General features: G+C 30.2%; 64 protein-coding genes (2 of these 64 running past the window's edge). 24 read left to right on the top strand and 40 right to left on the bottom strand.

Annotation, left to right across the window (positions count from 1 at the left end; genetic code table 11):
• The 4 genes in view from wecB to ABMY20_RS08120 are tightly spaced (each overlapping or abutting the next) and all read right to left on the bottom strand, a layout consistent with a single transcriptional unit that may run on beyond the window.
• Positions 1-344 carry the start of a UDP-N-acetylglucosamine 2-epimerase (non-hydrolyzing) gene (gene wecB / locus ABMY20_RS08135; protein ID WP_173361191.1) on the bottom strand. 742 nt of this gene lie to the left of the window's left edge, so 344 of the gene's 1,086 nt are visible here — the first part of the coding sequence; its start codon is at positions 342-344; its stop codon lies off the left edge, out of view.
• Positions 341-1,621, bottom strand: coding sequence for a glycosyltransferase (locus tag ABMY20_RS08130; RefSeq protein ID WP_349265050.1), 1,281 nt, complete (start codon positions 1,619-1,621; stop codon positions 341-343). The genes wecB and ABMY20_RS08130 overlap by 4 nt, the downstream gene beginning before the upstream one ends.
• The gene (locus ABMY20_RS08125; RefSeq protein WP_349265049.1) at positions 1,618-2,793 is read right to left on the bottom strand and encodes a glycosyltransferase family 4 protein; all 1,176 of its coding nucleotides are present in this window, start codon (positions 2,791-2,793) and stop codon (positions 1,618-1,620) included. The genes ABMY20_RS08130 and ABMY20_RS08125 overlap by 4 nt, the downstream gene beginning before the upstream one ends.
• Positions 2,790-3,317 carry a methyltransferase gene (locus tag ABMY20_RS08120; protein WP_047789658.1) on the bottom strand — a complete coding sequence of 176 codons (528 nt, stop codon included), beginning with the start codon at positions 3,315-3,317 and terminating at the stop codon, positions 2,790-2,792. Before ABMY20_RS08120 ends, ABMY20_RS08125 begins: the two co-directional genes overlap by 4 nt.
• A 315-nt stretch (positions 3,318-3,632) precedes the next feature.
• Here ABMY20_RS08120 and ABMY20_RS08115 point away from each other — a divergent pair, with 315 nt between their 5' ends.
• Positions 3,633-5,321 carry a helix-turn-helix domain-containing protein gene (locus tag ABMY20_RS08115; RefSeq protein WP_349265048.1) on the top strand — a complete coding sequence of 563 codons (1,689 nt, stop codon included), beginning with the start codon at positions 3,633-3,635 and terminating at the stop codon, positions 5,319-5,321.
• Here the strand turns inward: ABMY20_RS08115 and ABMY20_RS08110 are convergent.
• Together ABMY20_RS08110 and ABMY20_RS08105 are read right to left on the bottom strand one after the other, a co-directional pair.
• The gene (locus ABMY20_RS08110) at positions 5,318-7,711 is read right to left on the bottom strand and encodes a YfhO family protein (RefSeq protein WP_349265047.1); all 2,394 of its coding nucleotides are present in this window, start codon (positions 7,709-7,711) and stop codon (positions 5,318-5,320) included. The genes ABMY20_RS08115 and ABMY20_RS08110 overlap by 4 nt on opposite strands.
• Positions 7,712-7,713: 2 nt before the next feature.
• Positions 7,714-7,995, bottom strand: a complete 282-nt coding sequence (locus tag ABMY20_RS08105; RefSeq protein WP_047789655.1) for a DUF4834 family protein — start codon at positions 7,993-7,995, stop codon at positions 7,714-7,716.
• Positions 7,996-8,134: 139 nt separating this feature from the next.
• Between ABMY20_RS08105 and ABMY20_RS08100 the strand changes: the two genes are divergently transcribed.
• From ABMY20_RS08100 to ABMY20_RS08070, 7 genes are all read left to right on the top strand, one after another.
• The gene (locus ABMY20_RS08100) at positions 8,135-9,478 is read left to right on the top strand and encodes a transporter (protein ID WP_349265046.1); all 1,344 of its coding nucleotides are present in this window, start codon (positions 8,135-8,137) and stop codon (positions 9,476-9,478) included.
• Positions 9,479-9,496: 18 nt separating this feature from the next.
• A complete protein-coding gene (locus tag ABMY20_RS08095) occupies positions 9,497-10,615 on the top strand; it encodes a GTP cyclohydrolase (protein WP_239178832.1) in 1,119 nt (372 codons plus the stop codon).
• On the top strand, positions 10,615-11,325 hold the full coding sequence (locus tag ABMY20_RS08090) for a 16S rRNA (uracil(1498)-N(3))-methyltransferase (RefSeq protein ID WP_047789653.1): 711 nt from the start codon (positions 10,615-10,617) through the stop codon (positions 11,323-11,325). Before ABMY20_RS08095 ends, ABMY20_RS08090 begins: the two co-directional genes overlap by 1 nt.
• 145 nt (positions 11,326-11,470) lie before the next feature.
• Positions 11,471-12,541: a helix-turn-helix domain-containing protein gene (locus ABMY20_RS08085; RefSeq protein ID WP_349265045.1), complete on the top strand. Its 1,071-nt coding sequence runs from the start codon at positions 11,471-11,473 to the stop codon at positions 12,539-12,541.
• 394 nt (positions 12,542-12,935) lie between these two features.
• Positions 12,936-13,577, top strand: a complete 642-nt coding sequence (locus tag ABMY20_RS08080) for a DUF4159 domain-containing protein (protein WP_159615504.1) — start codon at positions 12,936-12,938, stop codon at positions 13,575-13,577.
• Positions 13,561-14,472, top strand: a complete 912-nt coding sequence (locus ABMY20_RS08075) for a bile acid:sodium symporter family protein (RefSeq protein ID WP_349265044.1) — start codon at positions 13,561-13,563, stop codon at positions 14,470-14,472. The genes ABMY20_RS08080 and ABMY20_RS08075 overlap by 17 nt, the downstream gene beginning before the upstream one ends.
• 3 nt (positions 14,473-14,475) lie before the next feature.
• A complete protein-coding gene (locus tag ABMY20_RS08070) occupies positions 14,476-15,522 on the top strand; it encodes a 1-acyl-sn-glycerol-3-phosphate acyltransferase (protein ID WP_349265043.1) in 1,047 nt (348 codons plus the stop codon).
• Here ABMY20_RS08070 and ABMY20_RS08065 read toward each other — a convergent pair.
• The 4 genes from ABMY20_RS08065 to ABMY20_RS08050 all read right to left on the bottom strand — a co-directional run bounded on the left by ABMY20_RS08065 (position 15,503) and on the right by ABMY20_RS08050 (position 20,812).
• Positions 15,503-18,433, bottom strand: coding sequence for a glycoside hydrolase family 3 N-terminal domain-containing protein (locus ABMY20_RS08065; RefSeq protein ID WP_349265042.1), 2,931 nt, complete (start codon positions 18,431-18,433; stop codon positions 15,503-15,505). The two genes, ABMY20_RS08070 and ABMY20_RS08065, sit on opposite strands and share 20 nt — an antisense overlap.
• 67 nt (positions 18,434-18,500) lie before the next feature.
• Positions 18,501-18,986: an ABC transporter ATPase gene (locus tag ABMY20_RS08060; RefSeq protein ID WP_159490688.1), complete on the bottom strand. Its 486-nt coding sequence runs from the start codon at positions 18,984-18,986 to the stop codon at positions 18,501-18,503.
• A gap of 73 nt (positions 18,987-19,059) precedes the next feature.
• Positions 19,060-19,887: an exonuclease domain-containing protein gene (locus ABMY20_RS08055; protein ID WP_349265041.1), complete on the bottom strand. Its 828-nt coding sequence runs from the start codon at positions 19,885-19,887 to the stop codon at positions 19,060-19,062.
• A 70-nt stretch (positions 19,888-19,957) separates the two neighbouring features.
• Positions 19,958-20,812 (bottom strand): phosphate--nucleotide phosphotransferase, encoded by an 855-nt coding sequence (locus tag ABMY20_RS08050; protein ID WP_047789645.1) that lies wholly within the window; start codon positions 20,810-20,812, stop codon positions 19,958-19,960.
• Positions 20,813-20,952: 140 nt separating this feature from the next.
• On the opposite strand from ABMY20_RS08050, the gene ABMY20_RS08045 reads away from it, so the two are divergent.
• Complete coding sequence (locus tag ABMY20_RS08045; protein ID WP_349265040.1) at positions 20,953-21,468, top strand: NAD(P)H-dependent oxidoreductase; 516 nt, start codon at positions 20,953-20,955, stop codon at positions 21,466-21,468.
• Here ABMY20_RS08045 and ABMY20_RS08040 read toward each other — a convergent pair.
• The 7 genes from ABMY20_RS08040 to ABMY20_RS08010 are packed head-to-tail and all read right to left on the bottom strand — an operon-like array spanning position 21,458 to position 25,263.
• A complete protein-coding gene (locus tag ABMY20_RS08040) occupies positions 21,458-22,213 on the bottom strand; it encodes a LytTR family DNA-binding domain-containing protein (protein WP_349265039.1) in 756 nt (251 codons plus the stop codon). The two genes, ABMY20_RS08045 and ABMY20_RS08040, sit on opposite strands and share 11 nt — an antisense overlap.
• A 26-nt stretch (positions 22,214-22,239) precedes the next feature.
• Positions 22,240-22,548 carry a 2TM domain-containing protein gene (locus tag ABMY20_RS08035; RefSeq protein ID WP_047789640.1) on the bottom strand — a complete coding sequence of 103 codons (309 nt, stop codon included), beginning with the start codon at positions 22,546-22,548 and terminating at the stop codon, positions 22,240-22,242.
• A complete protein-coding gene (locus ABMY20_RS08030; protein ID WP_159490676.1) occupies positions 22,532-22,873 on the bottom strand; it encodes a 2TM domain-containing protein in 342 nt (113 codons plus the stop codon). Before ABMY20_RS08030 ends, ABMY20_RS08035 begins: the two co-directional genes overlap by 17 nt.
• Position 22,874: 1 nt before the next feature.
• A complete protein-coding gene (locus ABMY20_RS08025) occupies positions 22,875-23,162 on the bottom strand; it encodes a 2TM domain-containing protein (protein ID WP_047789638.1) in 288 nt (95 codons plus the stop codon).
• The gene (locus tag ABMY20_RS08020) at positions 23,152-23,448 is read right to left on the bottom strand and encodes a 2TM domain-containing protein (RefSeq protein ID WP_047789637.1); all 297 of its coding nucleotides are present in this window, start codon (positions 23,446-23,448) and stop codon (positions 23,152-23,154) included. The genes ABMY20_RS08025 and ABMY20_RS08020 overlap by 11 nt, the downstream gene beginning before the upstream one ends.
• Positions 23,449-23,453: 5 nt before the next feature.
• On the bottom strand, positions 23,454-24,806 hold the full coding sequence (locus ABMY20_RS08015) for a 2TM domain-containing protein (protein ID WP_349265038.1): 1,353 nt from the start codon (positions 24,804-24,806) through the stop codon (positions 23,454-23,456).
• Between the two features lie 40 nt (positions 24,807-24,846).
• Positions 24,847-25,263: a DUF2141 domain-containing protein gene (locus ABMY20_RS08010; protein WP_349265037.1), complete on the bottom strand. Its 417-nt coding sequence runs from the start codon at positions 25,261-25,263 to the stop codon at positions 24,847-24,849.
• A gap of 152 nt (positions 25,264-25,415) precedes the next feature.
• On the opposite strand from ABMY20_RS08010, the gene ABMY20_RS08005 reads away from it, so the two are divergent.
• The 3 genes from ABMY20_RS08005 to ABMY20_RS07995 all read left to right on the top strand — a co-directional run bounded on the left by ABMY20_RS08005 (position 25,416) and on the right by ABMY20_RS07995 (position 27,089).
• Entirely contained in the window at positions 25,416-25,910 is a 495-nt protein-coding gene (locus ABMY20_RS08005) for an RNA polymerase sigma factor (protein ID WP_073183239.1), read from the top strand.
• 5 nt (positions 25,911-25,915) lie between these two features.
• The gene (locus ABMY20_RS08000; protein ID WP_349265036.1) at positions 25,916-26,524 is read left to right on the top strand and encodes a hypothetical protein; all 609 of its coding nucleotides are present in this window, start codon (positions 25,916-25,918) and stop codon (positions 26,522-26,524) included.
• Between the two features lie 79 nt (positions 26,525-26,603).
• Positions 26,604-27,089, top strand: coding sequence for a hypothetical protein (locus tag ABMY20_RS07995; RefSeq protein ID WP_047789632.1), 486 nt, complete (start codon positions 26,604-26,606; stop codon positions 27,087-27,089).
• Here ABMY20_RS07995 and ABMY20_RS07990 read toward each other — a convergent pair.
• Entirely contained in the window at positions 27,086-28,108 is a 1,023-nt protein-coding gene (locus ABMY20_RS07990; protein WP_349265035.1) for a GntG family PLP-dependent aldolase, read from the bottom strand. The two genes, ABMY20_RS07995 and ABMY20_RS07990, sit on opposite strands and share 4 nt — an antisense overlap.
• Before the next feature lie 36 nt (positions 28,109-28,144).
• On the opposite strand from ABMY20_RS07990, the gene prfB reads away from it, so the two are divergent.
• Complete coding sequence (gene prfB, locus ABMY20_RS07985) at positions 28,145-29,239, top strand: peptide chain release factor 2 (protein WP_349265034.1); 1,095 nt, start codon at positions 28,145-28,147, stop codon at positions 29,237-29,239.
• A gap of 19 nt (positions 29,240-29,258) precedes the next feature.
• On the top strand, positions 29,259-29,600 hold the full coding sequence (gene arsC / locus ABMY20_RS07980) for an arsenate reductase (glutaredoxin) (RefSeq protein ID WP_349265033.1): 342 nt from the start codon (positions 29,259-29,261) through the stop codon (positions 29,598-29,600).
• Positions 29,601-29,633: 33 nt separating this feature from the next.
• On the opposite strand, the gene ABMY20_RS07975 is transcribed toward arsC, so the two are convergent.
• The 9 genes from ABMY20_RS07975 to ABMY20_RS07935 all read right to left on the bottom strand — a co-directional run bounded on the left by ABMY20_RS07975 (position 29,634) and on the right by ABMY20_RS07935 (position 37,984).
• Complete coding sequence (locus tag ABMY20_RS07975; RefSeq protein WP_349265053.1) at positions 29,634-30,581, bottom strand: glycosyltransferase; 948 nt, start codon at positions 30,579-30,581, stop codon at positions 29,634-29,636.
• Between the two features lie 5 nt (positions 30,582-30,586).
• Entirely contained in the window at positions 30,587-31,366 is a 780-nt protein-coding gene (locus ABMY20_RS07970) for a DUF3050 domain-containing protein (protein WP_349265032.1), read from the bottom strand.
• 95 nt (positions 31,367-31,461) lie between these two features.
• Complete coding sequence (locus ABMY20_RS07965; protein ID WP_099216418.1) at positions 31,462-32,274, bottom strand: SDR family oxidoreductase; 813 nt, start codon at positions 32,272-32,274, stop codon at positions 31,462-31,464.
• Positions 32,275-32,324: 50 nt separating this feature from the next.
• A complete protein-coding gene (recN, locus tag ABMY20_RS07960; protein ID WP_349265031.1) occupies positions 32,325-33,977 on the bottom strand; it encodes a DNA repair protein RecN in 1,653 nt (550 codons plus the stop codon).
• A gap of 127 nt (positions 33,978-34,104) precedes the next feature.
• Entirely contained in the window at positions 34,105-34,995 is an 891-nt protein-coding gene (locus ABMY20_RS07955) for a DUF4835 family protein (protein ID WP_173360845.1), read from the bottom strand.
• Positions 34,988-36,199: a bifunctional phosphopantothenoylcysteine decarboxylase/phosphopantothenate--cysteine ligase CoaBC gene (gene coaBC, locus ABMY20_RS07950; protein WP_349265030.1), complete on the bottom strand. Its 1,212-nt coding sequence runs from the start codon at positions 36,197-36,199 to the stop codon at positions 34,988-34,990. Before coaBC ends, ABMY20_RS07955 begins: the two co-directional genes overlap by 8 nt.
• A gap of 1 nt (position 36,200) precedes the next feature.
• The gene (locus tag ABMY20_RS07945; RefSeq protein WP_047789179.1) at positions 36,201-36,521 is read right to left on the bottom strand and encodes a DNA-directed RNA polymerase subunit omega; all 321 of its coding nucleotides are present in this window, start codon (positions 36,519-36,521) and stop codon (positions 36,201-36,203) included.
• A 3-nt stretch (positions 36,522-36,524) separates the two neighbouring features.
• The gene (gene bamD, locus ABMY20_RS07940) at positions 36,525-37,337 is read right to left on the bottom strand and encodes an outer membrane protein assembly factor BamD (protein WP_349265029.1); all 813 of its coding nucleotides are present in this window, start codon (positions 37,335-37,337) and stop codon (positions 36,525-36,527) included.
• Between the two features lie 131 nt (positions 37,338-37,468).
• Positions 37,469-37,984, bottom strand: a complete 516-nt coding sequence (locus tag ABMY20_RS07935; RefSeq protein WP_047789181.1) for a ferritin — start codon at positions 37,982-37,984, stop codon at positions 37,469-37,471.
• 422 nt (positions 37,985-38,406) lie between these two features.
• On the opposite strand from ABMY20_RS07935, the gene ABMY20_RS07930 reads away from it, so the two are divergent.
• Entirely contained in the window at positions 38,407-38,580 is a 174-nt protein-coding gene (locus ABMY20_RS07930; RefSeq protein ID WP_253055842.1) for a hypothetical protein, read from the top strand.
• Between the two features lie 178 nt (positions 38,581-38,758).
• Here the strand turns inward: ABMY20_RS07930 and dapA are convergent, their stop codons facing one another.
• From dapA to ABMY20_RS07915, 3 genes are read right to left on the bottom strand one after another with little or no spacing between them, the layout of a single operon-like run.
• On the bottom strand, positions 38,759-39,634 hold the full coding sequence (dapA, locus tag ABMY20_RS07925; RefSeq protein WP_349265028.1) for a 4-hydroxy-tetrahydrodipicolinate synthase: 876 nt from the start codon (positions 39,632-39,634) through the stop codon (positions 38,759-38,761).
• Complete coding sequence (locus tag ABMY20_RS07920; protein WP_047789183.1) at positions 39,634-40,146, bottom strand: hypothetical protein; 513 nt, start codon at positions 40,144-40,146, stop codon at positions 39,634-39,636. Before ABMY20_RS07920 ends, dapA begins: the two co-directional genes overlap by 1 nt.
• 29 nt (positions 40,147-40,175) lie before the next feature.
• Positions 40,176-41,249 carry an esterase-like activity of phytase family protein gene (locus ABMY20_RS07915; protein ID WP_053056678.1) on the bottom strand — a complete coding sequence of 358 codons (1,074 nt, stop codon included), beginning with the start codon at positions 41,247-41,249 and terminating at the stop codon, positions 40,176-40,178.
• A gap of 76 nt (positions 41,250-41,325) precedes the next feature.
• On the opposite strand from ABMY20_RS07915, the gene ABMY20_RS07910 reads away from it, so the two are divergent.
• Complete coding sequence (locus ABMY20_RS07910) at positions 41,326-41,715, top strand: DoxX family membrane protein (protein ID WP_349265027.1); 390 nt, start codon at positions 41,326-41,328, stop codon at positions 41,713-41,715.
• 40 nt (positions 41,716-41,755) lie between these two features.
• Here ABMY20_RS07910 and ABMY20_RS07905 read toward each other — a convergent pair whose 3' ends face one another.
• From ABMY20_RS07905 to ABMY20_RS07875, 7 genes are all read right to left on the bottom strand, one after another.
• Positions 41,756-42,214: an effector binding domain-containing protein gene (locus ABMY20_RS07905; RefSeq protein WP_047789185.1), complete on the bottom strand. Its 459-nt coding sequence runs from the start codon at positions 42,212-42,214 to the stop codon at positions 41,756-41,758.
• 62 nt (positions 42,215-42,276) lie between these two features.
• Entirely contained in the window at positions 42,277-42,933 is a 657-nt protein-coding gene (locus ABMY20_RS07900) for a lysoplasmalogenase (protein ID WP_073181144.1), read from the bottom strand.
• Between the two features lie 70 nt (positions 42,934-43,003).
• Positions 43,004-45,001 (bottom strand): NAD-dependent DNA ligase LigA, encoded by a 1,998-nt coding sequence (gene ligA, locus ABMY20_RS07895; RefSeq protein ID WP_349265026.1) that lies wholly within the window; start codon positions 44,999-45,001, stop codon positions 43,004-43,006.
• Between the two features lie 4 nt (positions 45,002-45,005).
• The gene (locus ABMY20_RS07890; protein WP_253679921.1) at positions 45,006-45,566 is read right to left on the bottom strand and encodes a hypothetical protein; all 561 of its coding nucleotides are present in this window, start codon (positions 45,564-45,566) and stop codon (positions 45,006-45,008) included.
• A 130-nt stretch (positions 45,567-45,696) separates the two neighbouring features.
• A complete protein-coding gene (locus ABMY20_RS07885) occupies positions 45,697-46,059 on the bottom strand; it encodes a hypothetical protein (protein ID WP_047789188.1) in 363 nt (120 codons plus the stop codon).
• Positions 46,060-46,153: 94 nt separating this feature from the next.
• On the bottom strand, positions 46,154-47,596 hold the full coding sequence (locus tag ABMY20_RS07880) for a glyceraldehyde-3-phosphate dehydrogenase (RefSeq protein ID WP_349265025.1): 1,443 nt from the start codon (positions 47,594-47,596) through the stop codon (positions 46,154-46,156).
• Between the two features lie 165 nt (positions 47,597-47,761).
• Complete coding sequence (locus ABMY20_RS07875) at positions 47,762-49,144, bottom strand: trypsin-like peptidase domain-containing protein (protein ID WP_349265024.1); 1,383 nt, start codon at positions 49,142-49,144, stop codon at positions 47,762-47,764.
• Between the two features lie 136 nt (positions 49,145-49,280).
• Here ABMY20_RS07875 and dapF point away from each other — a divergent pair, with 136 nt between their 5' ends.
• The 4 genes from dapF to ABMY20_RS07855 all read left to right on the top strand — a co-directional run bounded on the left by dapF (position 49,281) and on the right by ABMY20_RS07855 (position 52,391).
• Positions 49,281-50,057, top strand: coding sequence for a diaminopimelate epimerase (gene dapF, locus ABMY20_RS07870; RefSeq protein WP_167713552.1), 777 nt, complete (start codon positions 49,281-49,283; stop codon positions 50,055-50,057).
• Positions 50,057-50,581 (top strand): GNAT family N-acetyltransferase, encoded by a 525-nt coding sequence (locus ABMY20_RS07865; protein ID WP_047789192.1) that lies wholly within the window; start codon positions 50,057-50,059, stop codon positions 50,579-50,581. The genes dapF and ABMY20_RS07865 overlap by 1 nt, the downstream gene beginning before the upstream one ends.
• Positions 50,574-51,602, top strand: coding sequence for an endolytic transglycosylase MltG (gene mltG, locus ABMY20_RS07860; RefSeq protein WP_349265023.1), 1,029 nt, complete (start codon positions 50,574-50,576; stop codon positions 51,600-51,602). Before ABMY20_RS07865 ends, mltG begins: the two co-directional genes overlap by 8 nt.
• A gap of 168 nt (positions 51,603-51,770) precedes the next feature.
• Positions 51,771-52,391, top strand: a complete 621-nt coding sequence (locus ABMY20_RS07855) for a peptidoglycan-binding protein LysM (protein ID WP_073182625.1) — start codon at positions 51,771-51,773, stop codon at positions 52,389-52,391.
• 48 nt (positions 52,392-52,439) lie between these two features.
• Here the strand turns inward: ABMY20_RS07855 and ABMY20_RS07850 are convergent, their stop codons facing one another.
• Genes ABMY20_RS07850 through dnaA form a run of 3 tightly spaced genes read right to left on the bottom strand, consistent with a single transcriptional unit; the run spans position 52,440 to position 55,063 of the window.
• Positions 52,440-53,144, bottom strand: coding sequence for an SAM-dependent methyltransferase (locus tag ABMY20_RS07850; protein ID WP_349265022.1), 705 nt, complete (start codon positions 53,142-53,144; stop codon positions 52,440-52,442).
• Entirely contained in the window at positions 53,144-53,602 is a 459-nt protein-coding gene (locus ABMY20_RS07845) for a low molecular weight protein-tyrosine-phosphatase (RefSeq protein ID WP_073182627.1), read from the bottom strand. The genes ABMY20_RS07850 and ABMY20_RS07845 overlap by 1 nt, the downstream gene beginning before the upstream one ends.
• Positions 53,603-53,638: 36 nt before the next feature.
• Positions 53,639-55,063 carry a chromosomal replication initiator protein DnaA gene (gene dnaA / locus ABMY20_RS07840; RefSeq protein ID WP_047789195.1) on the bottom strand — a complete coding sequence of 475 codons (1,425 nt, stop codon included), beginning with the start codon at positions 55,061-55,063 and terminating at the stop codon, positions 53,639-53,641.
• A gap of 176 nt (positions 55,064-55,239) precedes the next feature.
• Between dnaA and ABMY20_RS07835 the strand changes: the two genes are divergently transcribed.
• The 4 genes from ABMY20_RS07835 to secA form a co-directional block, all read left to right on the top strand.
• Complete coding sequence (locus tag ABMY20_RS07835) at positions 55,240-55,644, top strand: thioesterase family protein (protein WP_047789196.1); 405 nt, start codon at positions 55,240-55,242, stop codon at positions 55,642-55,644.
• A 23-nt stretch (positions 55,645-55,667) separates the two neighbouring features.
• Positions 55,668-56,240: a cob(I)yrinic acid a,c-diamide adenosyltransferase gene (locus ABMY20_RS07830; RefSeq protein WP_159492361.1), complete on the top strand. Its 573-nt coding sequence runs from the start codon at positions 55,668-55,670 to the stop codon at positions 56,238-56,240.
• 100 nt (positions 56,241-56,340) lie between these two features.
• Positions 56,341-56,562 (top strand): DUF2795 domain-containing protein, encoded by a 222-nt coding sequence (locus ABMY20_RS07825; protein ID WP_047789198.1) that lies wholly within the window; start codon positions 56,341-56,343, stop codon positions 56,560-56,562.
• Between the two features lie 126 nt (positions 56,563-56,688).
• A protein-coding gene (gene secA / locus ABMY20_RS07820; RefSeq protein ID WP_349265021.1) for a preprotein translocase subunit SecA crosses the window boundary here: on the top strand, positions 56,689-56,701 show its beginning. Its footprint extends 3,338 nt past the window's final position; only the first 13 of its 3,351 coding nucleotides appear in the window; the start codon lies at positions 56,689-56,691; the stop codon falls past the right edge of the window.

Below are 56,701 nucleotides of genomic sequence, written 5' to 3'. Positions count from 1 at the left end.
ACTTTTATATGTAGTTTTTTAGCTGCTAAAGCTCCTGCTAACGTCGAATTTGTATCTCCATATACAACAACTGCATCTGGCTTTTCTAATACTAAAACTTCTTCTATTTTTTCTAACATTTGCCCCGTCATAGCACCATGACTTAAACCATTGATATTTAAATTATATTTGGGGTTAGGTATTTGCATTTCTTCAAAAAAAACAGCACTCATGTTAGCATCAAAATGTTGCCCTGTATGAACTATTATTTCTTCTACTTCATTATGCTTTTGAATCACTCTGCTTAATACAGCTCCTTTTACAAACTGTGGACGTGCTCCTAATATGGTTATTATTTTTTTCAAGAATTAACGACTTGTTTTAATACTATGGATAATTTCTCTGTTAACTTTTTCCGATGATATTGCTCTATGTTTTTAGAATTAACCTCTAAAATCCCTTTCTTATATTGATTATAAAGAAGTTTAATTTCTTTTTTCATTTTTACTACATCATCAAAACCAACAATAGTTCCTGAGTTAGTTTTAGCAAGTATTTCTGCTAAATCACCATCTTCTGGACCCACTGCTAAGATAGGGCGTTTTGCTTGTAAATATTCAAATATTTTACCTGTAATAATTCCTTTAGCACTTGGTACTTTATTTACTGCTAACAATAAAACTTGTGATGTTTGTTGTTGTTGTTGTGCTTTTTTATGAGGTAGATAAGTAATTTTTGTAATATTTTTAAATTGATGTGTTTCTAAAGATTTTTTAACTCCTTTCGCTATTTTCCCTATTAGTTTAATTTCTAAATCTTCTGTAAACTCTTTATCTTCTTTACATAACTCTGATAATGCTTTCCATAAAACTTCAGGATTCCTATCATCATTCATCAAACCTATATGCGTAATTGAAAACTTTTTATCTAGTATTACATTTGTTTCTCTACTTTCTTCTGCATCAAAACCATTAGTAATAACATGAATATTATTAGAAAATTTTTCATAATTCTTTTTCATAGTTTTACCTACAACTAATACCGCATTGGCATATCTTAACACTTCCTGCTCCAATTGATGATGTGTTGCTTTTGATTTTTGCGTGAGTGGTAATTGATGAAAATAATCAATATCTGTCCAAGGGTCACGGAAGTCTGCTACCCACTTCAATCCTAATTCTTTTTTAAGCTTTAATCCGATTAAATGCAAGCTATGTGGTGGTCCAGTAGTTATAATAGCATCAATAGTATTTTCTTTTAAATATTTTTTTAGCTTATTAACTGAAGGCTTTACCCAAAACCTTCTTGCATCAGGAATGAAATAATTAGCTCGAACATATTGCATTACCTGACCTATTAAACTTGGATTAGGATCTAAAAAACCAGCACTTGTTTTCGTTTCTTTTTTCTTGAAAACAGATAACAAGTCATTAGGTTCCCAAATTGAGTTTCTTAAAACCGTTAAATTTTCAGGAAGATCTTTTTTTAATGTTGTATCAACTATCGGATATTTAGCATCTTCAACTGTGTAAACTATTGGTTCAATATTAAAATTTCGTAAATATTTTACAAACTTCAACCATCTTTGTATACCTGAACCTCCTGCCGGCACCCAATAGTATGTAATTATTAATACTTTCAAATTAAACTATTGTATAGGTTTATTAATTCTTTTGAGGTTTTATCCCATGTAAATTCATTTTGAATAAAAACTTCTCCGTTTTTTCCTAATTCTTTTCTCAGCAGCTCATCTTTATATAACCTCAGTACTTTATCAGTAAAATCTTCTACATTTTTTGCTTCATGTATCAATCCGGCATTTACTTTTTCTACTATGTTTTTTTGAGCTGTTGCATCGCTTACCAACAAAGGTTTCCTTAAACTCATGTACTGGAATAATTTATTAGCATGTGTAGTATCGTGATGTAAATTTCTGTGTAAAGGAGACAAACAAACACTACTCTGTTTTATATACTTAGGAAATGTAGTTTCTTCTTGCCACCCTTCAAAACATACTTGTTCTTCAACTTTTAATTCTTCAGATAACTTTTTTAATTTAGTGTTTAGACTTCCTACAATTACTAATCGAATATTCTCTATTTCCTTTTTTAATGCTGGTAAACTTTTAATTGCTGTAGCTACTCCCCTTCTCTCTCCTGTATCTCCTATATATAGTAAGTTAAAAGTATCTCTTTTTGAGCTTTCTTCTAAATTATCTTGCTTTTCAAAAAATGATTTTCTTACTGTATTAGGAACAACAATAACTTTATCAGATTTTATTTTTGTTCTCTTATATACTTCCTCTTTTGCTTCTTGAGTAACAACTATTACTTTACTAGCTTTCTTAATAAGCTCTTCTTCTTTTTGCTTCCATTTGTTTGTTGATATTAAAATATTTTGCGGAAACTTTTTTAAATGAGGATAAAACCTCATTATCTCAGGCCTATTTTCATGTAAATCTAATACAACCGGGAGCTGCTTCTTTTTATTGGCTAACATTACAGCTTCAGCTACAACCATATCATGTATATGAATAGCCTCTATTTCATATTTATTAAGAAAATGGATTATCTTTTTCTTTAGTGAAAGAGAATATAGTGGGAGAGTATAAGCCAAAGCAGATAACTTATACTCTAACTTATTTGACTCATATCTTTTTACTTTTATTTTACCTACAAGTTCTGATGTTGGCTCATTACCATAAGTTAAACAAAATAAAAAAACCTCATGTCCAGATTTTATTAATTCTATTGCTTCATTATGTACTCTAGGGTCAGGAGGAAACGCCTTATCTAAAACCATTCCTATCTTCATCCCTTTCTCTCTTTCTCAGCATATACAGCATAATACCTAGGTGTATATTTTCTTAAAACAGGTCTTATACCCAACTTGTTTATTGGACTTGTCCATTTTTCAGTATCAACAATATTCCAACCTGATTTTTCTAATAACCAATCATACTGCCAGTCTTCAAACTCATGATAATGTCTATCCCACATATCTGTTTTGCTTCTGTACGCACTTGCAAACCATAACTTTAAAGGAACAGTGGTTATTATTTTTTGTGCTTCAATTTCTCTTAACACGTTAAATGGTGCTAATAAATGTTCAAAAATCTCAAAAGCCGTTACTGCATCTACATTATAATCTTTTACAATTTGGGGTAATAAATCTAAATCTTCCCCATTTGTATTATAAACTGTATATCCATTTTCTTCCATAATTTCAGAAAACGGGTTACGCACTCCTAAATCTAGTATTGTAGCAGGAGCTGTAAGATGTTTTTGTAAAAACTGAAGTGTATGGTTATATCTTTTCTTTGGTAGTTTAAAATACATGAAATTTATTTTAACACAAATGTATTACTATTTTATCATTTCGTGTAATAAACCTTTTAATTGAGTTTAATTAAATATTATACAAAAAACATAAAAGCGAAAGATTAATCTTTCGCTTTTATAAAATATTAATTTTCCATAGCAACTTGTACTTATCTAGTACGTTTTGTTTAATGCAAACATATTATTGTTTTATTTAAAAATAAAATATTATATCCCGTATTTTATAAAAAGCACAGTTAAATTAATGTATATTTGAGAGCTTTTTATGAGGTTATTTGAGAAAAAGAATTCTTAATTACTTAAACTATTCTAATGATTAGGTTTATACTTATAACATTAATTACTTTATTTTTTTCATTAAATACAGTATCACAAACAATATATTTAGATTCTATAAACCGAAGTAAGATTGACTTTTATAAAAACATTAATACTGATAGCTTGTTCTTTTATTGTGATAAGTTAGAAAATTCTAACAATATTTGTACAAAAATAGAAGCTGCTACTGATAAAATTTATGGACTTTATAGATTAAAAAGATACGATGAAGCTGCAACTTCTTCTAATAAGGTAATAACACAAATTGATTCTTTACTCCAAAATAATAACTTGACTTGTCTTATTGATAGAAAAATTGCTTCTTTAAATAGGCTTTTTTGGATAAAAAAAAATCAAGAAAAGTACGAAGAAGCTTACTCTATACTTATTAAGTATGAAAAAGAAATAATTAATCATCCTATAAAAGATCAAAAATGGATTAGAAATAAATTGGGACTTGTTCTTAGTAAAGCTGTAATAAAAAATAAACTTAACATGCAAGAAAAAGCTAAAAGTATACTACTAAAAGCTATTTCGGAATCAAAAAAAACTGTTCTTAAAGATTTTCAAAAAAACAATTTTTTTCTTCAATGGAAAGCTAACTCTTTTAATTGCCTTGGAAACACATATATTTTAATTAACAATAAAAACCCAAATACCATTCTCCTGGATTCTGCTGACTATTACTTTGACAAAGCTTATAAATTAACACAACAATTTACTCCTCAACATAAAGACTCTAAAATATATTATTACTTAAGAAAAACTAAAGTTTTAATGGCTAAAAAAGAATTTTCTAAAGCTATTGATTTAATTAATAATTATAAAAATATAAGTAATGGTTATTCTTATTTTAACAAAGAATATTACCTAAAAGCCATTTGTTTTCACAACTTAAAAAATTCTGATTCCGCTATTTACCATTCTAATAAATTATTAATGAATTATAAAAAATGTGAAAGGAGTAAACTTATTACTATTTACGACATTCTCTCAAAAGAATATAATAATTTAAATAAACTGGATAGCGCTTACAAGTATTCTAAACTTACTTTAGAACAACATCATTTAACAAAAGATACTAAAGACAAAACTTTCAATCTTTTTTACAACAATAATTTTGCTCAAGCTCAAAAGCTTAAAAAAACTATAGAACAAAGAGAAGCAGAAAAACAGCGTAATCTCATTATTTCTTTTATTATTTTATTATTAACTTTTTTCGTTATTACTTTTTATTTATTTAAAAAAGAAAAAGATAAGAAGAAGAAACTTATATCTGTAATAAGCAATAATAAAACGACAGAAATAGAAAAAAAAGAATACAATATTGATGAAATCTTAGAAGCTAAAATTCTTAATGAATTTAGGAATATTGCTAATAGTTTAGATTTTTTAAAACCTGATTTTTCAGTTAACTACATTGCTGAAAAACTAAATACCAATACTACTTATATTTCTTTTGTTTTTAATAAGTATTACGAAGAGTCTTTTAAACAATACTGTACTAAGCTTAAAATTAACTATGTAGTACAAAAATTAAAGACAGACAAAAACTTTAGAAAATATTCCATTCAAGCCATTGCTGAAGAAATAGGTTATACCAACGCATCTGCTTTTACAAGAGCCTTTAAAAAACATATTGGTGTAACCCCTTCTGTATTTTTAAAAGACCTTGAAAATTAGTTCTTCTTCTTTTTTATAACAAACCAACCAATAGGTATTATAAGGAGTAAAGCATAACAAATTAAAGACAATGAACTTCCTGTTTTAATTACTGAAGGCTCATATTTAAAAGTTATTTTATGTTTTCCTGCAGGAACTTCTATTCCTCTTAAAACATAGTTTACTCTATAATATGGCACACTTTCTCCATCAATATAAGCGTTCCATCCATCTTTGTAATAGATTTCAGAAAATACAGCAAATTGTTCTGAAGTTGTACTTGCTTCGTATATCAATTCAGTAAGATCTTTCTTCACAAGATTAATGGTAGCAATTGAATCTTTTTGAAATACATCAGCTTTTACATTAAACTCGCTTGAGTTAATAACTGCTTCTGATTTAGTATTCAAACTATCTAACGCTATAATTTCTTCATTTGCTGAAGATACTTTTTTTAATGAGTTTACAAACCATGCATTCCCATTAGCTTCTGGATTCTCTTGAAATTGTTCATCGCTAATAATAAAGTACTTAGTATTTAACATATTTAGCACTTCCATATTATTTTTAGCTATTTGATAATCAAACAACTCTTGATAACGTTTCATCTTGGCAGCATGGTACCCTCCTATCGAATTGTGGAAATAAGAAGTTCTACCATCTTGCATAGGACTTACGCTAAAATTAACAACTCTGTAATGCCCTTTATCTTTTAAAATTTCTGTATCAGCTTTTGTTGCTGTAAATGGTTTTTGCACTCTTCTAGCTGAAGTAAAATCTTCCTTATTAACATAGTTAGCATCTATTGAGACCAAATCAAAAATTATCAATCCTCCCAATACAATTAACATAGGTACTTGCTTCAATTTTCCTTTCAAATAAAACCACAACATTCCTGCAACAACTAAAACCAATAAAAGAGAACGTAAACTATCGTTAAATAACATTGATTTTCTATCTGCAATTAAAGCATCAATTAACTCTGGAAGTTGCTGATATTGTGCATCACGTAATCCTTCAAAAGCGAACAAACTAGATCCAAACAGTAAGAATAGCAAAGAAATTCCTCCAACAATGTAAAAAGCTTTCTTTACTGCATTTTCTTTTTCTTCGGAAGAATTCTCAGAAGAGAAAAATTCTTTTAATGCCAGAATTCCTAACAAAGGAACACATAATTCTGCTATTACTTGAATAGACGAAACTGCTCTAAATTTATTATATAAAGGTATATAGTCAATAAAGAAATCAGTTATTATAGAAAAGTTTTTACCCCAACTTAATACGATCGAAAAAATGGTAGCTGCAACCAACCAATATTTTAATCGTCCTTTTACTAGAAAAATTCCTAAAAAGAATAAGAAAAAAACTATCACACCAATATAAGCTGGTGCTTCAACAATAGGTTGCTTTCCCCAATAAGTTAACACTTGACTAGAATATTCTTTTGCTACACTTTTACCAGCATTTTGCTCTAAAACTTGATAAAAGTTTGAGTCTTCTCCCAACTCTTCAACTGTTCCTCCTCCCATAAAACGAGGAATCATCAAGTTAAATGTTTCGGCTATTCCATAGCTATATTCAGTTATATACTCCTTATCTAACCCAGTAGACTTTTCTTTTGATGTTCCATCAGGGTTAATTGTTAGTTCTGATTTTCCTCTCGTACTATAATCAGCATATTCTTTCATTGCTAACAGTCTGGTAGAATTAGCTCCAATACCAATTAACATTGCTGCAACCAAAATAGCTGATTGTTTAAAAAACACAGGTAATGTTCTCGATTTAAAAGCTTCAACACCTTCAACAATTACCAAAATCAACAAACAAAATCCTAAATAATAAGTCATCTGTGGATGATTTGAATAAACTTCTAAAGCCATTGCTAAAGCCGTTAAAATAAACCCAAGTAAATATCGTTTTCTAAAAATATAAATTACTCCTGCAATCACCATTGGCATATAACCTATAGCATGTGCTTTCGCATTGTGTCCTGCTCCAAAAATAATTATCAGATAGGTAGAAAACCCAAAGGACAAACTTCCTAAAACAGCTAGTTTCCAATCAACTTTTAAGGCAGTTAATAATAAGAAAAAACTTAAAAAATATAAGAAAAGATAATCCGCAGGTCTAGGTAAAAACCGAATAACTTTATCAATATAACGTACAAAGTCATTCGGATAATAAGCACTTACCTGATATGCTGGCATTCCACTAAAAGCATTATCTAACCAATAAGGCTCTTCTCCTTTTTCAGCTCTATATTCTTTTACATCTTTTGACATTCCTATAAACTGAGTAATGTCACTTTGTTTAATTTGTTTTCCGCTTAAAACCGGGTTAAAATACAATACAGATGCTATTGCAAAAACAATAATTGCTATTGCAAACGGTAAAAATTTCTTTAAGTTCATGGTTAGTCTATTTCTTCATAGTCAACGTACTCGCCAACAGAATTATTACTTTCTTTAGAATTACTTGGCTTTTTATCAATAACAGTTTTTCCTACTTCAACATCAGATGCTTGTTGTTGGTTTCTATACTGTTGTTCAGCTTTCTTTTGTACTTTGTCTACTGCTTTTTTTATTAAGTATGGTCCAAAAAGTTTCGCTAAAAACTTAATAACGTAATAAACTAACAGAATAATTAATATGGTTTTTAAAAAATTCACAGGTCCAGCTTCATTTAAATATGTCATCTTTTTCTTAAAATAAAAAAATCAATCAAAAATAACAATTTGAAGCAAAAGGAAGCGTTAAGAGTTTACAAAACTTATATTATATAGGTAATTGTATTTTTACGTATGTTTGTACAACCTGAAAATTTGGATTTATTATATGATTAAGAAACTTCTTATCCTTTTTGTTTTTTGCTCTATTCTAACTACTAACGCGCAATATACACCTGTTATAAATTCAAATAAGCCAGGTTTTTCTGAAAGCCCTTATAGTGTTGGCTCGGGTGTTTATCAGTTCGAAACAAGTATTTTTTATAGAAAAATGAATGCTACACCTACTTTTAGCAATCCTGAAGCCTTAGGATTAAACTTGTTTTTTAGAACCAGCTTTATTTCTGAAAAATTAGAAGTAAACTTTAATACTTCTTTACAAAGAGATAAAATAGCATTTAAAAACATTTTTGAGTCATCATATAATAAAACAGGGTTAAGTCAATTTAGTCTAGGTGCAAAATATCTGATTTATGCTCCTAAATATGATGATAAGAGCAAAGAAATAAGAAGTTGGAAAAAAAGACATTCTTTCGACTGGAAAAGGTGGATACCACACATTGGTGTTTCTGCTGGTATAAATATTGGAAGTTTTTTAACTGATTATCATGAAAGAGGTGGGTTTAGTCCTAAAGTTGGTATTTTATTACAAAATGAATTTTCTGACAAATTAAATGTAATTACTAACCTACATTATGATTATATTGGAACTGATTTTTCTCAACTTTCTTACATAGTAACGGGTACCTATAACTTTAATGATTATTGGTCTGGTTTTGCTGAAATACAAGGTATTTTTGAAGAATATGAGAAAAAAACTAATATAGGAGCAGGTGCCGCCTATCTTTTTAGTGAAAACTTACAGTTCAATGCTTCTTTAAGGACAAACTTACAACAAGATGAAATTGGTATATATAGTTCTTTAGGAGTATCATATAGACTTAATAGACATAAAGACGATTTTGTTGAAATAGATGAATTTGGAAACAAGATTGAAGAAGAAAAACCTGTTAAGTATGACGAGAATAGGAATTTCTTTGGTCGAATGTTTAGTAAAGTAGGAAAACTATTTTCTAAAAAAGAGAAGAGAAAAGTTGATTTAGAGAATGACTCAGGTAATGGAGAGTTTTTAAACGAAAAACCTAAGAGAGAGCGCCAAGGATCTTTGGTTGATATGATTGTTAAAGAAGATAAAAAACAAAAGAAAAAAACAGCTAAAGAAGAAAGAAAAGCTGCTAAAAAAGCTAAGAAGAAAGCCGAAAAAGAAGCGAGGCGTAAAGAAAAAGAACGCTTAAAACTTGAGAAACAAATTAAAAAAGAAGAAGAAAAAGAGGCTAAGCGTAAAGAAAAAGAACGTTTAAAGCTTGAAAAAGAAATAAAAAAGCTAGAAGAAGAAATTAAAAAAGAAGAACAACAAGAGAAAGAAAAGGAAAAAGAAAAGGAGGATAATTAAAAGCCTTAAATTTGTAAAATGATTCAAATTAAAGAAATAACTACCAAAAAGGGAATGAAACAATTTGTTAAGTTTCCTTTTTCTCTTTATAAAAACAATAAGTACTGGGTTCCTCCTATTATTAAGGATGAAATTGAAAGCTTTGACAAAAATAAAAATCCTGTTTTTGAACATGCCAAAGCTCGTTTTTTCTTAGCATTAAAAAACAATGAAATAGTTGGTAGAGTTGTAGCTATTATCAATTCTTATGAAGTAGAAAAGCAGCATATAAAAAAAATACGTTTTGGCTGGTTTGATGTTATTGATAATATTGAAGTATCTAAAGCTTTACTAAATAAAGTTGCTGAAATAGGTCGCGAAAATAACTTAGAATACATAGAAGGTCCTGTTGGTTTTAATAATTTAGATAAAACAGGAGTTCTTATTGAAGGGTTTGACCACATTGGAACTATGATTACATGGTACAATCATCCTTATTATGCGAAACACCTAGAGTATTTAGGGTTTACAAAAGAAAAAGAATACATCGAAAGTATATTCTCTTTCAGTAACGTTGATATTAAGAAATATAGAAAGGCTAGTAATATAATTCAAAGGAGATACAACTTAACTCCTTTAAACTTTACTTCTACAGATAAAATTATGCCTTATGTTGATGAAATGTTTAACTTGTTTAGTAAAACATATTCCAAACTATCAACTTATGTGCCTATTTCAGATGCTCAAATAGCTTATTTTAAAAAGAAATATATAAGCTTTATAAACCCTGAGTATATAAAATTTGTTGTTGACGAAAATCATAAACTAGTCGCATTTGCTATTGTTATGCCTTCTTTTTCTAAAGCTTTACAAAAAGCAAAAGGAAAACTTTTTCCTTTCGGAATTTTCCACTTGTTGAATGCAAGAAAAAACTCTAAAGATGTTACTTTTTATTTAATTGGAGTTGATCCCGAATATCAAAACAAAGGAGTTACAGCCATTATTTTTGAGCAATTTCATCCTATATTTTTGGCTAAAGGAATTCAAAACTGTATTAGAACCCCTGAACTTGAAGAAAATCATGCAATTCATCAAATTTGGAAAGATTTTAGTCCTAAAATTCACAAAAGAAGAAGAACATACAAACTCGATTTATAATGCAACTTTTTTATAATCCGGATTTATTAATCACTTCAAAAGAAATTACTTTCAACAAAGATGAAAGTCGTCATATAATTCGTGTTTTACGGAAAAAAGAAGGGGACATATTACATATCACCAATGGAAATGGTATCCTATTTTTTGCTGAAATAATTATTGGAAATGATAAAAAGTGTATTGCCAAAATTATTAAATACGAAGAAAAACCTAGTACAAGAGATTATTATTTACACGTAGCTATAGCACCTACGAAAAACAACGATCGCTTAGAATGGTTTTTAGAAAAAGCTACAGAAATTGGTATTGATGAAATAACCCCTATTATTTGTAAAAACTCAGAAAGAAAAGTTGTAAAAGTTGACCGTTTAGAAAGAATTATACAATCTGCAATGAAACAATCACTACAATTTACATTGCCTAAACTTAACCCTCCAATAAATTTTTCTGACTTCATAAAAAATGATTTTTCAGAAGAAATTTTTATTGCTCATTGTGAAAATGATACTGAAAAAAAGTTTTTAAAAAACGTTGCTTCTCTAACATCAAAATATACAGTGCTTATTGGACCCGAAGGTGATTTTTCTCCTGAAGAAATACAAGAGTCATTAAACAAGAAATTCATCCCTATTTCTTTAGGAAAGAATAGACTTAGAACAGAAACCGCAGGCTTAAATGTAGTTCAAAGTATATCCTATTTACATCAATAATTCATTTTTCGTATATTTAGCTCTTTTAAAGTGTTTTATTTTGACTACAGCAGATTTTTTTAATCTCTTTTTGTTAATTAGTGCCATTCATGGTTTTGCTTTTAGTATAATACTTTTTTGTTCTAAAAATGGACGAGAAAAAAGTATGATATACTTAAACCTTTTAATTTTGGCAATTTCTCTAAACAATATTCAATCTTGGGTTTTAGAAAAAGAATTATTTCAGCATAAGTTTGCTTTAGATTATGTACAAATACCTTGGCATTTTTTAGCAATGCCTTTTTTGTATATGTTTTTAATTCACTACCTAAACCTTGCTGAAAAGTCGTACAAAATATTAAAATTAATTATTCCTGTTTTTTTTATTCTTATAATTAGCCAAATTAGCTTTGTTCTATATTACAGTGATTCTGCTTCAAGAGAGTATTTAAATTATACTTATGAACGGTATACCTCCATCGAGGAAATATTTAGCTTAACTACTTCGTTAAGTATTTTTTTTTATTCATTTTATATTTTATATAAGAAAGAAAAGCTCTTTCCTAAAATTTTATCGTTTGATAATCTTAGATGGATTTATACTTTTTTTATTTTAACTTCAATTGGATATGCTCTTTGGATTTTAGCCTTAATTATTAAAGTAAAAATGAACTTTACCGGTTTCTTATTCTCTTATTACCCTTTAAGAGTTTACACTACTGTTTTAATTTACTGGTTAGGTTATCAAGGTTTAAGACAAATTCGTGTATTAAAAGAGCGTAAAAAAATTAGAGAATCTCTTTTAATTGATTTAAATGATGACTTTGGTATAGATTTAATTAATTTAAACACAAATAAATGTTTTTCTCAAAACCAAATAGACAAACAACAAGAACAGTTTAATGAAATAGACCAATTTATTAGATCAAAAAAGAAATATTTATTAAATAAATATACTTTACAAGACTTATCAAAAGATACTAAACTAAGTTCTAGTACTCTTTCTCTTATTATAAATAGTGTTGCTAAAAAGTCTTTTACTGATTACTTAAATGAAATGAGAGTAAATTTTGCTAAGACTCTTTTAGTTGATTCTGATTATGCTGACTATACAATAACTTCAATAGGCTTGGAATCTGGATTCAACTCTAAATCTACGTTTTATACCGTTTTTAAAAAGCATACAGGTTATACACCTGTTCAATTTAAAAACTTATCTGTAATTGTTTTAAATTAATTTTATAATCTTTTTATAAAAAGACAGTTCGAAAACATCCAAAATGGACGTTTTCGAACCCCCATATTTTATTCTTGAGCTATATTTGTGATGAGAAATTAAAAAATTAGTAATTGAAAATAGTTGAAGGGGTTTTCAATTTATAATGTGAAATTTCTAAAAAATTTATTGAGGTGTAATTTATTTCTCAATTACGAAGAAGAGGAAGCTATAGCTTAAAAACATCAATATTTATTATTGGTGTTTTTTTTTATTTAAGAACTACATAATACTTTATTAATTAGCTTTCATATTCAAAAGAATTATTTTTTTTAAAGAAAAGAAGGCGATAACAAATTTGTTAGTGTTTTTTTATTGTTGTTTTACTATATTGCTTTTAAATTCAAGTTAATTCATGAAAAACCTCACCCTGCTTTTTATTTTTCTATTAAGTCAAAATATTTTTTCTCAAGAAATAGCTGTTATACAATATAAAGGAGGTGGTGATTGGTATGCAAATCCTACAGCTTTACCTAACCTTGTAAAATTCACTAATCAAAACACGAAAACCCAGATTGACAAAAACATACAAAACATTACGCTAGACGACGAAACTATCTTTGACTACCCAATAGTTTTCATAACCGGACATGGTAATATTTTATTTACAAATAATGAAATTTCAATACTAAGAAGTTATCTTATTTCAGGAGGCTTTTTACATGTATCAGATAATTATGGTCTTGATAAATACATACGAAGAGAATTAAAAAAAGTTTTTCCTGAATTACAACTTCAAGAAATTCCCAGCAATCACCCTATTTATCATCAAACTTTTTCCTTTCCTAAAGGCTTGCCAAAAATTCACGAACATGATAAAAAACCTCCTCAAGGTTTTGGTTTGTTCTATGAAGGTAGACTTATAGTTTTTTATGATTACGAAAGTGATTTAAGTGATGGATGGGAAGATACTGCCGTACATAACAATCCAAAAGAAATTAGAACAAAAGCTCTACAAATGGGGGCTAACATAATAGAATATGCCTTTAAACATTAACACTTTACAAATTGATAGTATTAAGATTAATTTTGATACTGAAGCTTTATGGATGCTTAATGTTGCTCTAGCTATCATTATGTTTGGTATTGCTTTAGATATGAAGGTAGAGGATTTTAAAAGACTTATTAATGAACCTAAAATATTATTTGTTGGATTATTATCTCAGTTTATTTTACTTCCTTTTTTAACCTTTATCCTTATCAATATTATTAACCCATACCCTAGTTTTGCTTTAGGCATGATTATGATTGCTGCTTGCCCTGGAGGAAATGTTTCTAACTTTTTTAGTAAAATGGCAAAAGGTAACGCTGCATTATCTGTTAGTTTAACAGCATTTTCAACGATAATTTGTTTAGTAATGACCCCGTTAAACTTACAATTATGGGGTAGTTTATACGGGCCTACTAACGAAATTTTAAAAAGTGTTTCCTTAAACCCTTTTGAACTTTTTAAACTTGTCCTTCTTATTTTAGGAATTCCGATAGTTTTAGGAATGTTAGTTAATCACTATCATCATGAAATGGCTAAAAAAATCAATAAACTTTTACGTCCATTTTCTATTTTCTTTTTCCTTTCATTAATTGTAATAGCCCTTTATGATAACGCTGATGTTTTTAAAGACTATATACATCTAGTTTTATTTCTTGTAATATTTCATAATATTTATGCGTTTATTATAGGTTATGTAACTGCTAAATCTTTTAAATTAAATAAAAAGGACTCTAAAACTATTTCTATGGAAACAGGAATACAAAATGGTGGTTTAGGGTTACTACTTATTTTTAGTTTTTTTGATGGCCTAGGAGGAATGGCCCTTCTTGCTGCGTTTTGGGGTGTTTGGGATATTTTTTCAGGAATAATGTTAGCTACTTACTGGGGAAGAAATAAATAATACATGAAAACACTGTTGTACTACTTTTTTAAAGCTTTTGTAAAAACTGGCTTATTCTTTTACTCTAAAAAGACAACGATTATTGGAAGTGAGCATATTCCCAAAAAAGAAGCCGTAATCTTTACAGCTAATCACCCAAATGGCTTAATTGACCCTATACTTATAGCTACACATATAAAAAGGAGAACAAACTTTTTAGTGCGTGCAGCTGTATTTAACAACCCTATTATTGCTAAGTTTTTCAACTCGCTTGGAATGATGCCTATTTATCGTATTAGAGACGGTGTACAACAACTTAGTAAGAATGAAGAAATTTTTAATAAATGTCAGCTTCTTTTAAAAAATAATAAAACTTTACTAATCTTTCCTGAAGGAACACACAAAAAAGACAGAGCTATTAGACCACTTAGTAAAGGCTTTACAAGAATTATTTTTAAAACTTTAGATAATTTCCCTGACACTCGAATAAATATTATTCCAGTAGGAATTACATATCAAAACGTATCTAGCTACCCTTCAAAAACTGCTATCCATTTTGGTTCTCCAATTTTGGCTAACGATTATTACGACAAACAAAACATAAATAAATCTGTAAAACATATAAAAGAGCTTGTTTCAAATCAATTAGAAAACTTATCTGTTCATATAGAACAAAATGAAAGTTATGAAACTACCTTAGCTAATTTAAATAATGCTCAAGTAGATTTTACTAAAGTTGATGAAGTAAACAGTCTTATAAGAAATAAAAAGGTATTTGTACAAAAAAAGCGTAGTATTAACTACGCTCTCCCTTTATTCTTTTTAATTGTTTTAAATAGTTTAGTTCCATATTCAATTTGGAAATTTTTAAGTAGAAAAATCGATGAAATAGAGTTTATAGACACCTTTAGGTTTGGTGTAAACGCTATTTTATTTCCTTCCTTTTATTGTATACAAAGTTGGATAATATCTATATTTTGGGGTTGGAAAATAGCTTTAATCTACTTTTTAACTTCCTTTTTACTTATTCTTTTATATACCAAATTATCACCTACTCCACCATCAAAATAGCATCTTGAATATCTTGTTGAATTTTGGTACGTATATTACTTTTTACTAAACCATAATTTCTCATTGTTGGATAAATTCTGTTTGATAAAAACACATACACGACACCTGTTGCTGGGTCTGCCCAAGTATACGTTCCAGTAAAACCACTATGTCCAAAACTCACATCCGAAACACAGCCACAAGTTGCTTTTACTTTGGGGTTTAATTGTGGTTTATCAAAACCTAACCCTCTACGTACTCTTTTGTTTTCATAATAGCGTTTATTAAACTTATGCACTGTTTCTGGCTCTAAGTACTTCTTTCCTCCATAAGATCCATCCTGTAAAAACATTTGCATAATTTTAGCTACATCATTTGCATTTGCAAACAACCCTGCATGCCCTCCTACTCCACCTAACATAGCTGCTCCCATGTCGTGAACATAACCATGAACTAATTGATGTCTAAAATAATTGTCTCTTTCTGTGGGTACAATTTCATCTTTAGTAAACTTATTTAAAGGTAAGTATGTCATTCTATCTGCCCCAATAGGTTGATAAAACTGTTCTTCAACCAGTTTATTTAAAGGTCTTTTATATTTTCTTTCTATAATTTCTTTAAAAATATAGTAGCCTAAATCACTATACTTATATCCTACTCTTTTTCGTTGTTCAGAATCAACTATTTGTTTATAAATTGAATCTTTATATTCTTTAGCTAAGTATAAATTTCTTGCTACTTTTATACTAAACCTTGAAGTTCGGTTTTTTCTATAAAACTGTGTAGAATTTTTTCCTGTTACACTGTCTTTAGTATGCAAATAAAATGGAATCCAAGCACGTAAACGTCCATAATGGGATAATACTTCTTTTAATAACAAAGTGTCTTTATTCGATTTACTATACCTTGGTAATACATCTCCCAAGTTTGAAAATAAACTAATTTTTCTTTCTTCTTCTGCTTTCATTATCATGGGTAACGAAGCTAAAATTTTAGTTAAAGAAGCTAAATCGTAAATATCTGAATTCCTAACTGGTTTATTTTTTGCTAAGGTATGATAACCAAAACTTTTATTATAAATTACTTTTCCATCTTTGGCTACTAAAATTTGTCCACCTGGAGCCATCTTTTCTTGTAAAATTGTATCAATTCTTTTATCAATAATTGAAAGTTTTTCTGAAGAAACTCCAGCTTCTTCAGGAATTGTGTATTGTAACACATCCAACCCATCTACCAATAATCCATCCCCAGCTTTAAACTCATTTTTTATAGATACTGGCAACTTTCCTTTTAAATTAAAAGCTCCAAAAAGGGCTTGCGCTGATAGCTCTTGAGCTAACTTACTATTTTGATATGACATTACAACTCCTTCTATGTTAGTAAAAGAAGGAACTTGAAGTAGACTATATGGACTAGTAAAAACATCTAAAATAACTTTATGGTTCCTTGCTATTTCTTGTAACCATACAAGGTCTTTATTAGAAAACTTGTAACCTTTCCAAGGGTTTTTATTTGATTTATGAAAACCTATAACTATAAGATTGTACTTTTCTAACTTCTTGTTCAATACACTTAAATGCTTATCAGAAACCTTATCTACTTTCGTATAGTTTTTAAGCATTTCATAGAAATCTGATCCAGTATCACTTCCTAAAGAAATGTAAGCTACTTTTTTATCCTTAAGGTTGTTAATTGGTAAAATTCCTCCTTCATTTTTTAGAACTGTAATAGCGTTTTTTATCAATTTACGATGTAAAACCTCATCATAAGGGGTATTTATATCTTTTACAACATTTTCTGTAGTAATAGGCTTATACTTGTTTAACCCTACTAAGTATTTTGCCTTTAAAATCTTTTTAACTGAATGATTTAATCGCTCTTCTGTTAATTTTCCTTCCAATAGGGCTTTCTTAATCAACCTAATTGATTCAGGGACATCTTGAGGAATCAACAACATATCGTTTCCTGCCAAAATTGCTGCTAAGTCTATTTCTGCTGGTGTTGAATAATTTGCAGCTCCTTTCATATTCAATCCATCCGTGATAATCAACCCTTTAAAGCCTAACTGATCTTGTAACAGATTGGTTACAATACTTTTTGATAATGATGATGGTAATTTTGGATTCGTTTCTAAAGCTGGAATACTCAAGTGCGCTGTCATTACACTTCCTACACCTGCTTTAAATATTTTTTTGAATGGATATAACTCTATTGAATCTAGTCGTTGCTTACTAAAATTAATTGTTGGTAACGTATGGTGAGAATCTGCTTCTGTATCTCCGTGTCCTGGAAAGTGTTTTGCATTCGCTAACACTCCTACCTCTTGCATTCCTTTGGTAAATGCTATTGATTTTTCTGCTACATTTTCTTTATCTTCTCCAAAAGAACGGTTTCCTATAATTGGGTTATCAGGATTAGTGTTTATATCTACAACTGGAGCAAAATTTATATGAATTCCAACTCGTTTACAGTGTTCTCCAATTCTTTTACCTACTTCCTGAAGTAAAACCGTGTCCTGAATAGCCCCTAATGTCATGTTCCAAGGAAAACGATACGTGTTTTTCAAACGCATATCCAAGCCCCATTCGCCATCAAAACCAACCATTAAAGGTATTTTTGCTAATTCTTGATATTTATTGTTTAAAACTACTTGTTTATCAGGTGTTCCTTGCATAAAAATAATATTTCCTACATGGTATTTTGTAACCATATTAGAAATAAAATCTTCGTGTTTTTTATCTTTATTTGAATATGCTTGTATCATAAACAACTGTCCTATTTTTTCATCAACAGACATAGTTTTCATGATACTATCTACCCATACATTTTGTGTTATAGAATCTTTTGCCAATAAAGGGTTTACTCCTTGGACTTGGGCTTGAATTATTTGTATAAAAACAAACGTTAGTAATGTTAATACTTTTCTTTTCATATATTATCCCTTAACAAGCCTTACAAAAACATGTAAGGCTTTACATCTTTTTTTATAGAATGAATAGTTATACCAAAAATCGTGCATGCCAACTCTGGTTTGCTGGCACTTCCCATTTTGTTTCAAAATCTTCTTTAGTATTTACCATATTATTAAAAACAACCGTTTTAGCGGTTATTTTTTGTTCTTTGGCAAAATTTTGGAACTCTGGTAGTTTTACGATATTAATATTATCTCCATCTTTAAAAGAAATATTCATTTTATCCATTAAATCTAATTCTAACTCTTTTTCTAACTCTTGAATAAAACGTACAGAAGCATCTATTGAGCATCCTGAAACATTATTAAAGTTCTCATCTACACCCAACACCAAAAATTGATTGTACTTAATAGTAAATGACCCTTTTAAATCGTCTCCATGACGCGTCCAATTATCAATAAAAAGCAATGCTTTTGCACTGATTAATTCTATTTCTTCTTGTGTAAACTCTCTATCTGATTGATACACCCAAACTCTTGAGTTTTGAGGTAGTTTTTTATATTCTGTAAACATTTTTACTGTATTTGTTTCGTATTATCTAAATTAAAGAACAACTGAGATAATTACTAAAAATAGATGTTAAAGATTATCTTAAATTAAATTTTTGCTGTAAGGCTTGTAACTTTTCTTCATCTGTCATTGTACTTTTAGGTACCGACATTCGTTCTTTTATTTCTTTTAAAACCTTTTTTGTGTACAAAGGAAAATCAGCATTCTGAATCCAAGCATTGTATCCTGGGTTTTCTTTAAATACTTCTTCAACAGTTCTTCCCTTATACTTTCCAAAAGAAAAAATTTCTTGATCTTTATCATTAAATAAAATAAACCCTGCAAAATCTGCTCTTTTTCCGTGGGTTGAAAATTCACTCAATGCTTCTACTGAGTTTTCTAAATCTTCATATTTTTCAACCTGTGCTAATAAAATTTCATAGGTTGCCTTTGTATCCGCTTCTGCTCCATGCGCTCCTACTAACTCTTTTCCACAATAAAATTGATATCCAGCACTTAGTGTTCGCTGTTCTTTTTTATGAAAAATAGTTTGTACATCAACTGCTTTTCTATTATTCATATTAAAATCAATTCCTGCTCGCAGCAGCTCTTCTGCTAATAAAGGAATATCAAATCGATTAGAGTTAAATCCTGCTAAATCTGCATCACCTATTAACTCATTAATTTGCGGTGCTAATTCTTTAAAAGTTGGCTCAGTAACTACTTTTTCGTTTGTAATTCCGTGAATTTCTGAAGCTTCTTTGGGTATTTCTATTTCTGGGTTTACCAACCATGTTTTACTTTCTTTATTTCCATTAGGAAACACTTTTAAAATAGATATCTCAACTACTCTATCTTTAGCAATGTTTATTCCTGTTGTTTCTAAATCAAAAAATACGATTGGTTTTGTTAAATTTAAATTCATTTTTTGTAGTGCTTAAAGACAATATTTTATTTACTTTACATATATTATCTATTATTGTCTTTTCTATATATTATTCGTTCGTTAATTCTTTTTTAAATTCATCTATTTGGTCTAACACTTTCTTTGGCAGTGTAGGCTCTTTAAAATTATATTTTTCTAATTCTTTTTCTAATGTTTTTGCTACAATGTAACGTGCTGTAGGTTTATCATCTGCAGGTATTACATACCAAGGAGCATAATTTGTTGATGTTCTCAACAACATATCTTCATAACACTCTTGATATTTATCCCATAACTTTCGTTCTTCTAAATCACCCGCAGAAAATTTCCAGTTTTTTTCTGGAATGTTTAACCTACGTAATAACCTGTTTTTCTGTTCTTCTTTAGATATATTTAAAAAAAACTTTAAAATAATTGTTCCGTTTTCAGATATATGCCTTTCAAACTGATTAATACGCTCCATTCTATCATGATAAAAAGTATCATTTAAATCATCAACGTTATTTACTGTGGGAATATTTTCGGCAAAAACATACTCTGGATGCACTCTTGTTACCAAAACATTCTCATAATGTGTACGATTAAAAACTCCTATTTTTCCTTTAGCAGGCAAGGCTATATAATGACGCCATAAAAAATCATGTTTTAATTCTAATTCTGTTGGTACTTTAAAGCTATGCACTACTACTCCACGTGCATTAACATCTTTAAAAACTTCTCGAATTAAACTATCTTTACCGGCTGTATCCATTCCTTGTAAACACAATAAAACACTATACTTACCTTCTGCATACATTGTGTCTTGTAAATCACTAATTTTTTTTCTTGATTTTTTCAGCTTCTTCTTAGCATTATCAACAACTTCTTTAGTAGAAAATTCATTTAACTTCCTTTTTTTAGAAAATATGTAGGCATTTGTGTTCATCCGCTTTTTTTGTAGCATAAAAGTACAAAAATATAGACTTCTTCTATTGATTTTTTCTTGGTTATTATCAAATATTACAATTAAATCCAAGATATTCTTTTATTTATTTTTTTGAGCTTTACTTCCAAATAAATGACAGAATGAATAAAACAGTTATTATACAAGCAAGTTCTAAAAGTGTAGGAAACACAAACAAAGTGGTTAATTACCTCAACAGCAATGAGTCTTTTGATTTTATCGATTTAAAAATAAAAAAAATTGGTGTATTTGAATATGATTTTAGCAATTCTGATGATGATTTTATCCCTCTTATAGAAGAAATTGTTAGTAAATACAATACACTAATATTTGCCACCCCTGTATATTGGTATAGTATGAGTGCTACGCTGAAAATATTTTTTGATAGATTGTCAGACTTGTTACATTATAAAAAAGATTTAGGAAGACAGTTACGAGGTAAAAATATGGCTATGATTAGTAATTCTGGTGACAACGATCTTAGAGATGGCTTTGAAATGCCTTTTATTGAAAGTGCAAAATATTTAGGCATGAACTACTTTGGTAGTACTCATGCTTGGTTTACTAAAAACGGAAATAATATACATCCTGAAGCTAAAGTTAAAATTGATTCTTTTAGAAAAATACTTACTCAATAAAGCACTTAAAATCTTTAACTCGCTCTCTGCTTACAATTATTTCAGTATCATCGTAAGATTGCAACTTTAATTGTAAGCGTGAGTTGGTATAAGAAACAATATCTTTTATCGCATTTATGTGTACTATAAATGTTCTATTTACCCTAAAAAATTGCTCGGGGTCTAACTCTTCTTGCCAATATTCTAAAGAGTTATCTATTAAATAATTTCTATTAGCATTTGTATGTATGTAAGTTGCTTTATTTTCTGAGTAAAAACATTCAACATCTTCTGTATTGATAATTTTTAAGTGCTGTCCCACTTTTATAGTAAATCGCTTTTTATATTTTCTATCAACTGGGTTAATCAACAACTTACGAATGTCATCTATATTAACCTGTATATTACTTTGTATAGGTTGATGCTCTTTAAATTTATTTACTGCTATTGTTAACTCATCTTCATCTATTGGTTTTAACAAATAGTCTATAGAATTTAACTTGAATGCTTTTAATGCATACTCATCATAAGCCGTTGTAAAAATGATAGCTGATTTTACAGTAACTTCTTCAAAAATTTCAAATGATAATCCATCTGAAAGTTGAATATCTAAAAAAATTAAATCAGGATGAGAATTATTTTGAAACCAGTTAATCGACTCTTCTACTGAGTGCAACATTTGTTGAACTTCTATATCTAATTCAGCTAACATTCTACTTAACCGTCTTGCAGCTGGCTTTTCGTCTTCAATAATTATAACATTCATAGTTTGGTTTGGTCTATTTTTAGCAATTACTTGTTCATGTATTCTTTAATCTTTCGCTCTTCCCATTTTTTAGAAAAAAGTTTTCCTTTTGAAAAAACATTAAATCCGTGTAAAAATACTATAACTCCCCACCAAAAGAACAAATTATAGTTGTTTACATCTAAAAAAGCTTCCATTACTGATTCGTCTCCATAAACAATATCTTTATATATTCTTCTTCCTATAAAAATTAAGTTTATTAGTATGTAAAACACTAAATGTTTGTAGAACTTTTTAATTTCATCTACTCTTTTTTGAGCTCTTATATATTGTTGTTCTCTATTTATAGTTTCCATTTTCTCTCTTTTTTAGTTCATCTAGATACTCTTGTATTTTGCGTTGTTCCCAATCTTTATTAAAAAATATATTAGTTCCAAATACTCCTAACCAATGAAAAAAAACTCCAATCCCCCAAAAAAGCCAAGTAGCATATACACCAAAATTGCTTATTGCTTTGATAAAAGTTAACCTGTCCTCATTCATCAACCCCATAATAATTACGACTGAAATAAATACATTCACAATTATATATGCTGCTAAATGCCAATAAAATCCTTTTATTTTTTCTACTCTTTTTTTGGCTAGTAAATATTTATGTTCTTCTTTATAATCATTTTCCATACTAATCCTTTTTATTTAAGTATTCCTTTATCTTCTTCTCCTCCCAATCTTTTCCAAGCCCTAAAATGTTAACACCAAAAACTAGCATCCAATGAATAAAAGTCACTAGTACTATTCCTATAACAGGAAACCAAAACCAGTGATAATAAGGTGAGAATTTTAAATTCACTAAAACAATAATAATCACTGAAATGATATTTACTAAAGCATGAGCATAAAACCCTTTTACTTGTTTTACTTTCTTTTTAGCCTCTAAATACTTTTTTTCTTCTCTATAATTACCTTCCATTGTTATTGTTTTCTAAAAATTCTTTAATCTTACGTTCTTCCCAATCTTTTCCTAAACCTATTTTTTCTATTCCAAAAATGCCCAACCAATGAAAAAAAACTCCAATTAACATTCCTATTATTGGATAATAAAACCAATGATAACTTGGCACAAACTTTAAGTTTATAAAAATTAAAACTGGAATGATTAATACAGTGACTATAAGATGAATGTAAAACCCTTTGATTTTCTCTACTCTCTTTTTTGCTTTTGCATATTTGTAAGCTGTTGTGTATTCTTTTTCCATCTCATTTATAATTTTTTATCATCATTCATTAACTCCTTAATCTTGCGTTCTTCCCAATTTTTACCTAAGAATAAATTATAATTATTTACTTCTAAATAATGAAAAATTAATCCTATCCCCCAACCTATCATAGGAAACCAAAACCATTGAAACTTTGAATATGTTTTGAGGTTTATAAAAATTAAAAAAGGAATAACTATACAATACGAAACTAAGTTTTGATAAAACTCTTTTAGTTTTTCTACCTTTTCTACTGCTTTTACATAATTACTGTTTTCTAAACTTTTTGTATCCATGATACTATCTTTTATATTAATTAACAGCGGTAAACACACTGTGAATATTTTATTATTATTAATTATTTGAATATTTCTATCGGTTATTAAACCGTAACGATCTGCTATATTTCTTAATCCTACTTTTGTACTTTTTCCTATAGCCTCTTTCGGATTAACGTTGTTTTGAATCTTTAAAAAACCTTCTTCTTCAAAAATGTTTATTTCTAAGGGTTTATTTGAAGAAACTACATTGTGTTTTACTGCATTTTCTAATAATAATTGAAGAGATAGAGGAACTATTTTTAAATCTGAATTACTTACTTCTTCTGGAATATAAAATTGAATAGCTTCTTCAAAACGCATTTGTAATAACTCCATATACGTCTTAGCAAATTGTAATTCTTCTTGTATAGGCACCAATTCTTTATTACGTTGTTCTAGTACATATCTATACACTTTAGATAACTTTGTTGTAAACTTCTCTGCTTGTTTTGGATTTTCGCTAATTAAAGAGGTTAGTACATTTAAACTATTAAACAAAAAATGTGGGTCTATTTGATTCTTTAATGTTTCAAATTTTGCTGTTTCTGTTTTAGCTACTATTTCATGCTGTGTTGTTTCTTCTTTTACAGACGCTTTCCAGTTTACCATAAAATCTTTGGCATGAAAAAACACGGCTATCGCTAACGATAATATGATTGCAAATAAATGCATCCATAAAAATTGTCCATTAAAAAAGTTATCTATTTTATTATTAAAAATTACAAAGTACTGTACGTAATGGATTAATAATACAGCTACAGTTGTATAGCTTATTGTTGCTATGATTCCTGCCCAAACTCTTTGATTGGTTTGCAAAACCCAATCCCACTTTTTACTTAAATAACCATTAATAATTCCATTACCTAACCCCAGAACAAAAGAATACATTCCTGAAAACAAAAACACTAATCCAGCTTCTTTTAATGTAAAAGCCTGATTTATTATAGTAAAAACAACACCAAAAATAATTGTAAGCTTTAAGCAAATCCAAATATCATTCTTCAAACTATTAAATGTTTTTTTTACTGGTGTTTTCATTCTTTATGCTTATTATATTTAAAGGTTTACCCTCTTCATTCTAAAATTTAATATCGAAAGATACATTTTTATCTTTAACCAAAAACTTTGCTTCGTCAAACACAGGCGGTCCAAAACGTGATAATTTATTGTTTGATACTCCATAGTCTTGTATTGGCATTCCATTAGGTTCAAAATCCATCTTATTATTATTGTTTGCGTCATGAAAACAAATAATAGCATATTCTCCTTCTGGTACTTTTTCAAAAATTACAGTACTTTTTCCCTTTATTATTACTGATTCTTTTGCCTGTAGTGGTTCTTTTCTAAAGTTCTCTTTAGTATATAAGGCAAATTTTATTTTTCCTTTATCTGAAGTGACATTTACAACTGTCGTTGCAATTGTTTTGTCTTGAGCTGAAATTGTTTCAATTGTAAACAAGACGACTGTAATAACAATATGGATTACAAGCTTCATTTTATTTGCTTTTTATAGTTAATTATGACACAAATATTCATAAGATGCTTTATCTCTAAAATAAAAACACACTGAATTGTATTATTTTTAGGATGAGTTGTAACAATTTGTATTTTTGAGCTACTTATAACATAACAACTCTACTAAACTTAGTGAAAAAAGAATTAGAAAATAGATTTTTAACTGATTTCGAAGCCAATCAAAACATTGTGCATAAGGTATGTAGGATTTATACAACCAATCAAAATGCACATAACGATTTGTTTCAAGAAATCACCATTCAGTTATGGAAAAACTATGGTAAGTTTAGAGGAGATGCAAAATTTAGTACTTGGATGTATCGAGTAGCATTAAATACTGCTATTTCTTTATATAGAAAATCAACAAGAAGTATAAAAACACAAGACTTTACAGACTATTCTTTTAAAATTAAAGCAGAAGAATATGATGACACTGAAGAAATACAATTAAAAGCCTTATATGGTGCTATTCGTAAACTAAATGATATTGATAAAGCGCTAATTTTTTTATACCTAGAAGACAAGCCCTATAAAGAAATTTCTGAAACCTTAGGTATTAGTCAAGTAAATGCTCGAGTTAAAATGAACAGAGCAAAAGATAAATTAAAAAAGATATTAAACCCATAATTTAAATGGATTTAGATAAATATAAAAAAGCTTGGGGAAACCAGTCTGAAGAAACAAATAAAGTTTCTAAAATCGACATTTATAGAATGGCGCATTCCAAGTCATCATCAATAGTAAAGTGGATTTTTATTATTGGAATTTTAGAGTTTATTTTCTTGAATTCTTTCTATTTTATTTTTGACATGGAAGAAGCTTATAAAGAATATAAAAAACTTGGGTTATATAACTTTATGATTTATTCTCAATTTATCATATACCCTGTACTACTCTATTTCTTGATTAAATTTTACCTTAATTATAAAAGCATTTCTGTTGTAGACTCTACTAAAACTTTAATGACAAAAATTATTAAAACAAGAAAAACTGTAAAGTACTACGTTATATTTAACTTGTTATATGTATTTACTTTTGGAATTATAGTTGCAATTGCATCACTAAAAGCTCATCCAGAATTTAACTCTAAGCAAGTTTTAATTTCAATTATTGTTACAGTAATAATGTTGATAGTTATGCTTATAGTTTTATGGTGTTTTTATCAGCTCTTGTATGGAATTTTACTAAGAAAGTTAAATAAAAACTATAAAGAGCTTGCTAAACTTGAAGACTTAAATTAAAAAGAACTGTTTTTTCATAAACTTTTATTAACGTTATATAATTAGCATTCACTATATTAGCCATATTAATTCATTACTTATGAAAAAAGTATTTATTATAGCTGTTTTCCTTTTTTATTCTGTTTTTGCTTTTACTCAAGAACATAGTTTTTGGAAAAATCTTCGTTTTGGAGGGGATGCTAGCTTTGGCTTTGGTTCAAATAACACAACGCTTGCTATATCTCCAGCTACTGTTTATGATTTTAATGAATCTTTTTCTATAGGCTTAGGAATTGGTTATGTGTACAATAAAAACGAAGGTTTAAGTTCTAATATAATCACTCCTAAAATAATTACTTTATATAGACCTATTAGAGAAATTGAATTTTCTGCCGATTTACAGCAAATGTATGTCAATACAAACATTAATGGTACTTCTAAAAAATATAATTACCCTGCTTTAAATATTGGAGCTTCTTACAGAATAGGTGTTGTTTCTTTAGGCGTACAATACGATGTTTTGTATGAAGAAAGCAAAAGTGTATACGCTTCTGCTTTCTCTCCTATCGTAAGAGTTTTCTTTTAAAAAAACTCTCTTAATTCTTGTAATAATTTTTCATGCATCTCATTTGTATAATCTAAATGAGTTACTATTCGTATTTTTCCTTCCCCCATAGAAATTAGTAATATACCTCTGTCTGCCATCTTTTTCATAAAATCATCTGGATTTATAGAATCTTCTACATAAAAAATAACAATATTCGTTTCAATAAGTTCTACCTTTTTCACATATGAACAACTTTCTAATACCCTACCTATTTCTTTTGCTTTTTGATGATCTTCTGCTAAACGCTCTACTTGATTATCCAGAGCATAAATCCCAGCAGCTGCTAAAAAACCAGCTTGTCTCATTCCACCACCAAACAACTTTCGTACACGTAACGCTTTTTCTATATGTTCTTTAGTTCCCAACAAAACAGATCCAACAGGAGCTCCCAATCCTTTTGACAAACAAATTGAAATTGTATCAAATAATTCTCCATACTGTTTAGGAGTTTCGTTTTTTGCCACCAAAGCATTAAATAAACGTGCTCCATCTAAATGATATGCTAAATCATTTACTTTCGCTACTTTTTGAATCTTTTGTAACTCTCCAAAATCCCAACAGGCACCACCTCCTTTATTCGTTGTATTTTCAACACAAACTAATCTACTATATGGTGTATGAATATCATTTCTTCCTCCTACCACACTTGCTAACTGATTCGCTGTAAACATTCCTCTATCTCCATCAATTAAACAAGAAGTAACTCCTGCATTAAACGCAGCTCCTCCACCTTCATAGTTATATACATGTGCCCATTTATCGCAAAACATTCTGTCTCCTGGTTGTGTGTGAATCTTTATCGCTGTTTGATTTGCCATGGTTCCCGAAGGAAAAAATAACGCAGCTTCCATTCCAAACAGATCCGCTACTTTTTCTTGTAACAAATTCACTGTCGGATCTGCTTTAAAAACATCATCTCCTACCTTAGCATTCATCATTGCTTCCAACATTCCTTGAGTTGGCTTAGTTACAGTATCACTTATTAAGTTTATTTCCATTTCTAACTACGATTTTTAAAATGTATTTTTGCATCTATGATTACACACGAACAGCTTAAAAATATCGCTGAACGAATTGGCAAGTTAAAAGGATATTTAGAAATTGACAAGAAGTTGATTGAAATTTCAAATGAAGAAGAAAAAACAGCAAATCCTGATTTTTGGAACAATCCAAAAGAGGCTGAAGTTGTGATGAAATCACTTCGGTTTAAAAAGAAATGGGTAGAGGATTACAATACTATTGTAGCTATGAATGACGATTTAACAGTTTTGTATGATTTTTATAAAGAAGGTGATGTTGATGAAAACGAAGTCGAAGAACAATTTGATAAAGCTGCTACTTTTTTAGAAGATATTGAGTTTAAAAACATGCTTTCAGAAGAAGGTGATAGTTTGAGTGCAACGATACAAATTACAGCAGGTGCAGGTGGAACTGAAAGTTGTGACTGGGCAGAAATGTTAACTCGAATGTACACTATGTGGGCAGAAAAACAAGGCTATAAAATTAAAACACTCAACTATCAAGAAGGTGATGTTGCTGGTATTAAAACGGTTACTTTAGAATTTGAAGGTGATTATGCCTTCGGGTGGTTAAAAGGTGAAAATGGGGTTCATCGTTTGGTACGTATTTCTCCTTTTGATAGTAACGCAAAACGCCATACTTCCTTTGCTTCTGTATATGTATACCCTGTAGCCGATGATTCTATCGAAATTGAAGTAAACCCCGCTGATATTGAAATAACAACAGCACGCTCAAGTGGTGCTGGTGGACAGAATGTAAATAAAGTTGAAACAAAAGTTCAGCTCTTGCATAAACCTACAGGTATTCAAATTCAGTGTTCTAACTCTCGTTCACAACACGATAACAGAGCAACTGCAATGCAAATGCTGAAATCGCAATTGTACGAAATTGAATTGCAAAAACGTTTAGCTGCCCGTGATGAAATTGAAGCAAACAAAATGAAAAATGAATGGGGAAGTCAAATTCGTAACTACGTAATGCACCCATATAAATTAGTAAAAGATGTCCGTACAGCCCATGAAACAGGAAATGTAGATGCTGTTATGAACGGAAATATCAATCCGTTTTTAAAAGCCTATTTAATGATGATGGGGCAAAAAGAAGATTAATACAATAAAACTCTTAATAATGATTAAAATATACCACAATCCACGTTGTTCTAAATCAAGACAAGGTTTAGAAATTTTAGAAAACTCTGGTAAAGAGTTTGGAACTGTAAAATATTTAGATACTATTCCTTCTACTGAAGAGTTAAAAGGAGTTATTAGTCTATTAAATATTTCTCCAATCGATTTAGTTCGTAAAAATGAAAAAATTTGGAAAGAAGAATATAAAGGAAGAGAACTATCAGATGCTGAAATCATTAAAGCTATGGTTGACAATCCTAAATTAATAGAACGCCCAATAGTTATTAATGGCAATAAAGCAGTGATTGGTCGTCCACCTGAAAACATCAAAGAAATCATTTAACTACTTAAAAGCTCTCAAGAAATTGGGAGCTTTTTATTTTTTCAGAAATCTGAACTCGAGAAAACCTAATCCATAACCATAAAACTGAGTGATGGTTGTTACAATACTTAACAAAGCTACTTGTAGATTTTTATTTTGAAATAGAGAATCTAAAAAGGTACAGGTAAAATAAAATCCATAAAAAGTTAATAATTGCCAGTAACCAAAAAAAGCTGCTATAATGGCAATATCAATCCCTATGATGAATAAACTCGGAAACCAATACGTTAATTTTGCCGTTTCTGGATGTTTTTTATTCAATATAGGTCTTGCAGTACCAAAAGCAAATGTTTGTTTAAAAAACTGTTTAATAGTACTTCTACGCTTATGATATACAAAAGCCTTTTCTATTAATTGTGTTTCAAAGCCATTTTCCCAAAGGCGGAAAGTTAAATCGATATCTTCTCCTGCTTTCATTTTTGAAAAACCATTTGTTTTTTCAAAAGCAACTTTTGACAAGCCTAGATTGAAGCTTCTGGGTTGAAATTTACCAACCGATTTCTTTTTTCCACGAATTCCTCCTGTAGTTAATACCGAAGTCATTGAGTAATTAATTGCTTTTTGTAAAGCAGAAAAATTAGGATGCGCAGCATCTGGACCTCCAAAAGCATCTGTATAACTTTCTTCTAATACTTTTTTTACTTCGGAAAGATATTGTGGTGGAACAATAACATCAGAATCCAAAATAATAAAATAACTTCCTGATGCTCTTTTCATTCCATAATTACGACTTGCTCCTGCTCCACTATTCCCCTTGGAAAAATACTTTAGATTAAGCTGAGAAGTGTATTTATTTACAACTTCTTCTGATGAGTTTTCAGAACCATCTTCAATAACAAGTACCTCAAAGTCGTCTTTCAACTCTTGTTTAGTCAAGCTTCCTAACAACTCATCAATTTCTTGAGGTCGATTATAAACAGGTATTATTATTGAAAAACTTATAGTCACTATGCTAAAACTGCTTTGTTAATTTGTTTAGTTATACCATCCCAAAGCTGTATTCTTTTCTGTAAAGATTCTTTAGCATAAAACAAAACATCATCCCATTTTTGTTGATCATTACCGCATAATTCTTCAATCATTTGTAATGATAATGGTCCATGTTCATCACCGTCTAACTCAATGTGTCTATTCAAATAATACGTAAGTTTACTGTATGAACTTCCTTCTTTTTCTTCCGTATTTTTTACAATTTCTAAAAACATATCAGGAATCACATCTTCTCTTCCATAGGTAAAACTAGATGCAATAATATGTGGTTGTCTTGTTTTAATAACTTCAAAAGAAAAACTTACAAAATCTTTCACTTCTTCAATAATTGAACAGTTTTCCAGAGCTTGCTCAACAGATTTACTGTCAAGAATATCTGAAATAAAACTTGAAATTTGAGAAGTACTTCCTCCTGCTTGACGCATCGCATCAATATACATTTCAAAGTGACTTTTAGGCTCTCCTAACTCATTTATATCAGTTTCTTCACCTAACACAATTTCATTAATAAAACGAGCTGTTTTAGTATTTACAGCAGGTAACCAAGGTAAATTCACACAAGTAAGTTCTCGTTGTAATGCTTTTAATAACGACATAAAATCCCACACAGCGAACACATGTGATTCCATAAATAATTTTACATCATTTATATCATTTAACGAATTATATAACTCATGATCTTTAAGCTGTTGTCTTAAGGATTTTAACTCCTTTTCTATGTGTAAAATATTGCTCATTTGTAACTATCAATAAAAAATGCAAATCTAACGATTTGCATTTAATTATATATTCTTTCGGAACCTTTCCGACTACGCTTAAGGCACAAGTTAATTTACTCTTCAGTAAACCTTTCCATTACCGCATCACTCACTCCCATATTAGAGAAACCTCCATCGTGGAATAAGTTTTGTAACGTTACTTTCTTAGTTAAATCTGAGAATAATGAGATGGTATAATCAGCACATTCTAAAGCTGTAGCATTTCCTAACGGAGACATTTTTTCAGCATACGAAATAAATCCGTCAAATCCTTTTACTCCTTGACCTGCTGTTGTTGGCGTTGGCGATTGAGAAATTGTGTTTACACGTACTTTATGATCTCTTCCGAAGAAATACCCAAAACTACGAGCAATACTTTCTAAATACGCTTTATTATCAGCCATATCGTTATAATCTGGGAATACACGTTGTGCTGCCATATACGTTAATGCAACAATACTTCCCCACTCGTTCATGGCTTGTTTGTTATATAAAACGTTCATTACTTTATGAAAAGACACCGCTGAAACGTCCCATCCTTTCGTTGTAAAATCGTATTTAGAATCTGTATAATGACGTCCTTTACGTACATTAACTGACATACCGATAGAGTGTAAAACGAAATCGATTTTCCCTCCTAAAATTTCCATAGACTTTTCAACCAAGTTATTTAAATCATCCATAGAAGTGGCGTCAGCAGGAATAATTTCAGATCCGGTTTTTGCTGCTAAGTCTTTAATACCTCCCATACGCATTGCTATTGGTGCGTTGGTTAATACAAACTCTGCTCCTTCTTCATGAGCGCGTTCTGCTACTTTCCATGCAATAGAATTCTCATCTAATGCTCCAAAAATGATTCCTTTTTTTCCTTTTAATAAATTATACATATTTAAAATATTTTAGTCTATCGTTGTTTGTTTTGAAAGCAAATATACTCTTAATTTAATAATTCCTTTGCATGAGTCAATGCACTTTCAGAAACGTCTTTTCCACTTAACATCTCCGCTATTTCTCTAATACGTTCGTCTTCTGACAATAACTTTAAATTAGAAGTTGTTACTCCTTTTTCTTCTCCCTTAAACACTTTATAGTGCTGCACTCCTTTTGAAGCTATTTGAGGTAAATGTGTTATAGTTATTACCTGCATATGAGCACTCATATCTTGCATTATTTTTGCAATTTTATTAGATACTTCCCCTGAAACTCCGGTATCAATCTCATCAAAAATAATGGTTGGTAGTTGTATGTTTTCTGATAGTATTTTTTTAATCGATAACATGATGCGAGATAATTCTCCACCTGATGCTACCTTTTTCAATTCTCCAAAATTACCTCCTTTGTTTGCTGAGAATAAAAATTGTAAATTGTCTTTTCCGTTAGATAAATATTCTTCAGAAGCTAATAATTCAATTGCAAAACGAGCATTTGGCATTCCTAATTCCGACAAAAGATATTCTAACTCTTTTTTCAACTTCGGAATTACTTTATTTCTAGATGTCGTAATCATTTTTGCTACGTCATCTAACTTCTTAGCTACCTCTTTAATTTCTGCCTCTTTTTGAGCCACTATTCCTCCTGCATCTTCAACCTGTGCTACTTTTTCAGATAATGATGCATGAATTTCTTGTAATTCACTTATAGTTGATACTGAATGTTTCTTTTGAAGATTGTAAATAAGTTGTAACCTATCATTTAGTTCTTCAATTTCATTCGGATTAAATTCAACTTCTTCATTCGCACTTTCTAACTCAGTAACTACATCATCTAACTCAATTTTCACGCTTGTTACTCGATTCGCTAACTCTTCATATTGCTTAGAAAAAGAACTAATTTTTTGCAGTTTACTCTCTAAAGAGTTTAGCAATGTTTGAATTCCTATTTCTTCATTAATCGAAACACCTAAAGCTTCAGATAAGTTCGACTTTATTTCTTCAATATTGTTTAATTTATCTAATTTTTCTTCTAAAACTTCTTGTTCTCCTTCTTTTAAATTAGCCTCTTCAAACTCATTAAACAAATGTAAATTGTACTCGTACTGCTCTTTCGATTTCTCAGTTTCTTCTTGAAGTACTTTCAGCTCTTTTCGTAATTTGTTATACGTACGCAAGCCTCTTTTATACGATGCTATTTTAGCTTGATTTTTTGCTAAGGCATCAATAACAGAGAATTGAAAAGATACATCTGACAACTGCATGGTTTGATGTTGCGAATGAATATCAATTAGCTTTGTTTTTAAAGCATTTAATATCGATAAAGTAACTGGTGTATCATTAACAAAAGCTCTCGACTTGCCCGAAGGCAAAATTTCTCTTCGAATTATGGTTTCTTGTTCATAGTCGAGATCTAACTCTTTAAACAACTCTTGTAAAGCATATCCTTCAACAGAAAATTGAGCCTCAATAACACATTTTTTTTCTGTGTTTTTTAAAGCAGTTAAGTCGGCACGGTTCCCCATTACAAGCCCTAAAGCTCCTAATAAAATGGATTTCCCTGCTCCAGTTTCACCTGTTATGATAGATAAACCGTTCGTAAAATCAATCGTTAACTGATTGATTAACGCATAATTATGTATAGATAAATGTGTAAGCAAATTCTATTCTTTTGTAAAAAATAAAAGTAAGAATTTTGAATGAATTAAGTCAAACTAAAACAAAGGAAGTCTATTGATTTTTCAACAGCTTATAAACGTTACATTTAAGCCTATAACAAGTCTAATACTACTGTAATTTCTTCCACTTATCTTTATAAGTAGGTGCAATCTTATTTAAAACTGTTATCATTTGTGATTGATTTCTCGATGCACTACCATCAGAAAAAACATTTACTATTTCATCTCCTTTAGCATCTAAGAAAACGCGAATCATATAATTACCAATAGTAATATTGTGTAGTTTGTCTAAATCTAAAACACTTTTTTCAATTGCTTCTTTAGCTGAATTTTTATTATCAGCAAAATTATCGAAACCGTTACGGTGATAATTGTAGTAGATACTTCGTAAGGCACTAAATTTAGAAGACAATAAATTATCTATTAAAGCAAAACGATTTTGTTTTCCTACTTGATTTTGCCAACCAGACTCTCCATTAGATTGCGCCAGCAACATAATGTTTTCCGCTTGTTTTAAATAAGTCTCTCCTCCCTTCAAAGCAAAGGTATCTGTATCAACTCCTAATATTGTATACACATAAAAAGCAATTGTAGAGATTAAATTAGATTCGTAAATAGTTGGATTGTAAATTAACGGATCGAACTCATTATAACGAAAGTTAAAGTTTGTATCATTAATATTTAAAACAGGTGTAGCGTAGGTTGAGTTATATACAGGTCGTGTTGACTGCACTTGTAAACTTCCTGAAAAATTACTCCCGTTTTGCTCGTTTATGATAATATTGAATGCGCAGTTGATTCGTTCTTGTTGCTTAAAATTTTTATTTGTCCATTGTTTATCATTAATAAACTCTGTTAATGCTTTTTGTAACGTTTGATAAACTTGCTTGTTACTACTTTGTACTTTATCTGAATTGATAATTACAGTAGCATTCAACTCTTGTGAATAAGAAGAAAAAGCAACTGAAAAAAGAAAAACTATAAAGAAAAACTTACGCATTTAATTTTTGTATTATTTCGTTAACGATATCTTTTGACACTGCTTTTTTTGATTTTAAATCAAATGATTTTTCATTAAAATCAGCATCAATAATTGTAATTTTATTGGTGTCGGTTGCAAAACCAGCACCTTTATCACGTAACGAATTTAATACAATAAAATCTAAATTTTTGCGTGTAAGCTTACTTTTTGCGTTTTGTACCTCATCGTTCGTTTCTAATGCAAAACCAACTAACAACTGTTTTTTCTTAATTTCTCCTAGAGATTTTAAGATATCTTTAGTTGGTTCTAACTCAATACTTAACGCTGCTTCTTTCTTTTTTATTTTTTGAGTAGCTACATTTTTTGGTCGATAGTCTGAAACTGCCGCCGATAACACAGCTATATCAACCTCAGCAAAGTACTTATGACATGCTTCATACATATCTTGAGCTGATTTCACATCTATTCTATGAATAAAAGAATGATGTACTTGTTGATGAGAAGGACCTGCTACTAAAAACACCTCAGCTCCTAAATTAACCGCTGTTTTTGCAATTTCAAACCCCATTTTACCTGAAGAATGATTTCCAATAAAACGAACAGGATCTATTGCTTCATAGGTTGGACCTGCAGTAATTAGCATTTTTTTCCCTCGAAGCGGTAGTTTAGATACAATATCTTTCTCTATAAAGTCAACAATGTCTTCTGGTTCAGCCATACGACCTTCTCCAACCAATCCGCTTGCTAATTCACCCGAAGTAGCAGGAATTAATATATTTCCAAAACTTTGTAAACTTTCTAAACTAGTTTTTGTTGATGGATGTTGGTACATATCTAAATCCATCGCAGGAGCAAAATACACTGGACATTTTGCTGATAAATAGGTTGCCAATAATAAATTATCGCAAGTACCATTTGTCATTTTAGATAAGGTATTTGCTGTAGCTGGGGCTATTAACATTAAATCTGCCCACAAACCTAAATCTACATGATTATTCCACAATTCATTTTCATCTTCTTTATCATAAAAGGTAGAATGAACTGGATTTTTTGATAAGGTGGAAAGTGTAAGAGGTGTTATAAAATCTTTAGACGCAGGAGTCATAATTACTTTGACTTCTGCGCCTGATTTTATAAACAAGCGAACTAAACTCGCTGTTTTATATGCCGCTATACCGGCGGTAACACCAAGTAAAACTTTTTTACCGCTTAGTACAGACATATTATTTTGTCTCTGGAGTTCTATAGTATACCTTCTCATTTAACCACTCTTCTACTGCAATAGCATGTGGCTTAGGTAAACGTTCATAGAATTTAGAAACTTCGATTTGTTCTTTATTTTCAAAAACTTCTTCTAAACTATCGTTATAGGTAGCAAACTCATCTAACTTGTCAACTAATTCCTTCTTTAAATCAGAATTAATTTGTGTAGCTCTCTTTGCTATAATAGAAATAGCTTCATAAATATTATGTGTTGGAGCCTCGATAGCTTCTTTATTATAAGTTACGGTACTTAACGGCGCTTTCGTTTCTTTATAATCCATTTTTTAACTTTTAGCTAATTGTTCTTGTTCTTTGTTTAATGTTGCTAACATTTCGTTTGATTCTTCCATGAATTTTGATTCAGGAAAATTTCTTTTTAACTTATCGTACGCTTTAACTGCTTCTTTAATTCTTTCTGCTTTTCTACGTTGCGTACTTTTGATTGCAAAATCATGCGCTGCTTTTAAACGGAAGTACAAAGCTTCTTCTTTATACTTCGTTCCTAAATAATCTTCTAATAAATTATCAAAAGCAACGATTGCCGCTTTATAATTTCTAGAATCATATTCAGCAGTTTTATAATATGTTTTTGCTATCTCAAAAGATTTCTTTTCTAGTTTTGCTCTCAATTCAGCATGATACTTGTTAGCCTCTTCTAATTTATCTGAATCTGGATAATTATCTATAAACTTTTGAAAGGCCTCTAAAGCTTTATTTGTATCTGTTGGATCTAAACTAAAGCTAGGAGCTGCTTTGTAATAACTTAAAGCTGATAAAAAAGCGGCTTCTTCTCTTTTTGAACTTTTTGGGTAATTTCCAGTAAATCTATTAAAGTAATATCCTGCCAACCCGTAATTTTTCTCATTAAAGTTAGATTGAGAAACCATAAATTGAATACGCTCCATTTGAGGTTTACCTCTGTATGAAGGTGTTATTTTTTCAAACAAACGTAAAGCTTTACTGTACTTTTGAGCTTCGTACATTTTTACAGCCATTTTGTATTGTTCTTCTACAGTTCCTTTATTCAATACTTTTTGATACTCTCCACATGAAGAAAGTACTAAAAGCATTACAGCAATATACGCTAGATTTTTCATTTTTTGCATCTGGCAAAATTAGTGATTAATTATGGATTATTAAAACGATTTTTTATCTCATAAATGAGATTTACAAGAAACTACAAAATCTGTTATAATTTTTCCAAAGAACTCCTAAATGTTTGTTAATCTTATTCCTGTGCTCCTGATGCAGATTGAGCTACTATTTGCTTTACATCATTGTCAAATAAATACAATCCTCCTTTATCGTCTCCAATTAAATTAATTTTATCTAAAATATTACGTGCCAATGCTTCTTCCTCAATTTGCTCAGATACATACCACTGTAAAAAGTTATGTGTTGCATAGTCTTTTTCTTGTAATGTGATATGTACTAAATCATTTATCGATTTAGACACCATTACCTCATGATCAAACAATGTTTGAAACATATCTTTAAAAGACCCAAATTTTGCTGGTGGTTCTTTTAAATCAGAAATATGAGCATGTCCACCTCGTTCGTTTACGAATTTTACTAATTTTAACATGTGCATACGCTCTTCATCTGAATGTGCGTACATAAATTGTGACACCCCTTCAAAACCTTGAACTTCTGCCCAACATGCCATAGCTAAATATATTTGAGAAGACTCTGCTTCTACTCTTATTTGATCATTTAATGCTTGTTCTATTACTTTTGATAACATATTTTCTACTTTAAAAATTACTCTTTATACAAAGATGCTAAAAAAAGACTTAAGTGAAAAGTAAATACCTTACCTTACGGTTATAAAAAGTATGCTGTTTATTAAAAATATGTCTGTAATTATATTTTTTATCATTGACCTAAAAATAAAAGTACTTTAATCCATTATAAGCCTTTAAACAAACGTTAAAATTTTATTAAAAGTAAAAAACTTTTATTTTGTTTCCATACATTTACTAAAGTAAAATTGCATTAATGAAAAAAAATAATCAAAAATTATTTTCTAAAAACAAATTTTAATAAAAGAATAGTCTAGCAAAATTTATTTCATGATGAACATGATGAATGAGTTTTGAAAATTATAGGCATAAACTTTGGGTGCCTTAAAATGACCAAGGCAAATCTAATTATAAAAACTTTAATATGAAAAATTTAAAAAGTTTAGGAAAAATTTTAAACAGTAATGAGCAAAAAGCCGTGTATGGTGGTTTAGATTATCCAAAAAAAGCCTGTGACCAACCTGTATGTTGTTATGAGAGATTAGTTTACAGAAATGGCTGGGTCATGGAAGTAGTTTGTGAAGAAGGTCAAAACTAATCCTATTCTATATTTTACACTTTCAAGCGCCCCTTTTTAGGGGCTTTTAATTAATAAAAACTTATTAAGTTAATAATTTATAGTTTTTCAAAACAATGGGAATAATATTCTAACTAAAAAAAGACCATAGTTTATTATAAACTATGGTCTTTTTAACTCCTTTTTCTATATGCTCCTTTTATAGATTATCTATAAAGTCTGATATTTTTGTTTGTAGTTCTTCTGAAGCTGTTACTAATGGTAAACGTACTTCATCTAAACAGATTCCTAACTTTTGTAATACCGCTTTTATTCCCGCAGGATTATTTTCTTCAAAAATTAGATTTACTATATCCATTAGTTTGTAGTGTATATCGTAAGCCTCTTTTGCTTTTCCTTCTAACCCTAACTGAATCATTTTTGAAAACTCTTTTGGTAATGCTTGCCCTATTACAGAAATAACTCCTGCTCCACCTGCTAAAGTTACCCCAACAGCCAAATCATCATCACCTGAAATTACTAAAAAGTCTTCAGGCTTATCTTTTAACAACTCATAGTATTGTTGTTGATTGTTTCCTGCTTCTTTAACTGCAACAATGTTTTCAAAATCTCTTGCTAATCGTAACGTTGTTGCTGGCTCCATATTTTTTGCTGTTCTACCAGGAACATTATACATAATAATTGGCTTAGGGCTCGCTAAAGAAATTGCTTTGTAATGTTGATAGAACCCTTCTTGAGTTGGTTTGCTATAATACGGGGCTACTGATAAAATTCCGTCTATTTCCGATAAGTCTAAAGATTGTAGTTCTTCAACAACAGTTTGTGTGTTGTTTCCTCCAACCCCTAAAACTAAAGATAAACGCCCTTTATTTTCTTCAGCAATTACTTTTATTATTTCTAATTTTTCTTCTTTAGTAATTGTTGCACTTTCTCCAGTAGTTCCATTTATTACTAAATAGTTTGTACCGTTTTCAATATTGTAATTTACTAACTTTTTAAGTGCTTCAAAGTCTACACTTAAATCTTCATTGAAAGGAGTTACTAAAGCTACTCCAGTTCCTACAAACTTTTGCATTATATTTTATTTAAAATCGTTAGGTATTTTTTTAATTCTTGGTTTAAAACAGCTTCGTTAAAACTAGCATCAGATACTACTATATCGTACAATCTATCGTCAATTTCTGCAAAACCTGCTTTAAAATCTGCTTGTGACAACAAAGTTACCATATTCGTTAATAAGTTTGACGTTTTTGTATAGTTTATAAGTAGGTCGTATTTGTTTTTAACGAAATCTTTTAAATTGTCGGATTTTAAACTCGCTTTGAAACCAAAATCTTTTTCGGTAAAAAACTCTGGAGAGGGTTCCTCCTTTTTTGAGTACTCTTTACAAACTAGTACTCTTATGTCTGTTTTTTGAAAAGGAAAAATGTTTGTTAAGTTGGCTATTACTACATTTACTAAAGCTTCATTATCTAGCAATATTGCTACACTTTTAACTTTGGTTTCTTTATGAGGAATATTCTCTTTTTTTACAACTAGTTTGTCGTATGCTTTCTGAATAGATTTCTTCTTTAGGGTACTTATCATCTGTAAAAATTACGAGTAGCTAATTTATATTATTTCTCATCAATTTCTAATAATAAAAATTGATTTAATTGCCTTCCATACAACTGAAAATTATCATCAGCAGCCAAGATTAACGATTTATTTCCGTTTTGCAATATTGGACCAAAAGTAATCGCTTCAATGTTATCTATTATCCCATCGGTTAATTGATTTTTAACAGTACTAAAATCAAATAACAGCTCTTTTTTTAATGGTGTATATTTTTCGTTTTTTAAAGATTGATTTTCTAATGTATTTGTTGAAGTTTTATCTATAGTTGCTTTAAAAATTCTAACTACATTTCCATGGCTACCATAACCACTTTGATATGCTCTTTCAATTATAAAAAACTGATTCTTTCGGTATTCTAAAATAGCCGTAGTTCCGTTTAGGTTTATTTTTCCTTTAGCTGGTTTATCAATTTTCTCTAATTGATATGCAAATTGTTTGGTCGCTTTTTTTGATTCGTTATCAAAATAGGTAATTCTGATAGGAGATTGTGTTTCGTGAAATGTAGGCTCTTCTCCATCTGCTTCTAAAGGAGCTTCCATTGCTACCCAGAAACCTTTTCCGTCAAAACTTTTTGAAGAACTTTCAAAAACACCGTTATGCTTTGGTTTCGCTTTGGATGTTGCTTTGAAATAATTAGGTATTTCTACCCCTTGTTTAAAGTTTCCTTTTGTGTCTATTTCAAATATACTTGGGTCTTTTTTATATTGAATAGACCCTTCACTTACTAAATTTATGGTTCCGTTATCTACGAATACAGATTCTAAATCCAATACATGGTTTTTAGTAAACTTACTTATAGTATCAACTATAATAACATCTTCAAAATTTACCGATTGTATTGAATCATTTTTAACAATAATATCTCCTACTAAAATTCTTGGATTTGTAGCATCATCCACTACCATATAGTAGTTGTTATTGTAATAATCAATTCCAGAAATCCCACCGATAACAGTGTTATTGATAACTAAAGAATCTTTTATCAAATACTCGTCTAAAAACTTAAGTGTTGTTTTTTGCTTTTTACAAGCAAGTAAACCAAAAACGGATAGGACTAATACTATTTTTTTCATACTTACAAAAGTATTGTTTTTAGTTTATGTAAGCATTAAGAATTATAACGTCTAAGTAAATAGATTTTTATTATGTATGAAAAAATATATTCTTTTAATTTTAAAACTGATAGCTGCTATTATAATGCTTCAAACATTATTTTTTAAATTTACTGGAGCTCAAGAAAGCATTGATTTGTTTGTTAAAATAGCTGGAGATAATGAGACTTATATGCGAATAGGTACAGGTGTTTTTGAATTAATTGCTTCCGTACTTTTATTTATCCCTAAAAAAACTTGGTTAGGAGCCTTATTGACTATTGGTTTAATGGGTGGAGCAATTATGAGCCACTTAACTATTTTAGGTATTGAACATGATGGCGATGGTGGCACTTTGTTTATCAGTGCTATCGTAACTTTTATCTCTGGAGTTATTCTATTAATTTTTAATAGAAATAATATACCTTTTGTTAGAAATAAACATTAATTTAAATTAAAAAGAGTAGTTCTAAAACTGCCCTTTTTGATTAATTTACTCCTATAAATATTTCTACTTCTGCATTTGTTGGGTCTGATGCTTTTGCTCCATACAACTCATAATCGGAAGTATAAGCTCTTTTTATATCTTCATTCCAAATTTCTAACCATTTGTTATAGACAATATTCTCTGTTAAGCTTCCCTTTGCTGCATATGTTTTATAGTTTGGTGCTGCTATTTTTTTACACACAAACCCTTCTGGGATATTACCTATTTCACTTACCTTACAACCGATGATTGTTGTGTATGGCTTAGTATAATCTGATTCATAATCCGTATACACAACATATACTTCATTTGAAAGTTTATTTGGGATTTGTTCAACTATATTCTCCGACATAAATCGTTGCCATAAAGCAGGTATATCTTTTGCTGCTTGTTGATTCTCATTAGTAGTTCTTACTGAAATTCCTATCACGTAAAACGGTTCTTTTTGTCCTGTACTCATTTTTTGTTTTTTATTTTCAACAAAAATAAAGTGCCGCTATGTCAACCCTATGTCAGTAGTTTTTAATTTTCTTTAGCTATAATTGCTTTAACAATTAAATATTGAGAAACGACATACAGGACAATTATAGCAATATCAAACAACCTTTTAGTTGTATAAAAGTTATTCAATGCTATAAGGCTATCAGAAGCAACAAACAAAACAGCTCCTAACAACAACCATGAATTCGCTGTGTTTTTTTGCTGACGATAATTTAGTAATGCTGCTGTTCCAAAAGTTGAAATAGCTATTCCGTACACCAATACAGGTAGCAACATGTCTCCTAAATTATTATAAATTAAACCTAAGAGTCCCACAAATAACAATACAAAGGGAACTGCTGATGTTAGTATTTTAACTACTGAATCCTTATACAAAAAGCTTGTCGTTATTTTAATATAAACAACATGTGCTACTAAAAACGAGGCCAAACCAAATACAAAAAAGTTTGTTTTATCAAGCAAGAAAACATCACCCCAAAACGAAAAAAACAAAGCCGATAACAACCAGAAACGATGCTTACTTACCGATACCAAATACACTACCGCTAGTGATGTCATTAATAACGGTTTAAAAATCATTTCTATTGTTTTATTTTGTGTAATTACTGCATACACATCGGTAATAGCAACCAATAAAAAAACGATGGAAGCTAGGGTTATTTTAGTTTGTTTGGTCATTTTTTAGTGTTAGGTGTTAGATAAATTAGTTTTTAATTTTCACTATCTACTGTCGTCTACTGTCTAAAAACTAAGCAATCGTATCAATAAAATCTTGTTCTGAAATAATGGGAATTCCCAGGCTTTCAGCTTTGGTAAGCTTACTCGGCCCCATATTATCACCTGCTACAATATATGTAGTTTTTTTAGAAATGGAACTCGACACCTTACCACCGTTGTCTTCAATTGCTTTTTTAAGTTCAGTTCTACTCATTTGATGAAAAACTCCTGAAACGACAAATACTTTCCCAGCTAACTTATCTGTTTGTCCTTCTAAACTTTCTGCTGAAACTTCTAGTTGAACTCCGTGTGATTTTAATCGGTTTATTAAGTCTATGTTCCCTAAATTGTTCGAAAAATCAATAATACTTTGTGCTATTCTATCACCAATTTCATCAACAGCAATTAAGGTTTCCAAATCGGCATTCATTAAATTATCGATTGACTTAAAATGTTTTGCTAGCTTTTTAGCCACAGTTTCACCTACAAAACGGATTCCTAAAGCAAACAACACTTTTTCAAACGGAATTTCTTTTGATTTTTCAATTCCTTCAATCATATTTTGTGCTGATTTTTCAGCCATTCGCTCTAACGGAACAACTTGTTCTACCGTTAAATCATATAAATCTGCGTAGTTCTTTATCAGTCCTTCTTTGCGTAATAAATCAACCGTTTCTCCTCCTAAGCCATCAATATCCATGGCTTTTCTACTGATAAAATGCTTGATTCTACCTGTAATTTGCGGTGCACATCCAAATTCGTTCGGACAATAATGCTTCGCATCTCCTTCAGTTCTAATCAATTCAGTATTACATTCGGGGCAATGGGTTGCATATTGCGTAGGAACAGAGTCTTCTGGTCGCTTTGTTAAATCAACAGCTATAATTTTCGGGATAATTTCTCCTCCTTTTTCTACAAAAACAGTGTCTCCTACTCGTACATCTAACTTTGCTATTTGGTCGGCGTTATGTAATGAAGCTCTTTTTACAATCGTTCCAGCTAATTGTACAGGTTCTAAGTTTGCTACAGGTGTTATTGCTCCTGTTCTACCTACTTGATAGGTAATTTCATTTAATACTGTTGAAACTTGCTCTGCCTTAAATTTATAAGCGATTGCCCAACGAGGTGCTTTTGAAGTATAACCTAGTTCGTCTTGTTGCTGAAACGAATTTACTTTCACCACTACTCCATCCGTTTCATAAGGTAACGTATGACGTTTAACATCCCACTCGTTTACAAAGTTTAATACATCCTCTATCGATTTGGCTAAAACAATTGTGTCTGGAATCTTAAACCCAACTTTTCTTGCAGCTTCTAAACTTTCAAAATGTGAAGCATATTTACGTTCTCTCGTTACTAATTGATACAACAAACAATCTAACGGGCGTTTTGCTACTTCTGCACTATCTTGTAACTTCAAGCTTCCACTAGCGGTATTACGCGGATTTCTATAAGGTTCTTCATCATTCGCAATACGTTCTTCATTCATTTTATTAAATCCGTCTAACGGTAAAATGATTTCTCCTCGCATTTCAAAATCTCTCACAAAATCACTATTTGGCAATAATGGAATGGATTTTATTGTACGAATATTGGTTGTTACATTATCTCCTTGAAAACCATCTCCACGAGTAACTGCTTGTACAAACTCACCATTCTCATAAGTAAGGTTTATTGAAGCTCCATCGTATTTTAATTCACAGGTATATTCAACCTCATCGGTTCCTAAAATTTTCTGGACACGTTTTTCCCAATCTAACAAATCTTCTTTAGAGTACGAATTGTCTAACGAATACATTCTATGTTTGTGAGTAACCGTTTCAAAGTTTTTAGTTACTTCTCCTCCTACTCGTTGCGTTGGGGAATTTGAATCAAAATATTCTGGATTTTCGTCTTCTAACTGCTGAAGCTCTTTTAACTTAATATCAAATTCATAATCTGATATGGTTGGTGCATCCAACACATAATAACTATGATTATGTTTGTGTAACTCTTCTCTTAATTGTTGTATCTTCTCCTGAACTGTCATTAAATTATTTTCTAACGGTACCTGTAAAATGATTTATTTTTGAATTGATTGGGTTTCCTGATGCTCTTCTGAATGAAGCTAACTGACCTGCATGCCAAATAGCATCTGCTATTGGACCATTAATTGCATTCCATAATGGAAATTCTTTTTCTCCAAAGATTATTTTGAATTGTGACACATCATCACTACTTCTTAAAATATCACTAGCTCGTTTTAAGTTTTCTAAGGTTATTTTTCTTTTTTCACCAAAGGTCATTTTAACCTGTTTTTTTTCATTAGGTTTACTTAAAGCAGCATTTAAAATTACCTGCGATAAACTTAACACATGATCTATTGTTTCTCCTGTCGTTTTTGCTTCAGTGCTTGGTTTATACTCTAAATCTTTCTCAGTTAAACCTTCTGTCGCCCAATAATAACGAAATCCTAATCCATCTATCATTCTACTAATCACAGAACCCGCAGTAAACTCTTTTTCTTCTTTTGGAATTTCGTAATATGGTAATTTGGATTGTGCGGTTGTTATTACTGCAAATAATAACAACATTGGTGTAAGTACTACTTTCATTTTTTTTTATTTTGATGCTAATTTAATAAAAAGATACGAGTGGTATACACTAAAGTAGTATACGAGTAAAAAACAAAAAACCGAGGTAATCCCTTACCTCGGTCGTTAAAAAATAAACTACGTGTATAGTTTATTTTTTTAACCACATAGTATAGATGGTTTCTTCATTTTTTGCTGAAACTAATAGCATTGTTTCACTAATTTTTTCAATTTTTAAATTTTTATCAAAGCTTTTATCATCAAACTCTAACTCATTTTTATCGGTTATCAATTTCCATGTACCATTCTCTTCTTTATTACTCATCATTACATGATACCTTCCATCAGAGTTTAATTCTAACCAATTACTACCATTCAAAAACTCGAATTTTTCATTTCCAATTTTCATTGAATCTACGAACCACTTACCAGACACTAATGTTCTCAGTTCTTGTGAATGGCTTAGTGAGCTAACACCAAGCACTAGAAATAGTAATATTACTACTTTTTTCATTAAGGGGATATTTAGGGGTTATTCTTTATTCAAATATAATAAAAAAGCTGAAGTAAATCAATACTTCAGCTTTTTATATACTTTTAAAAGTATATTAATAATAGGTATAACGACGTACTTTAGCTATATGCTTTGCTAAACGCACTACTTGATGTGAATAACCATATTCATTATCGTACCATACATAAATTACGATAGTATCTCCGTCAGCTATTGTTGCTTTACTGTCGAAAATAGATGGTGCTGTTGTTCCTACAATATCAGAAGACACTAATTCATTACTTAATGAGTATTGAATTTGCTCTACCAAATCTCCTTCTAAGGCGTACTGCTTCATGATAGCGTTTACTGACTCTACTGTTGCTGGAGTATTTAATTGTAAGTTTAAGATTGCTAACGATCCGTTAGGCACTGGTACACGAATAGCACTTGAGGTTAACTTACCTGCTAATGCTGGTAATGCTTTTGCTACTGCTTTTCCTGCCCCTGTTTCTGTAATTACCATGTTTAACGCAGCAGCTCTACCTCTACGGTATTTCTTATGCATGTTATCAACCAAGTTTTGATCGTTTGTATATGCATGAATTGTTTCTAAGTGTCCTTTTTTTATTCCGAAGTTATCTTCTAACACTTTTAATACTGGTGTAATAGCATTGGTAGTACATGAAGCTGCTGAGAAAATATCGATACTATCAGGGTTATTTTCTTCATGGTTTACACCGTGAACAATGTTAGGTACACCTGCACCTGGAGCTGTTAATAATACTTTACTTGCTCCTTTTGCTTTTAAGTGACGACTTAATGCTTCTTCATCTCTAAAAGCTCCTGTGTTATCAATAATTAACGCATCGTTAATTCCATATTGCGTATAATCAATATCTTCTGGTTGTGCAGCAGAAATCATGTAAACAGTTGTACCGTTAATGATTAAAGCATTGTTATCAGCATCTACCTGAACTGTTCCTAAGAAATCTCCATGTACAGAATCTACACTTAACAAAGAAGCTCTTTTTTCTAATACTGTTTGATCTATTTTACCACGAGTTACTACAGCTCTTAATCGTAATTGAGAACCTTTACCCATTTTACTGCTCAACTCACGAGCTAATAAACGACCAATACGTCCAAAACCGTATAATACTACGTCTTTTGGTTGAATATTTTCTGCTTCAGTAGCATCTTTTAATTGCTCTTTTACAAAAGCTATTTTATCTACCGATGCTTCATCTTGTAAATGATATTCGTATGCTAATTTACCAATATCTAATTTTGATGGTGGTAAATCAATTGATTGAATTGATTTAGCTATTTCTAAAGCATCTTCTATTGTTATTGGCTTCGCTACAAATTCTTTAGCATAATCGATTAAATTTAAAACCTCACTAGCTCTTTTATCTACCAATGGATTTCTAAATAATACTAACTCGATAGATTTATCGTACCATAAATCGTTAACGATGTTTATAAACTCAACCGTAGCTCTTCGAACTTGTGCTTGATTTACTACTTCTTTTTCGTAATTTGTTATTGTTGACATAGTTGTGTGTTAACTAAAATTAAAAAATTTTTGCAAAAATAGGTATTTCTTCTTTATTTATTGTTGGTTTTACAAAAGAAAAAAGCCCTGTTAAAAATCGTTTTAACAGGACTTTTTTTTATTTAGTATATATAGTTTATTCTTCTAAATATTTTTTTCATTAACCTAATACCTAAATCGTTCTATTTGACCTGATGGACTAATCATCTCTAATAAAAGCCTTTTACCACTACCATACGAACGATCTAACATACCAACAGCTTCTTTTGCATTACTTACTTTTTTTCCATTAATTTTGGTTAAAATATACCCTTTTCCTACTTCAAATTGTTTAAAAGCTATATTTTGAGTTCTTTTAATTTTAGCTCCCCCATCTAATTTAAACTTTTCCCTATCTTCTTTTGTAAGATCCTCAAACTCTGTTTCTAAAACTCTACTTATTGGTAACTTTATAAGCTTGGTTAATTTAACTACTTTAGTCAACTCTTCTCCATCTCTATCAATTGTTAAATTCACATATTCTCCAGGTCTTTTTGCCGTTAACTGTCCTTTTAAATCTGAAAACTTAGAAATCTTTATATCGTTTACTTTTGTTATAATATCTCCTTCTTCCAAGCCAGCTTTTTTAGCCCCTCCTTCTTCTAAAACTTCTCCTATTTTTACTCCTTCAATATTTACTGCTTCAATATCTACATTAATTCCTAAAACAGCTTGTTGTACCATTCCAAACTCTAGTAAATCATCTACTATTTTTTTAGCAATGTTTGAAGGTACAGCAAATGAATACCCTATAAAAGAGCCTGTTCTTGAAGAAATAGCTGTATTGATTCCTATTAATTCACCTCTTGTATTCACTAACGCTCCTCCACTGTTTCCTGGATTTACAGCAGCGTCTGTTTGAATAAATGAATCTATGTTTGTGTTACCATTTAAATCACGCCCTTTTGCACTTACAATACCTGCAGTAACAGTAGATGTTAAATTATAGGGATTTCCTACTGCTAATACCCATTCTCCTACTTTAATATTATCAGAATTTCCAAAAGGTAAATTTGGTAATTCAAAGTCAGCTTCTACTTTTAACAATGCTATATCATTCGCTTTATCAGCCCCTATTAATTCCGCTTTTATTTTTTTCTGATTGTTTAACGTAATCTCAATATCACTTGCTCCTTCAATCACATGATTATTAGTTACAATATATCCATCAGGAGAAATAATTACACCGCTACCTGTACCAACTTGTTGGTATTTCCTTGTACCATTTCCTCCAAAGAAAAAACTATAAGGATCTTGTTGTGTTCTTATAGATGTATTTTTAACATGAACCACCGCATGTACTGTTTTATCAGCTGCTTCTGTAAAATCTGTTGGTGTTGATGTTGAGTTTATTATTGTTGGTGTATAACTTGCCTTTACAGTTTGCATTGTTGGCTCTACCTCTTTCTCTACTATTACTTGCGGTTCTTCTATTAGTGTTTTGTATCCTGCAAGTGCTATTGCGCCTCCTAAAATCGCAATTCCTAAAGTTCCAATAATTTTCTTCATATGCTTACAAAATTTTATACTTCAAATATACAATTTTAACATTTCAAGTAAATGTGTTTAACTTCTATTTAACTGATTTTAACCGCTATTTAACAGTCTTCTTTCCTTCATAAAATATGTATCTTTGTCCTTTATTATGGATTTAGAATTTTACAAATACCAAGGAACTGGTAACGATTTTATCATAATTGATAATCGCTCAAAAACCCTTCCAAAAAATAAAACTGACATAATTGCAAAATTATGTGATAGACACTTTGGTATCGGAGCTGATGGTCTTATATTACTTGAAGAAGATAATACTACCGATTTTAAAATGGTATATTATAACTCTGATGGTAATGAAAGTACTATGTGTGGTAATGGTGGACGCTGTATTGTGGCTTTTGCTCATAAACTTGGACTTTTTGAAACCGAAACTACTTTTATTGCTATTGACGGGCTGCATCATGCCTCTATTTCTAACAACCTTGTTTCTTTACAAATGATTGATGTTAACAAGGTGAATATTTTTGACAAATACGTTTTTACCAATACAGGATCTCCACACCATGTTCAGTTAGTAAACGATCTTGCTAATTATGACGTGTTTTCAAATGGAAAAAAAATCAGGAATGAAATTTATGGTGCCGAAGGTAGCAACGTTAATTTTGTAGAACAAATAACAAATAACACTTTTAAAGTACGTACCTACGAGCGTGGCGTAGAAAATGAGACTTTAGCCTGCGGAACGGGTGTTACTGCCGTTGCTATAGCCATGCATGCTACTAAAAAAACCAACAGTTCATCTATAATCTTGCCTGTTGAAGGCGGGGAATTAGAAGTTTCTTTTGAAGAACAAGACGGAGTTTATTCGAATGTATTTTTAAAAGGTCCCGCTACATTTGTATTTGAGGGTAAAATAAATATTTAGTGCATACGTTAACTGGAACACATATCAAGTTAAGAGCCTTAGAACCTGAAGATTTAGAGTTTTTATTTCAAATTGAAAATAATGAATCTTTTTGGGAAGTGAGTCATACACAGACTCCTTTTTCTAAATTTTTACTGAAGCAATATTTAGAAAACGCTCACTTAGATATTTATGAAGCTAAACAATTACGATTAGTTATTGATGATAAAGTGACTGGTAAATCTATTGGGATGATAGATTTGTTCGATTTTAACCCGCAACATAAAAGAGCTGGTATCGGAATTTTAATTCATCCTGACTTTCAGCAGAAGGGATTTGCCTCTGAAGCTTTACAATTACTAATAAAGTACTGTTTTATACATTTGCATTTACATCAATTATATGCAAATATCACTAGTGACAATACTAGTAGCTTACATCTTTTTGAAAAACAAAACTTTAAGCAAACTGGTATTAAAAAAGATTGGATATTTCATAATGAAACATATAAAGACGAACTATTATTTCAACTAATAAATGAATAAGAAAATTATTTTAGGAGGTATTGCTACTATTTTTTTAATTGGCGGAATTATTGGATTTAACTACTATCAAAAAATCTTTGGTAAAGCTGTTACTAAAGATGGAGCTATATACATAGGCTCTAACGCCTCTTTTATAGATGTGAAGAAACAACTTTCTGAGTTTGTTAAACATCCTGAAAATTTTGTTTGGGTTGCTGAAAGGAAAAAATTCACACAACCCAAAGGTGGAAAATATTTACTAAAAAAAGGGATGAACATGAATGATGTTGTAAATCTTTTACGTAGTGGAAATCAAACACCTATTACCCTATCATTCAACAATCAAGATACTTTAGAAAAATTAGCAGGAAGAATAGCTGAACAAATTGAAGCAGACTCTATTTCTTTATTACAAGCTATGCAAGATCCTTCTTTTTTAGCTACCAATAAATTTACTGAAAAATCTGCATTAGGAATGTACATTCCGAATAGTTATGAGTTTTATTGGAATACTTCTGCTGAAAAATTTCGCGATAAAATGCTACGCGAATACAATCGTTTTTGGACTTCTGCTAGGTTAGAAAAAGCTAAAAAACTAAACCTTTCAAAAGAAGAGGTAATTACATTAGCTTCTATCGTTCAGAAAGAAACAGCTAAAAAAATAGAACGCCCTGTCGTGGCTGGTTTGTATCTAAATAGATTAAGAGATAATTGGCCTTTACAAGCCGACCCAACAGTTATATATGCAATTAAAGAAGTTAAAGGACAAGATTTTGTTGTAAAAAGGGTTTTAAACAAAGATTTAGTGATAGACTCTCCTTACAATACTTATAAAAACACAGGACTTCCTCCTACTTTGATTGCAATGCCAGATATTTCATCTATTGATGCTGTTTTAAACCATCAAAAACACAATTATTACTACATGTGTGCTAGTGTTGATAAAATTGGCTTTCATGAATTTGCTAACTCTTTAGCACAACACAATCGAAATGCAGTGAAATATCAACAATGGATAAATCAACAAGGAATAAAGAGATAAATTAACAAAATTTTATTCTCATCAATTTCAATAAAACATTATTAAAAAGTTAATATAAAATAGTTTTTTTTGGTTTTTACCTAAAAAAAACACAGGAAAACAGCTTTATCATCAACAGCTAAAAAACTGTAAATTATTGATTTATAGCCTGTTATAAAAATTTACCGTATCTTTGCTGCGCTAAACAGAAAGTATTTAATTATCAGACATTTAGTATTAGTATTTTTAGGATTTGTATTATTAACCAGTTTTACAGAGACTACAACTAAAAAAGAAAAAACTACTACAACAACGCCAATACCAATTCACAAGGTAGAAAAGGTAAACATTCCTTTTTTATTAAATGATTTTGTAGGATTTAAAGAAGCCTTAGCTTTTAAAGAATCACAAGGTAGGTACAGAGTAGTTAATACACTTGGATATTTAGGGAAATACCAATTTGGTAAAGAAACCCTAAAGAGATTTAGAATTTACAACACCACTCATTTTCTTAGAAACCCAGAATTACAAGAACGCACATTTGTTGCTTATTGTAAATTAAACAAATGGATTTTAAGAAAAGATATTAAGAGAAGTGTTGGAAAGACTATTAATGGAGTTAAAATAACCGAATCTGGTATTTTAGCAGCAGCACACTTAAGTGGTGCCGGTAATGTAAAAAAGTTCTTACGTTCAAATGGATCTATCCGTTTTAACGATGCCTATGGAACCTCTATACAATCATACCTTAAAAAGTTTGCTGGTTATGATGTTTCCAACATCAAAGCCAACAAAAAACCAACGGTTTAACCAATAACTAAAGATATTAAAAAAGCATCGATTAAATCGATGCTTTTTTTATTTATGAATGATAAAAATTGCTGGTCGCTTATGTAAATCAGTCTTTACATGCTTCCACTCTTTTATCGTTAGTGTTTTAATATATTCTGTTGGAAGTGTTATATCACACGCCACACAAACTCTTGTATCTGGTGATAAAGTAGCGCGTAAATCATCTAACATTTTTTCATTCCTGTAAGGAGTTTCGATAAAAAGCTGTGACTGATTTTTTTCTTTTGAAAGCTTCTCTAAATCTTTAATTGCTTTTTTTCTGTCTGACTTATCAATAGGTAAATATCCGTTAAACGCAAAACTCTGCCCATTCATACCAGACGCCATAATTGCCAACAAAATAGAAGAAGGTCCTACCAATGGAACTACTTGAATCCCTTTTTGATGCGCCAACTTAACAATACTTGCGCCTGGATCTGCTACTGCTGGCACACCTGCTTCAGAAAGCAAACCTACTGATATTCCTTTTTCACAAACATCTAAATAATTCTTAGTTTCTAAATCATCAGAATACTTATCTAACAACATCAACTCCAATGAAGGTTGTGATTTTGTTGGTGTAATTCTTTTAATGAACCTTCGAGCAGACTTTTCGTTTTCAACAATAAAATAATCTAATTGTTCTACTACCTTTTTTACTGACAATGGCATCACCTCTAATGGTTCAGTATCACCTAACGTTGTAGGAATCAAGTATAATTTACCTTTCATTATTTCTGTTCTAATTTTGAAGCTATAATTTCACACGCTTCGTCTAACATTTTATACACGTTTTCAAAACCTTGATCTCCTCCATAGTAAGGATCTGGAACACTCCTGTTTTCATCAGGATACAATTCGTTCAAAATCAGCTTTACTTTTTCATGTTGCTCTTCATTTTCAGACAAAGCTACAATATCTGCATAATTATTTTGATCCATTGCAAAAATTATGTCAAACTTATCAAAATCAGCTTTTGTAAATTTTCTTGAACGTTGATTGGTAATATCTATACCATATTTTCTAGCCACTTCAATAGAGCGCTCGTCAGGTAATTCACCTACATGATAACCCGCAGTACCAGCTGAATCAACTACAAAACTTTCAGATGATAATTTAGATTTTAAAATCCCCTCAGCAAGAGGAGATCGGCAAATATTACCTAAACAAACCATTAATATTTTTTTCATACTCATAAAAAAACCTCACTAGGTGAGGTTCGTTGTTTATAAAGTTAACTTTTTTGTTAAGTCTTCTACATACTTTTTAAACTGCTTATCAGTTTCTGTCAAATTATCTACAGTTTTGCACGCATGCAATACAGTAGCGTGATCTCTTTTACCTATTTGACTTCCAATACTTGCTAACGATGATTTTGTCATACGTTTAGCAAAGTACATCGCTAACTGACGAGCCTGTACAATATGACGCTTACGTGTTTTTGACTGTAAGGTTGCCACATCCATATCAAAGTATTTCGATACTACTTTTTGAATGTAATCAATAGACAGTTCTTTTTTCGTGTTCTTAACAAATTTATCTACAATCTGCTTTGCTAATTCAATTGTAAACTCTTTTCTATTAAAAGAAGCTTGAGCTATCATTGAAATTATCACTCCTTCTAACTCACGAACATTCGACTTTATATTCTTTGCTATATACTCAACAATTTCTTCAGGCATTTCAACACCATCTCTATACAATTTGTTTTGTAAGATTGAAATTCTTGTTTCGTAATCAGGTGCTTGTAACTCAGCTGATAACCCCCATTTAAAACGAGATAATAACCGTTGTTCGATATCTTGCATATCAACAGGTGCTTTATCCGAAGTTAAAATAACCTGTTTTCCATTTTGATGTAGATGATTGAAAATATGGAAGAACACATCTTGCGTACCAGCTTTTCCTGATAAAAACTGCACATCATCAATAATCAACACATCAATCATTTGATAGAAATGAATAAAATCATTTCTGGTATTTGATTTTACAGAATCAATAAACTGTTGTGTAAATTTTTCAGAAGAAATATACAATACCGTTTTATCTGGATATTTATCTTTAATCTCAACACCAATAGCGTGAGCTAAGTGTGTTTTTCCTAATCCAACTCCACCATATATTAGTAATGGGTTAAATGAAGTTCCTCCTGGTTTATTGGCCACAGCCATACCTGCAGAACGTGCTAATCTATTTGAATCTCCTTCAACAAAATTTACAAAGTTATAATTTGGGTTTAGTTGAGATTCTATCTTTACTTTTTGCAAGCCAGGAATTACAAATGGATTTTTTAGTTCTCGTTTTGATTCTAACGGAACGGTTACTTTTTGTGGTTTTAACGGATTACGATTTGAACTAGGTATTTTTACTGTTTGCGGACTATTACTACTATACGTATTTTCCATACGTACATCATAAATTAGCTTAGCATCATTACCTAACTGACGAACCAAAGCTACTCTTAACAGTTTGATGTAATGCTCTTCTAGCCACTCATAAAAAAACTTACTAGGAACCTGAACCGTCAATGCTTCCCCTGCCAATTTAATTGGCTTTATAGGCTCAAACCAAGTTTTATATGCCTGCGGCTTAATGTTGTCTTTTATAAAAGACAAACATTCCATCCAAACTGAATCGGCTGTTTTAGTCATATGCGGTAAAAATCAATTTTTTAGTTGTTAATTTTTATTCAGATTTAGGGGACACCAAACACCAATGTCTGGGCGAACAAAAGTGTGAATAAATTTCAGTATAAAAAAATCAAATCACTATTGACTTTTATTTTTTTTTTACGTAACGTTAGTGCAATTAAAAATAAAATAATCTTTTGCAAAAACATTATACATCTATACGTGTTCGGTATGCTGAAACTGATCAAATGGGAGTAGTTTACCACGGGAACTACGCACAGTTTTTTGAGATTGGTCGCACCGAATGGTTACGTTCTCTGGGCGTTACCTACAAATATATGGAAAAAACAGGAATCATGTTACCTGTTATATCTTTATCTTGTAACTTTAAAAAATCAGCATTATACGACGATGAATTAACCATTACAACCATTTTAAAAAAAACACCTTCAGTAAAAATTGAATTCGACTATGAAATTACCAATCAAAATAACGACCTAATTTCAACTGGAAATACTGTGTTAGCATTTATTAACAATAAAACAAAAAGACCTATGCGCTGTCCTGATTATATTTTAGATAAATTGGCTATCTTAAAATAATTAATCAAACCAATAAAGAACATATGAAAATATATACCAAAACAGGTGATAAGGGTACCACTGCCCTATTTGGTGGTACTCGAGTACCTAAACACCACTTACGAATAGAAAGCTATGGAACCGTTGATGAACTTAACTCTTACATTGGGTTAATTAGAGATCAAAATATTGACGAAACTCTAAAAAAGAAATTAACAAAAATTCAAAGCGATTTATTCACATTAGGTGCCATGTTAGCTACTCCTCCAGAAAAGGAAACTTTAAAAAGTGGTAAAGAACGCTTAAATATTCCCAAGATTAACGAAGAGTCAATTCAGTTCTTAGAAGACGATATTGACCTTATGAATAAAGATTTACCTCAAATGACACACTTTGTATTACCAGGCGGTCATCAAACCGTGTCATTTTGTCACATAGCACGCTGCGTATGCCGTAGATCGGAACGATTGGCTGTGGCTTTAAACGAAGAAGAGACAATTAGCGATACTGTTTTAAAGTATTTAAACCGACTTTCTGACTACCTTTTTGTATTGGCACGGAAGTTGACCCAAGACTTACAAGCTGAGGAAATTAAATGGATTCCTGAAAAGCTATAACTAAGTTCTTTAATTATTAATTTCACATTTTTTAAAAAAAACTTGACTTTTTACAAAAAAAAATTATTTTTGCGGAAAATCTTATTAAACAGATAAAGAAATGTATTGGACACTTGAATTAGCATCTTATTTAGCAGATGCACCCTGGCCTGCAACTAAAGACGAATTAATTGATTACGCTATTCGTACTGGGGCACCGTTAGAAGTGGTAGAAAACTTACAAGATATCGAAGATGAAGGTGAGGCGTACGATTCTATTATTGAAATCTGGCCAGATTACCCTACAGAAGAAGATTATCTTTGGAATGAAGATGAATACTAGAAAAAATAAATAATAAAAAGTCTCTTTTACAGAGGCTTTTTTTTTGCTTACTTTTAAGCACTCAATAAAAACACAAAAAACGCTAATTAAAAATAACTTAATTAGCTATAAAACAATATTTTACAAATGAGCGTTTTAA

It is taken from the genome of Tenacibaculum sp. SSH1-16, from assembly GCF_040104435.1.
In the GTDB taxonomy this organism is placed as follows: domain Bacteria; phylum Bacteroidota; class Bacteroidia; order Flavobacteriales; family Flavobacteriaceae; genus Polaribacter; species Polaribacter mesophilus.
The sequence above is the reverse complement of the archived record's forward strand: the minus strand, read 5'-3'. Positions and strand labels throughout refer to the sequence as shown.

What these genes read in the sequence shown, in the direction of transcription:
- dnaA (WP_047789195.1), bottom strand. Translation starts at nt 55,063, where the DNA reads ATGACTAAAACAGCCGATTCAGTTTGGATGGAATGTTTGTCTTTTATA.
- ABMY20_RS08065 (WP_349265042.1), bottom strand. Translation starts at nt 18,433, where the DNA reads ATGAAAAGAAAAGTATTAACATTACTAACGTTTGTTTTTATACAAATA.
- ABMY20_RS08000 (WP_349265036.1), top strand. Translation starts at nt 25,916, where the DNA reads ATGGATTTAGATAAATATAAAAAAGCTTGGGGAAACCAGTCTGAAGAA.
- ABMY20_RS08115 (WP_349265048.1), top strand. Translation starts at nt 3,633, where the DNA reads ATGATTAGGTTTATACTTATAACATTAATTACTTTATTTTTTTCATTA.
- ABMY20_RS07995 (WP_047789632.1), top strand. Translation starts at nt 26,604, where the DNA reads ATGAAAAAAGTATTTATTATAGCTGTTTTCCTTTTTTATTCTGTTTTT.
- ABMY20_RS07830 (WP_159492361.1), top strand. Translation starts at nt 55,668, where the DNA reads ATGAAAATATATACCAAAACAGGTGATAAGGGTACCACTGCCCTATTT.
- ABMY20_RS08105 (WP_047789655.1), bottom strand. Translation starts at nt 7,995, where the DNA reads ATGACATATTTAAATGAAGCTGGACCTGTGAATTTTTTAAAAACCATA.
- ABMY20_RS07915 (WP_053056678.1), bottom strand. Translation starts at nt 41,249, where the DNA reads ATGAAAAAAATAGTATTAGTCCTATCCGTTTTTGGTTTACTTGCTTGT.
- ABMY20_RS08100 (WP_349265046.1), top strand. Translation starts at nt 8,135, where the DNA reads ATGATTAAGAAACTTCTTATCCTTTTTGTTTTTTGCTCTATTCTAACT.
- mltG (WP_349265023.1), top strand. Translation starts at nt 50,574, where the DNA reads ATGAATAAGAAAATTATTTTAGGAGGTATTGCTACTATTTTTTTAATT.
- ABMY20_RS08110 (WP_349265047.1), bottom strand. Translation starts at nt 7,711, where the DNA reads ATGAACTTAAAGAAATTTTTACCGTTTGCAATAGCAATTATTGTTTTT.
- ABMY20_RS07890 (WP_253679921.1), bottom strand. Translation starts at nt 45,566, where the DNA reads ATGAAAGTAGTACTTACACCAATGTTGTTATTATTTGCAGTAATAACA.
- ABMY20_RS08030 (WP_159490676.1), bottom strand. Translation starts at nt 22,873, where the DNA reads ATGGAAAATGATTATAAAGAAGAACATAAATATTTACTAGCCAAAAAA.
- ABMY20_RS07930 (WP_253055842.1), top strand. Translation starts at nt 38,407, where the DNA reads ATGAAAAATTTAAAAAGTTTAGGAAAAATTTTAAACAGTAATGAGCAA.
- ABMY20_RS08025 (WP_047789638.1), bottom strand. Translation starts at nt 23,162, where the DNA reads ATGGAAGGTAATTATAGAGAAGAAAAAAAGTATTTAGAGGCTAAAAAG.
- bamD (WP_349265029.1), bottom strand. Translation starts at nt 37,337, where the DNA reads ATGAAAAATCTAGCGTATATTGCTGTAATGCTTTTAGTACTTTCTTCA.
- ABMY20_RS08120 (WP_047789658.1), bottom strand. Translation starts at nt 3,317, where the DNA reads ATGTATTTTAAACTACCAAAGAAAAGATATAACCATACACTTCAGTTT.
- dapF (WP_167713552.1), top strand. Translation starts at nt 49,281, where the DNA reads ATGGATTTAGAATTTTACAAATACCAAGGAACTGGTAACGATTTTATC.
- ABMY20_RS07970 (WP_349265032.1), bottom strand. Translation starts at nt 31,366, where the DNA reads ATGAGCAATATTTTACACATAGAAAAGGAGTTAAAATCCTTAAGACAA.
- coaBC (WP_349265030.1), bottom strand. Translation starts at nt 36,199, where the DNA reads ATGTCTGTACTAAGCGGTAAAAAAGTTTTACTTGGTGTTACCGCCGGT.
- ABMY20_RS08070 (WP_349265043.1), top strand. Translation starts at nt 14,476, where the DNA reads ATGAAAACACTGTTGTACTACTTTTTTAAAGCTTTTGTAAAAACTGGC.
- ABMY20_RS07900 (WP_073181144.1), bottom strand. Translation starts at nt 42,933, where the DNA reads ATGACCAAACAAACTAAAATAACCCTAGCTTCCATCGTTTTTTTATTG.
- ABMY20_RS07905 (WP_047789185.1), bottom strand. Translation starts at nt 42,214, where the DNA reads ATGAGTACAGGACAAAAAGAACCGTTTTACGTGATAGGAATTTCAGTA.
- ABMY20_RS08090 (WP_047789653.1), top strand. Translation starts at nt 10,615, where the DNA reads ATGCAACTTTTTTATAATCCGGATTTATTAATCACTTCAAAAGAAATT.
- ABMY20_RS07880 (WP_349265025.1), bottom strand. Translation starts at nt 47,596, where the DNA reads ATGTCAACAATAACAAATTACGAAAAAGAAGTAGTAAATCAAGCACAA.
- ABMY20_RS08080 (WP_159615504.1), top strand. Translation starts at nt 12,936, where the DNA reads ATGAAAAACCTCACCCTGCTTTTTATTTTTCTATTAAGTCAAAATATT.
- arsC (WP_349265033.1), top strand. Translation starts at nt 29,259, where the DNA reads ATGATTAAAATATACCACAATCCACGTTGTTCTAAATCAAGACAAGGT.
- ABMY20_RS07910 (WP_349265027.1), top strand. Translation starts at nt 41,326, where the DNA reads ATGAAAAAATATATTCTTTTAATTTTAAAACTGATAGCTGCTATTATA.
- ABMY20_RS07945 (WP_047789179.1), bottom strand. Translation starts at nt 36,521, where the DNA reads ATGGATTATAAAGAAACGAAAGCGCCGTTAAGTACCGTAACTTATAAT.
- ABMY20_RS08060 (WP_159490688.1), bottom strand. Translation starts at nt 18,986, where the DNA reads ATGTTTACAGAATATAAAAAACTACCTCAAAACTCAAGAGTTTGGGTG.
- ABMY20_RS07845 (WP_073182627.1), bottom strand. Translation starts at nt 53,602, where the DNA reads ATGAAAAAAATATTAATGGTTTGTTTAGGTAATATTTGCCGATCTCCT.
- ABMY20_RS07920 (WP_047789183.1), bottom strand. Translation starts at nt 40,146, where the DNA reads ATGATAAGTACCCTAAAGAAGAAATCTATTCAGAAAGCATACGACAAA.
- ABMY20_RS08020 (WP_047789637.1), bottom strand. Translation starts at nt 23,448, where the DNA reads ATGGAAAAAGAATACACAACAGCTTACAAATATGCAAAAGCAAAAAAG.
- ABMY20_RS08035 (WP_047789640.1), bottom strand. Translation starts at nt 22,548, where the DNA reads ATGGAAACTATAAATAGAGAACAACAATATATAAGAGCTCAAAAAAGA.
- ABMY20_RS08055 (WP_349265041.1), bottom strand. Translation starts at nt 19,887, where the DNA reads ATGAATTTAAATTTAACAAAACCAATCGTATTTTTTGATTTAGAAACA.
- ABMY20_RS08050 (WP_047789645.1), bottom strand. Translation starts at nt 20,812, where the DNA reads ATGAACACAAATGCCTACATATTTTCTAAAAAAAGGAAGTTAAATGAA.
- ABMY20_RS08075 (WP_349265044.1), top strand. Translation starts at nt 13,561, where the DNA reads ATGCCTTTAAACATTAACACTTTACAAATTGATAGTATTAAGATTAAT.
- ABMY20_RS08040 (WP_349265039.1), bottom strand. Translation starts at nt 22,213, where the DNA reads ATGAATGTTATAATTATTGAAGACGAAAAGCCAGCTGCAAGACGGTTA.
- ABMY20_RS07885 (WP_047789188.1), bottom strand. Translation starts at nt 46,059, where the DNA reads ATGAAAAAAGTAGTAATATTACTATTTCTAGTGCTTGGTGTTAGCTCA.
- ABMY20_RS07990 (WP_349265035.1), bottom strand. Translation starts at nt 28,108, where the DNA reads ATGGAAATAAACTTAATAAGTGATACTGTAACTAAGCCAACTCAAGGA.
- ABMY20_RS07875 (WP_349265024.1), bottom strand. Translation starts at nt 49,144, where the DNA reads ATGAAGAAAATTATTGGAACTTTAGGAATTGCGATTTTAGGAGGCGCA.
- ABMY20_RS08125 (WP_349265049.1), bottom strand. Translation starts at nt 2,793, where the DNA reads ATGAAGATAGGAATGGTTTTAGATAAGGCGTTTCCTCCTGACCCTAGA.
- prfB (WP_349265034.1), top strand. Translation starts at nt 28,145, where the DNA reads ATGATTACACACGAACAGCTTAAAAATATCGCTGAACGAATTGGCAAG.
- ABMY20_RS08045 (WP_349265040.1), top strand. Translation starts at nt 20,953, where the DNA reads ATGAATAAAACAGTTATTATACAAGCAAGTTCTAAAAGTGTAGGAAAC.
- ABMY20_RS07955 (WP_173360845.1), bottom strand. Translation starts at nt 34,995, where the DNA reads ATGCGTAAGTTTTTCTTTATAGTTTTTCTTTTTTCAGTTGCTTTTTCT.
- ABMY20_RS08095 (WP_239178832.1), top strand. Translation starts at nt 9,497, where the DNA reads ATGATTCAAATTAAAGAAATAACTACCAAAAAGGGAATGAAACAATTT.
- ABMY20_RS07850 (WP_349265022.1), bottom strand. Translation starts at nt 53,144, where the DNA reads ATGAAAGGTAAATTATACTTGATTCCTACAACGTTAGGTGATACTGAA.
- ABMY20_RS07965 (WP_099216418.1), bottom strand. Translation starts at nt 32,274, where the DNA reads ATGTATAATTTATTAAAAGGAAAAAAAGGAATCATTTTTGGAGCATTA.
- ABMY20_RS08015 (WP_349265038.1), bottom strand. Translation starts at nt 24,806, where the DNA reads ATGAAAACACCAGTAAAAAAAACATTTAATAGTTTGAAGAATGATATT.
- ABMY20_RS08085 (WP_349265045.1), top strand. Translation starts at nt 11,471, where the DNA reads ATGATATACTTAAACCTTTTAATTTTGGCAATTTCTCTAAACAATATT.
- ABMY20_RS08010 (WP_349265037.1), bottom strand. Translation starts at nt 25,263, where the DNA reads ATGAAGCTTGTAATCCATATTGTTATTACAGTCGTCTTGTTTACAATT.
- dapA (WP_349265028.1), bottom strand. Translation starts at nt 39,634, where the DNA reads ATGCAAAAGTTTGTAGGAACTGGAGTAGCTTTAGTAACTCCTTTCAAT.
- ABMY20_RS07825 (WP_047789198.1), top strand. Translation starts at nt 56,341, where the DNA reads ATGTATTGGACACTTGAATTAGCATCTTATTTAGCAGATGCACCCTGG.
- ligA (WP_349265026.1), bottom strand. Translation starts at nt 45,001, where the DNA reads ATGACAGTTCAGGAGAAGATACAACAATTAAGAGAAGAGTTACACAAA.
- ABMY20_RS07935 (WP_047789181.1), bottom strand. Translation starts at nt 37,984, where the DNA reads ATGTTATCAAAAGTAATAGAACAAGCATTAAATGATCAAATAAGAGTA.